Raw genomic sequence first — 56,387 nt, 5'->3', positions numbered from 1 at the left:
AAGAGCAGCGCCGGAAGCGACAAAGAGAAGCTGCTTAAAGAGCTGAGCGACCTGGAGGCGCAGAAGAAGGCGCTGGAAACCCAGCTGGCTTCACTGAAAGCGGCCGATGAGAAGAGCGCCACGCTGGCGAAAGAGTTGACCGATCTGCAGGCGCAGAAGAAGGCGCTGGAAACGCAGCTCGCTTCACTGAAAGCGGCCGAGGAAAAGAGCGTCGCGCTGACGAAAGAGTTGACCGACCTACAGGCGCAGAAGAAGGCGCTGGATGCCCAGCTTGCCACCCTCAAAACCAGCAGCGAGAAAAGCGCCGGGGTGGCAAAAGAGCTTGAGGCTCTAAAAGCCCAGCTGTCGTCGCTGAATCTGCAAAAAGCGACTCTGGAGACCCGGCTCGCCGAACAGGAAAAAGCGTTCAGCAGCGAAAAGACAAAGTCTGAAATTGCGCAGAACCAGCTCGAAGATGCCAAAAAGGTGATTGCCTCGCAGGAGTCGCTGCTGGCTGTGCAGAAGAGCAGCGCCGGAAGCGACAAAGAGAAGCTGCTTAAAGAGCTGAGCGATCTGCAGGCGCAGAAGAAGACGCTGGAAACCCAGCTGGCCTCCCTGAAAGAGGTCAGTACCAAAAATGACACTCTCAGCAAAGAGCTGTCCGATCTGCAGACGCAAAAGAAAGCGCTGGATACCCAACTTGCTTCTCTGAAAGAAGCCAGTGCGAAAAATGCGACCCTTACCAAAGAGCTGACCGATCTGCAGGCGCAGAAAAAGACGCTGGATACTCAGCTGACGGCGCTGAAAGCGGTCAATGAGAAAAGTGCCGCGCTGGCGAAAGAGCTGACCGAACTGCAAACGCAGAAAAAGGGGCTGGAGACGGAGCTGGCTGCCCTGAAAGCGATCCGCGAGAAAAACGTGGCATTGTCCAAAGAACTGGCCGATCTGCAGGCGCAGAAGAAAGCGGTGGAGGCGCAGCTTGCGACCCTTAAAACCAGCAGCGATAAGAGCACCGGCGCGGTAAAAGAGGCGGATGCCTTAAAAGCCCAGCTGTCGTCGCTGAACCAGCAAAAAGCCACTCTGGAGACCCGGCTGGCCGAGCAGGAAAAAGTGCTTAAAAGCGAGAAGTTAAAATCTGAGATTGCGCAGAACCAGCTTGAGGATGCTAAAAAAGTTATCGCTTCACAGGAGTCCCTGTTGGCTCTTCAGAAAAATAACGTTGGCAGCGAGAAAGATAAAAGCGGTGCGCTGGTCACTCAACTGGCTGCTGCCGGAAAAGAGACCGAGGAGCTGAAAAAGCAGCTGGCCCAGCTACAGACGCAAAAAGCCTCGCTTGAGGAGCAGCAGAAAACGCAAAGCGCCTCCCTGGCAACGTTGACGGCCGAAAACCAGAAGCTGAAGGAGAGTCAGGCAGCATCCGCAAAAGCGACTAAGGAGCCGCAGCGGATGAAGATCGATAAGACGGCGGCAAAAGATACGCTGACCAGCTACGCTATCGGCACCTGGTATGGCGATGCGGCAGGGCGTGAAAAGAGCAAGCTGCACGGGCTGAACAAAAAGCTCGATCTTAACGCCTTTATGCAGGGCTTTAACGACAAGGTGAACAATAAGCTCCAGATGACGCCAGCAGCGCTGTCGAAGGAGCTGGTCGCGCTGGATCAGGTACAGAAAAAGCAGTTTGTCGCAATGCAAAGTGAAAACGAAAAGCAGAGCAAAGCGATCATGACTAAGGCGGCGAATGAGAAAGGCGCTAAACGACTGCCGGAAGGAGCTATCTATCGGGTGATTCAGCAAGGTGAGGCGCCGCTGATTACGGCCCAGAACGAGATCATTGCCGAGATTGATGAGGTGCTGGGTACCGGTAAAGTGATGTCCAGTAAAGAGGTGCGCGCCAGCCGGGTTAAGGATTTACCGCCGCTGTTCCAGACGGTAGTGAAAAAACTGGGTCTGGGCGGGGAGGCAAAAATCCATATCCCGGCGAAACAGGCCTACGGTGAAGAGGGCGTACCCGGCTTTGTGCCACCAGGCACGGTCTCGATCATTACGATTAAAATTATCGGCATTAAGTAAGTTCTATCGCGCCCATAAAAAAACGGATCTGCATGCAGATCCGTTTTTCTTTTCAGATGATTAGTGCGCGCCACCGCCTCCGCCGCCCGCGCCAAACGGCGGTTTGGCGAACCAGATCAGCCCCAGCAGCACAATAAACACCCCAGCCGATAGCCAGAAGATCTCGTTGGCCGAGATGATTAGCCCCTGGGCGGTGATCTGCTGCGCTATCCATCCGGAAGCCTGCTGCTCAGACATGCCCATCCCCTGCAGCTGGCTGTAGACTTCCTGCGCCTGCGGATTGAACACGTTCACCGATTCAGTCAGCTGCGCATGGTGCAGCGACTCGCGGTTAGTCCACATGGTGGTGGTCATCGAGGTCCCGATAGAGCCCGCCAGCGTACGCATAAAGTTCGACAGGCTGGATGCCGCCGCCATCCTTTCCGGCGGCAGACCGGAGAGGGTGATGGTGGTCAGTGGCATAAAGAAGCAGGCCACTGCAAACCCCTGGATGAACTGCGGCCACGCGGAGGCGCCAAAGTCCATGCCCGGTTCAAAGGTATAGGCGCGCCAGTAGAAGCACACCGCATACATGATGAAGCTGAAGGTCACCAGGCGTCGCATATCCAGCTTATGGGCGAAGCGGCCGATGATCGGCGACAGCAGGACCGGGATCACCCCGACCGGCGCCGACGCCAGCCCTGCCCAGGTGGCGGTATACCCGTATACCTCCTGCAACAGCTGCGGCAGCAGAACAATGGCGCCGAAGTAAAGCATGTAGGCAAGGCTGATACACAAACACCCTATGGTGAAGTTGCGTGATTTAAATAGCGACAAATCGACTATCGGGTTGTCGTCCGTCAGCTCCCAGACAATCAGGAAGCTGAGCGCCACCACCGCCACAACAGTCAGAACGATGATCTCCTGCGAGGCGAACCAGTCCAGCTCTTTCCCGCGGTCGAGCATGATCTGCAGGCTACCGATGCCCAGCACCAGTAGCGCCAACCCCACGCCATCAATCCGCCGCTGTTCAGTGCGGGTTTCGCGGCCACGCAGCGACTGCAGGGTCAGCAGTACCACCAGGGCGCCAATCGGCACGTTGATAAAGAAGATCCAGCCCCAGTGATAGTTATCGCTGATATAACCGCCCAGAATCGGGCCGCAGATCGGGGCGACAATCACCGTCATCGACCACAGCGCCAGCGCAATAGAGCGCTTGGCAGGCGGGTAGTTGTTCAGGAGCAGACTTTGCGACAGCGGGATCAACGGTCCGGCCACAATCCCCTGGATCACGCGGAAGAAGATGAGCATGTTCAGGCTGGTGGAGACGCCACACGCCCAGGAGGCCAGCACGAAAGCGATCGTTGACCAGAGGAACAGTTTCACTTCCCCGACGCGCTTCGCCAGCCAGCCGGTAATCGGGATGGAGATCGCATTCGCCACCCCGAACGAGGTGATCACCCATGTCCCCTGGCTCAGGGAAGAGCCAAGGTTCCCGGCGATGGTCGGGATCGCCACGTTCGCGATGGTGGAGTCCAGCACCTGCATGAATGTCGCCAGCGAAAGCGCAATGGTCATGATGACCAGCTGCGCCCCTTCCAACGGTTTTTGCGGTTTTTGCTGCTGCATAACGCTCACCTTCGGATTAACCGGCGTTTGCCTTCACGATCTCATCGATCAGTTTATTCACCGGCTCAAGGCTGATCTCACGGGCATTACTTTCGTAGGCCGGGTTCGAACGTGCCTGGTTTGCCAGCATCTGGCCGTCACGGTTGGAGGTGTCCACCGTCACCAGCGTGGAGAGGCCAATACGCAGCGGATGGTCCGCCAGCTGTTTCTCATCCAGCTCGATCCGCACCGGCAGACGCTGAACCACTTTGATCCAGTTCCCGGTGGCGTTCTGCGCAGGCAGCAGCGAGAAGGCGCTGCCGGTCCCCATATCCAGCCCCACCACTTTGCCGGTGTACTTTACGTCGTCGCCGTAGATGTCGCTGACGACCGTGGCGGTCTGGCCGATACGCATATGCGCCAGCTGGGTCTCTTTGAAGTTGGCGTCAATCCACAGGTTGGTTGCCGGCACCACCGCCATCAGCGGGGTGGAGGAGGTGATCTGCGCGCCAGGCTGCACGGAACGACGGGAAACGTAGCCGGTCATCGGGCTGACGATTTTAGTACGCTGCAGCGCCAGCCAGGCGTTACGGACTTCGGTCGCCGCCTGTTTTACCGCCGGTTGTTGGTCGAGCGTGGTATTCAGCACGATCGCCTGATTAGCGTTATATTGCTGAAGTGCCACATCCAGCTGGGCCTGCGCGCTGGCGACCGCGTCACGGGCGTGTTGCAGCTCTTCGCGGCCAATCAGGTTGGCCGAACCCAGCGGGACGCGACGATTGAGGTCGCTCTGGGCCTGGGCGAGGGCGGTTTTCTGCACGTCAATATTGGCCTGCAGCTGTTTGCTGTTGATCATCAGCTGGCGGGTCTGACGTACGCTCGAGGCCAGCTCAGTCTGCGCTTTTTCAAACGCCTGCTGGGCATCGGTCGGATCGAGCGTTACCAGCACATCACCTTTTTGCACAAAGTCGGTATTGTCAGCCCAGACTTTCGTCACGCTGCCCGACACCTGCGCCATAATCTGAACCTGGTTCCCTGCCACATACGCGTCATCCGTCTCTTCACTATGACGCAGTACTAAAAACCAATAGATCCCATATGCCACGGCAATGATAATAAAGAGCAAGGTCAGCAGCAGAAGGGCGCGCTTGCGTTTGCCTTTCTTGTTGACCGGTTGCTGCGGGGTTGTGTTCTCCGCATTTGCGCTCATGTTGTTCTCCACGATCTTATTATTTCACATCGGCTGAGCCGACCTGTTATCAGAAAGGCCAGCACGATGAGATGCTGGCCTGACGGTTTTCTTATTAATCTGGATTTTGGAGCGTGTCGTCGCGTTAGCGCAGCGCCTCAAGAACAGCGCCATCTTCATCCATCTGGTCCAGACGGGTGAGCAGCTTACGGGTGATATGCTCGAGCTGATCTTTCTCTGCGTTACTTAAAGACGACCAGAGTTGATGCAGGCAGTTGTGCTGAGGTGGGAGCACCTCGCGCAGGAATTCGTGACCTTTCTCGGTCAGTTGCAGGTGCAGACAACGGCGGTCGTTGTCACTTTCGCGGCGCTCAATCCAGCCACGTTTTTCAAGCTCATCGGCAATACGGGTCGCATTGGTACGGGACGAACCCAGCGCGCAACTCAGTTCCGAAGGCTGAATGCTGTGATTTTCCTGAGACTCCAGCGTAATCAACGCCATAAATAACGTCTCGTTAATCCCTTGAGCTTTCAGCATTTTATTGCGATTTTCCAGCAGCTTACCCTGCATGTGCATGCAGAGACGCGTTAACAGGATCTCCTGATATGGGAAATCTGCATAGCGACTGGCGCGAAATTTAAGCATTTGTTCAATGGGCGTAAACGAACTATCCATTTGGGCATAACCTCATTAATTACAGCCGATATAGTAACGACAGTGACAAATAATGTAAATGAATTATTTGTGCGGATAAAATCCACAAGGCGAATTTCACTGTCATCAAGAGCCGGGTTGATCCGTGACCCGGTAAGCACAGAAAAGAGGGGGTGGCGCTGGCAAAACGGGGATGAGTCATCAGGCGTAAGCTATTCATGCGGTATTCTAATATATTACCCACATAAAAATTTTCGGTATAAATGATTGCGTACCTTAACAGACTGAGGGGCTCCTTAACACCCTGAGAGCCCCAAACTTATGTAAACCTTATTGAATAGCCTCCTGACGGTGATAACCGCGCCACCAGACCAGCAGGTTAAGCAGCGCCATCACCGACCCGACCGCACACACGCCCGTCCAGCCGGCATGCTGCCACGCCGAGGCCGAAATGAGCGACCCGGCCGCACCGCCGATAAAGTAGCTGGTCATATACCCGGCCGTCAGGCGGGTACGGGCATCCGGCTTGACGCGGTAAATCACGGTCTGGTTGGTGATATGCACCCCCTGCACGGTCAGGTCGAGCACCAGGATGCCGATAATCAGCGCCAGCACCGAGACATGTCCGTACCAGATTGCTGCCCAGGAGAGCAGCAGCATCACCAGACCGGCGGTGGTGGTGAGGTGCGATTTACCCTTGTCCGCCAGGCCACCCGCAGGACGCGCCCCCAGCGCACCGGCAGCCCCGGCCAGACCAAACAGACCGATCACCCCTTCGGAATAGTTAAACGGCGGAGAGGCCAGCAGGAAGGCCATCGAGGTCCAGAGAATACTGAAGTTAGCGAAGGTGAAACAGCCGAGCAACGCCCGGGTACGCAGCAGTTTATCCTTTATGAACAGGCTAAAGACGGAGCCCAGCAGCTGCGGATAGTTGAGATGGGTTTCTGACTTCACCTTCGGCAGGCCGCGCCACAGCGCCAGCGCCATCACCACCATCAGCACCGAGGCGACCCAGTAGACGGTGCGCCAGCCGCCGATACCCGCCAGTAAGCCCGCAACGGTACGCGCCAGTAAAATCCCCAGCAGCAGGCCGCTCATAATGGTGCTGACCACCTTACCGCGCTTATCCGGCGAGGCGAGGGTAGCGGCGAGGGGCACCAGAATCTGCGCCACCACCGAGAAGAGACCGGTCAGGGCGGTGCCGAGGATCATCATGCTAAGCGACTGGCTGGAGGCGGTGATCAACATCCCGCCCGCGGCCAGCAGCGTCATGGAGACAATCATCGCCCGGCGTTCAAACATATCCCCCAACGGGACGAGGAACAGCAGACCCACAGCGTATCCCAGCTGGGCGGCGGTAACGATAAAACCGGCTGAGCTTGCCGAGAGCGAGAAGTTGCGGGCGATGGTTTCCAGCAGGGGTTGCGCATAGTAGTTGCTGGCGACCGCCAGACCGGTTGCCACTGACATCAGCAGAATAAGTGCGGGGCTAAGCCCCTGAGGTGTTTTTGTCATTTGGTTTCGAAATCATTAGTTAAGTGATTATTTTTTCGTAAACCATAATAACGGATGAAGAGAGGAGGCGGGGAGTTGTTGAGTGATGGATCGTGCGGTCTGCTCCCCTCTCCGGGAGAGAGGAGCAGAGTAGCGTTACTTCTGTGCCGCCAGGGCTTCATTTACCCATGCATCAAACTGCTGCTGGTGGGCTTTGATCCAGCCATCGATATGGCCCTGTACATCGGCCTCCGATGACTTGCCGGCATGCATCATCGCGTTCTGCGCGTTGATGTCCGCCAGCGGCAGCTTCATGACCGAGAAGAGCTTCGCCGCTGCCGGGTTTTTCTCAGCCCAGGCTTTGTTGGCCACAATGTGCATGGTATTCACCGGGAAGCCGTAGTTCATGCCGTTAGGCAGTTTGGTGTCGATATCCTTCTGCTCGCCCGGCAGAGAGGAGAACGGCACCTGCAGCCAGACCACATCTTTACCCGGCTTCAGTACGTCGCTTACCCAGTATGGCGTCCAGGTGTAATAGATGACCGGTTTACCCTCTTTAAAGCGGGCAATAGTGTCCGCCATCATCGCAGAGTAGTTGCCGTGACTCACCTCCACCGTTTTTGCCAGGTCGAAGGCTTTGTTCTGATGGTTAATCACCGCCTCACAGCCCCAGCCCGGCGAGCAGCCCATCATGTCGGCTTTGCCGTCCCCGTTGGTATCGAACAGCTTCGCAATCTTCGGATCTTTCAGCTGCTCAATATTGGTGATGTGGTACTGATCGGCGGTTTTCTTGTCGATCAGGTAACCCTGAGCCGCACCGGAGACAAAGGTCCCTTCACGGTAGAACTTTTTGTCGCCGCCCGCGGCGGTGTACATGTCGTCATGCAGCGGCTGCCAGTTGACGGCAGTAAAGGTGGCATCCCCCGAGGCAATAGAGGTATAGCCGACGTTGTAATCCACTTCGCTGGGTTTATTGACCGTATAGCCCAGCTTCTCCAGCGCGCGGCTGACCAGCCCGGTCTGGAATGACTCTTCGGAGATGGTGCTCTGGACCGGTTGCACGGTAATACCGGTGCCCGGCAGGTCGGCAGCGAATGCGCTGGTGGAGGCAAGGGTGGCAAACGCTGTGGCAAAAAGTACGCTATGTCGCATCGTTGTTCCTTATTTAGACGTTGTGAATGGGCGGGTAAGCAACCCGACAGGGCCGGTGTTATACCAGCGACGGTTGCCGCGACTGCGTGCATCACGACCGACAGCCTGGGTCAGGCGGTCAAGGATAATGGCGAGGATCACGATCCCGACGCCACCGACGGTGGCCAGCCCCATATCGAGACGACCAATCCCGCGCAGCACCATCTGGCCCAGACCGCCCACGGCGATCATCGAGGCGATCACCACCATCGACAGGGCCAGCATCAGGGTCTGGTTCACACCCGCCATAATGGTGGGCATCGCCAGCGGCAGCTGGACTTTAAACAGCATCTGACGCGGGCTGGCGCCAAACGAGCGCGAGGCTTCGATCAGATCCGCCGGCACCTGATTGATGCCCAGAATGGTCAGACGCACAATCGGCGGCAGGGCGAAGATAATGGTCACCACCACGCCCGGCACGTTGCCGATGCCGAACAGCATCACGATAGGCACCAGGTAGACAAACGCCGGGGTGGTCTGCATCGCATCCAGCAGTGGGCGAATAATTTTCGCTGCCCGCGGGCTGCGCGCCAGCCAGATCCCCATCGGCAGGCCGATCACCACGCAGAAGAGCAGGGCGGTCAGTACCAGCGCCAGGGTGATCATCGCCTGGGACCACGCGCCAATGGCGCCGATGGCGATCAGCGAGATCAACGTGGCGATCCCCATCCCCGCGCTGCCAAACTGCCAGGCGATCAGCGAGAAGAGCACGATGGCGACCGGAGCCGGCATCCCCAGCATCAGCTGCTGGAAGCCGTTGAGGATGTAGTCCACCGGGACGCGGATCCCCTGGAAGACCGGGCGGAAGTGGGTCACTACCCAGTCGATCCCCTCCGTCACCCAGCTGTCGAGCGGGATCAGGGTCTTATGGAACGGGTCCATAATATTGAAATGTTCTGGCGCAGGCGCAGGGGCGCTGGTCAGCCAGTCAGCGCCACCGCCGTCGGTGGGTGCTGGCGTAGAAGAACCCCACGCGTCAGCGGATTGCGCCGCGCTGTCCGCCGCCTCTGTAGTACCCCACGGGTTAGATTGATCAGCCATTGTTTGCCCCCTCGCGATCTAAAGCCTGCAGCAGCATGCGTTTTGAAATGATGCCGACGTACTGTTGTTCCTCTCCAACCACCGGCACCGCACAGGGCGCCTGGCCAACGTGAGAGAGCAACTCGCTGAGCGGCGTTTCGGCGTCCACAGCAAGTGGCGCGTCGATTAACGCCGCATCGATCCCCTGACCTTCGCCGAGGGCGGTTTTCAGGGAGTCGATGGAGACCACGCCGACAAATTTATTGCCGCGTTCAACCAGATAACCGTATTCCCGGTCCTCATCCTGCAGCAGCTTCAGTGCCGAGCGCGGGCCGAACCCTGGCGTTTTACGGATAATGCCGTTTGGCGTACGGCGGGCAATATCTTTGGCGCTAAACACCTGGCTAATATCCACGCCGCGGAAGAAGGTGCGGACATAATCATTTGCCGGATTATTGAGAATTTCGTCCGGAGTACCCACCTGAACCACTTCGCCGTTTTGCATAATGGCAATACGATCGCCAATTCGCATGGCTTCATCGAGGTCATGGGAAATAAAGACAATGGTGCGTTGATGCCGGGATTGCAGTTTTACCAGCTCGTCCTGCATCTCGGTGCGAATTAATGGATCGAGGGCCGAGAAGGCTTCATCCATTAATAATATATCGGGGTTGATCGCTAATGCGCGGGCTAATCCCACGCGCTGGCGCATCCCGCCGGAAAGTTCATCCGGATATGCGTGGGCGTAATTTTCCAGCCCCACCTGACGCAGCGCATCCAGCGCTTTTTCCTGGCGCTCATTGGCCGGTACGCCGGCTAATTCCATGCCGAAGGCAGTGTTATTTAACACCGTCATATGCGGCATCAGGGCGAATGACTGAAACACCATCGCGATCTTTTTTCTGCGCACCTCGCGAAGCTCGGCGTCTGATATTTTGGCGATATCGACGCCGTCAATCAGCACCTGCCCGCGGGTGGGTTCAATCAGGCGATTGAGAAGGCGAACCATAGTGGATTTACCCGAACCGGATAATCCCATGATGACAAATATCTCGCCTTCTTCAATGGCCAGACTGGCGTCTTTAACGCCAAGCGATAGCCCGGTTTTTTCCAGAATTTGTTCTTTTGAGAGACCTTTTTCAATATATTTGAAAGCCCTCTGCGGGTGCTCACCAAATACTTTGTAGAGGTTTTTAACTTCTAATTTAATTGCCATGCAATAAAGAATGTCCCGTTATTTATTTAAATCGATAGCGTTACCAGTGAAATAATAAGCAGGCCATACCCTAACATACTCAGAATCTGAGACAACCCTTGCGGCGCTTGTGGCATGAATTTTGCCGTGGTTTGCACGCAGGTAATATCGCTCAATTTCCCATGAGATAAGGGCTGAGCGGGAAATGAATTTTTTTGAGATTTTTACCGTGCGGATGGGAAATTTCGCCTGAATCGATGTGATTCAGGCGAATATGACCGGAGAATTACAGCGTAGATCACGAAGAGATATTTGTCAGACATTAAGTGATATATTTCGCATTGAAAACCGATTTATTTTACTTAAAAATCCCAGTCCTGGTCTTCTGTCTCCACCGTTTTTCCCATGACATAGGACGATCCCGATCCGGAGAAAAAATCATGGTTTTCGTCACCATTCGGCGAGAGCGCGGCGAGGATCGCCGGGTTGACCTCCGCCATTTCCGGCGGGAAGAGCGCCTCGTAGCCGAGGTTCATCAGCGCTTTGTTGGCGTTGTAGCAGAGGAACGCTTTCACATCCTCCTCCCAGCCCGTTCCGGCATAGAGCTCGTCGGTATAGTTCAGCTCGTTATCATACAGATCCATCAGGAGATCCAGCGCAAAGCCCTTCAACGTCTCGCGTTCGGCCTCGCTAACTTTCTCGAGCCCTTTCTGATACTTATAGCCGATGTAATACCCATGTACGGCCTCATCCCGGATGATCAGGCGAATCAGATCCGCGGTATTGGTGAGCTTACCCCGGCTTGACCAGTACATCGGCAGCCAGAAACCGGAGTAGAAGAGAAACGACTCCAGAAAGACGCTGGCGATCTTCTTCTTCAGCGGTTCGTCGGCGCGGTAATGTTCCAGTACCCGCTGGGCTTTATGCTGCAACGCAACGCTCTCTTCGCTCCAGCGGTACGAGGCATCCACATCTTTGGTCTGACAAAGCGTCGAGAAGATGGAGCTGTAAGAGCGGGCATGCACCGCCTCCATAAAGCTGATATTCGACATCACCGCCTCTTCGTGCGGGGTCAGCGCATCGTCAATCAGCGACGGTGCGCCCACCGTGTTCTGCACCGTGTCGAGCAGGGTCAGGCCGGTAAAGACGCGGATAGTGACCTGCTGCTCTTCGTGGCTTAAGGTCTGCCACGCCGGAACGTCGTTCGACAGCGGCACCTTTTCCGGTAGCCAGAAGTTGCTGGTCAGGCGGTTCCATACCTCCAGATCTTTGTCATCTTCAATCTTGTTCCAGTTAATGGCGTGAACCCGGGACAGTTTCATGCTCTCTCCTTACAGCGCGCAGGACACGCAGCCTTCTGTTTCGGTGCCTTCCAGCGCAAGCTGGCGCAGGCGAATGTAGTACAGGGTCTTGATCCCTTTCTTCCACGCATAGATCTGCGCTTTGTTGATGTCGCGGGTGGTGGCGGTGTCCGGGAAGAAGAGCGTCAGCGACAGCCCCTGATCGACATGTTTTGTCGCCTCGGCGTAGGTATCGATAATTTTTTCCGGGCCGATTTCATAAGCATCCTGATAGAGGTCCAGATTCTCATTCGTCATAAACGGGGCAGGGTAGTAGACGCGCCCGGTTTTCCCCTCTTTGCGGATCTCGATTTTCGACACAATCGGGTGAATGCTTGAGGTGGCATGGTTGATGTACGAGATCGACCCGGTGGGCGGTACCGCCTGCAGATTCTGGTTGTAGATGCCGTAGCGCATCACGTCGTCGCGCAACTGTTGCCACATCGCCCGCGTCGGCAGGCGGACCCCGGCGCGGGCAAACAGCGCCCGCACTTTTTCCGTTTTCGGCTGCCAGTCACCGCTGAGGTACAGGTTAAAGTACTCTCCGCTGGCGTAACGCGACTGCGCAAAACCGGCGAATCGCTGCCCTTTTTCACGGGCCAGCATCATAGAGGTGTTCAGCGCGTGCCAGGTGATGGTGTAGAAGTAGAGGTTGGTGAAATCCAGCCCCTCCGGGCTGCCGTAGGCAATGCCCTCCCGCGCCAGATAGCCGTGCAGATTCATCTGCCCCAGCCCAATGGCGTGCGAGGCGGCATTCCCGGCCTCCACCGACGGCACGCTGCGGATGTGGCTCATCTCCGACACTGCCGACAGGCCGCGCACCGCGGTTTCAACGGTGCGGCCAAAGTCCGGCGAGTCCATGGTATGGGCAATATTCAGCGAGCCCAGATTGCAGGAGATATCGTGCCCGATACGGGCGTAGTCCAGATTCTCGTCATAGGTTGAAGGGCTGTTAACCTGCAAAATCTCGGAGCAGAGGTTGCTCATATTGATGCGCCCGGCAATGGGGCTGGCATGGTTGACCGTGTCCTCGTACATGATGTAGGGATAGCCGGATTCAAACTGGATCTCGGCCAGCCGCTGGAAGAACTCCCGGGCGTTGAGGTTTTTTTTGCGGATCCGCGTATCCGCCACCATCTCGTCATACAGCTCGCTCACCGCCACATCGCCAAACGGCTTACCGTAGATGCGTTCCACGTCGTAGGGGGAGAAGAGCGCCATGTCGGCATTCTCTTTTGCCAGCCGGAAGGTGACATCCGGGATCACCACCCCAAGGGAGAGGGTTTTGATGCGAATTTTTTCGTCGGCGTTTTCGCGTTTGGTATCAAGAAAACGCATGATGTCCGGGTGATGGGCATGAAGATAGACCGCCCCGGCCCCCTGGCGCGCGCCAAGCTGGTTGGCGTAGGAGAAGGCATCCTCCAGCATCTTCATCACCGGGATCACCCCGGAGGACTGGTTCTCGATGCGCTTGATGGGCGCCCCCGCTTCCCGCAGGTTCGAGAGTAAAAAGGCCACGCCGCCGCCGCGTTTGGAAAGTTGTAGTGCCGAATTGACCGCCCGGCCAATCGACTCCATGTTGTCTTCAATGCGCAGCAGGAAACAGGAGACCAGCTCCCCGCGCTGTGCCTTGCCGCCGTTGAGAAAGGTCGGCGTGGCGGGCTGAAAACGCCCGGCGAGGATCTCATCCGTCAGTTGGCGGGCCAGCGTTTCATCTCCCCGGGCCAGGGTCAGGGCGACCATTACCACCCGATCTTCGAAGCTCTCCAGATAGCGCTTTCCGTCGAAGGTTTTCAGCGTATAGCTGGTGTAAAACTTCCAGGCGCCGAGGAAGGTCTGGAAACGAAAACCGCTGGCATGGGCATGGGCAAAGAGCGCCAGCACAACGCTGCTCTCATAGCGCGCCAGCACCCCTGGGTCGTAGTAACCCTCCCTGAGCAGGTAATCCAGACGCGCCTGCGGGCTGGCAAAGGTCACGCTGTTGGGGCGGACATGGGCATTAAAAAAGGCGTCCACCGCCTCACGATCTTTGCTGAACTGGATCTTCCCGTCTTCATCGTATAGGTTCAGCATGGCGTTCAGGGCATGGAAATCCTGCGATCCCTGTATCACGCGTTCTGTGGTTGTCGTTGCCAAAATTCGTTTACTCCTTTACGCACGTTGTCGACGTCCTGCTGGGTCCCCATCAGCTCAAAGCGATAGAGGTACGGCACGCCGCACTTTTGTGAGATGACATCCCCGGCGCGGCAGAAGGCCTCGCCGAAATTACGGTTGCCGGCGGCGATCACCCCGCGGATAAGCCCCCGATTATGGGGATCGTTAAGAAAGCGGATCGCCTGGCGCGGTACCGCCCCGGCGGTTCCGCCGCCGCCGTAGCTGGGCACCACCAGAATAAAAGGCTCGTCCACCTGGATGCGCTCCCGTTCGTTCAGCGGGATCCGCACGGCGGGCAGCCCGAGGCGCACGATAAAGCGGTGCGTGTTCTCCGAGCTGCTGGAGAAGTAGACGAGCAGGCTCATGCCCGGGCGGCCTGCGCAGCCTGCGGCAGCCGGTTAATCAGGTCCGGACGGAACCCCGACCAGCTCATCTCCCCGGCGACCACCACCGGCAACTGGCGGAACCCCTGGGCTTTAAGCCTCTCTGCCGCGTCGGCAACCTGATCCACATTCACCAGTTCGAAGCTCACGCCCCGGCTCTCCATGGCGCGTTTGGTGGCATGGCACTGCACACAGTTGTTGCGAGTGTAAATAATAATGCGCATGATTCGTATTTCCATTTAAAATGGGAGTCCAACGCGATTGAACGCGTCACAGGAGTCTGTCTTGCTAAAAGGAATACTAGATGTAGTTATCCAAACTTTCAACCACACAAGATATGGGAAATTCAAGCGTGCTTGCTGCCGGTAACAACTGTTACGGGAAGGGGAGGTATGGCTTATAAAAATGAAAAACCCCAACACCGCAGGGCATTGGGGTAGAAGAACATAGTACGGCGTTGGGCGTTACTTACGCAGGGCGAGCAGCGCACCGATGAAGATCCCGACGGCGGCGACAGTACCTACCGCACACATGGGTCTCTCGCGAATAAAGGTGTTCGCACAGTTTATGGCATCGCAGGCAGACTGTTTGCTGGTGGAGCATCCATTAAGGCGCGCACGGGTTTCACGCAGTAGCGATCGCGCCTTACGTCTCGCATCTTCCGCTTCGCCCTTCGCATCTGAACCCCAGGATTTCAAAACGCTTTCCAGCGTATCCGCTAATTTCCTGACATCGTTATGGATATCCTGAGCATCGTCCTCAATGTCGTTTCGGTTTGATCGGCTAAACATACAATTCTCCCTTGAATTTGCGGTAATAAACAGTTTAGACCACCTTTTTAATATCTGAAGCCGGTCACGGCTTATCAGGCCGTTTATGGATTTTTCTGAAAGCACTGCTAATGCTGAATACGGTAAGGTTGCCCGGCAGGAAATGATAACGAGGAAAGAATATGTATTTACGACCCGATGAGGTTGCGCGCGAACTTGAAAAAGCGGGATTTACGGTGGATGTGGTAACACAAAAAGCATACGGTTATCGTCGTGGCGATAATTATGTTTATGTGAACCGGGAAGCCCGCATGGGGCGCACTGCGCTGATCATTCATCCGACGTTGAAAGAGAGAAGTCTTTCCTTCGCGGAGCCTGCTTCAGAGATGAAAACCAGCGACCATTACCAGCAGTTCCCGCTCTATTTAGGGGGCAATAATCAGGAACATTATGGTATTCCGCATGGTTTCAGTTCCCGCATGGCGCTGGAGCGCTTTCTGAAAGGCCTGTTTGGCGACTCGCAATAACGACGCGACTGGCTTTCGCCAGTCGCCGTGCTTCAGGCCTTGATCTGCTGGTACTGGCTCACTTTAAACAGACGTCGGCAGTAGTCGAGGAAATAGCCGTAGACGGCACCCATCATCATCGACACCACAATATTCGAGCTTACAGCAGTGGCGATCTGGTGCCAGTCTGCGCCCACCGTTAATAAAATGGCGACATATACCGGCGACTGGAAGGTAACATAGGCCACCACGTCCGCCAGATTTTTCATCCAGCCAGTAGATGAATAGCGGCGGGCAAAACGCATCACCGCATCGCGGTAGAAACCGTACGGCCATGCAATAAGGATGTTCACCGGCACGGCGACCAGACGTGAAGAAAGTGACTGCTCAAAGGTCATTCCGGAGAGGAATATTTCAATCAGCATGTTCACCACCGAACAGTAGACCACCATTGCAAATGTGTCCGCTACAGCGTGGCGCAGGCGAGACTGCCGTGAGAACATGTTCTGACTCCTGAAGATGATACGATAACGAGGCTAAAGCGGGTTGGGATAGTGCTTTAGTTTGCTTTGTTTTTCGTGTATAGCGTATCTCTCTGCATTAAAACTCTCAATTAGCGATAAATTTTTATTTAATGGCGTTTTGTCCGTAAAATTCTCTAAACGAACCGGTTTTGCCAGAACGGCGTTATTTTCTCTGTCCTGGTTATTTTTATCAATGTTAAACAATGACTTAAGTGGTTTTCTTTCTGCGCTCTGGCATGAGCTCTCTGCAGATAAGGTAAAACGCGCACCTCTCAAGCAACTTGTGTTGCTAAGTGGTCGCTATGTAGCGTAAAGCTCTGGAAGTGAGGGTTTGGTTTTATGCGAAACCAGTGAATGGCTATTCGTTTCGGGCGAGGGCGTCACCGCCATTGATGCGGGTAATAACACAGGACAAATAAATAATGGTTAAACGGCTACGCTGAATAAATCATACATTCTAAAAATAACCGCCGTTATATATTCTTTATTCTCAGATGTTGGGCTGGATTATATTTTCGTGCGGTATCGTCTGGATGTTTATAAACAAATGAATTACCATGAGCCGGTATTGATTATTTAGCAGACTTTTGAAAAGGTTTTCATATTATATGACTTCAACATTACACACTCTTAATAATATCCGTACACTCCGCGCGATGGCGCGTGAATTCTCTCTGGACGTGCTGGAAGATATGCTCGAAAAGCTGCGCATCGTCACGGAAGAAAAACGTAACGAGCAGGCTGAGATTGAACAGCAGCGTGCTGAGCAGCAGCAGAAAATTAGCGCTCTGCTGGAGATGATGAAAGCTGACGGTATTTCGGCCGAAGACCTGCTGGGTTCGGAACTGCTGAGCACCAGCGCGCAGCCGAAAAAGCGCAAACCGCGTGCTGCAAAATATCGCTATACCGATCTCGATGGCACTGAAAAAACCTGGACCGGCCAGGGACGTACGCCGAAGCCGATCTCCCTTGCGCTGGCAGAGGGTAAATCGCTGGATGATTTCCTGATTTAATCCGCGCAGACCGGGCGGATTGACACCGCCCGGTAGCACCGGCGCTTAGCAGACGCCGAAATCGCCATCTTCTTTATACAGCGCCACATCCGCTGCTTTCAGGGTGAACTTCTCGCCCTGCTCGTTACTTGTCTGCACCGCCACAATCTGATCTTCATGCACTTCGATGACTTTGAGTTTCGGGCCGCCCATGCGCGGCTGTACGAGATCGCCAACAGAAAACATAGTTACCTCCTTCTGATAGATGAGCTCCGAGCTTAGCCCAGGCGCAGGCCGCGGTACAGCGCGGCGGGTGGAATACCCCTTAATCGCCCGCATAAACCTGTGTAAAGAGGGTAAAAGAGGGTAAAACTTCACGCCAACGCTGGCAGCTATGCGTAGACTCGCTACTCTTAGAGTGAAAATCTCTTTTTTTACAATGACCTGACTGCTTGTATGGAGAATCTATGGGTTTCTGGCGTATCGTAATTACCATCCTGCTTCCCCCGCTTGGCGTGCTGCTGGGCAAAGGGTTTGGCTGGGCCTTTATCCTCAACGTCATCCTGACGCTGCTGGGTTACCTCCCCGGCCTTATCCATGCATTCTGGGTGCAAAGCCGCAGCTAATCCCGCCACAGTAAATCGCTGTAGATCCCGGTCAGCACCCCGTCGGGCGCGAACTGCTGTTTGATCCAACGGGTGACCAGACCGGTTGCCGCATGCTGCGTGGCAAGCAGCATGCGCGAGTCCTGGCGCGGATTATTGATGCGCCGCGTCACCAGTAGCCCCGCCTCCACCGCCTCTCTCGCCATATGTTCCGGTAAAAAACCGATTCCTTCACCCAGAATCTGGCACTGGCATTTAGTATTAAAATCCGGGACCAGGATCGCCTCCTGGCCGTGCAGCAGCCAGCCCACTTTCTTGTTAATGGTATGCGCCGTGTCTTCGACCATGATGTTGGGATACAGGCGCAGCTGGCTCTCGGCCAGCGGCTCCGGGGCCAGGGCCAGCGGGTGGTCCGGGGCGATGGCAAACACCCAGCGGATCGCGCCAATCTCGGTGTAATCGATCCCGCCGCCGTCCAGCAGGGTATCCGGCGCGCCAATGGCGATGTTCGCCTGATTATTGATGATCGAATCCCAGACGCCGTTATAGACCTCGGTAGTGACGGTGATCTGGCAGGTGGGGAACTGTTTCTTTAATACCTGCAACAGGCGGGCGGTATGGCGCGGCGTATAGAGCAGCTGGTTGATGCAGATCCGCACCCGCGTCTCAATGCCCTGGGAGATGGTATCTATCCCGCGCTTGATGGCATGGAAGTCATTCAGCAGGTCTACCGCCTTACGGTAAAAGTAAAAGCCCGATTCGGTGAGCTCGATGCTGCGGGTGTTACGCACAAACAGCACCACGTCGAGGCCGGTCTCCATGCGCTTGATGGTATAGCTGATGGCCGAGGTGGTGACCCCCAGTTCGGTAGCCGCTTTGCTGAAGCTGCTGAAGCGGGCCGCGGTAGTAAACGCCAGCAGGTTCTCTTCGGTAAAGATGGAATTCATATCATGGCTCCTGGCACCCATCAGTTTTGAACATATTTTAACAACGCGGTTACAACTCATTTGATGCCGGTCACAGTTCTGCGAAATTGCTGCGAGCCCCGCCGGGCAAGGGCTCGTTAACCATAAGCAGAATGCAGCGCGGGCGGTAAAAACGCGGCCAAAGATAAGAAAAAGATTGCACGGACGCACGTTTTGACCGGACTGTTAAATTTATCTCAACAATGAATTGCCTGTCGATGAATCATTTTTAAGCGGATTCTTTTCTGACCAGGCCATTGCTATGCTCACTCCATCAGAAAGGAAAACCCGGAGTGTGGATATGTCCAGCAATGAACTCGTTACTGAATTTCTGTTAGCCGCCGAACAGGGGAATGTCGAGGCATTAAACGCCTGTCTGGAAAAAGGGGTGGATATAAATGCCACCAACCGGCAGAAAAGAACCGCCATTATTATCGCCAGTCTGAATAAACACTATTCCTGCGTGGAGCGGCTGATTGCCGCTGGCGCAAATATCGACCAGCAGGATCAGACCTGTTTCAACCCGTTCCTGATTAGCTGCCTGACCAACGATCTCACCCTGCTGCGTCTTGTGCTACCGGCCAACCCGGATCTCGACAGGCTGACCCGTTTTGGCGGGGTGGGGATCACCCCGGCCAGCGAGAAAGGGCATCTGGAGGTGGTGCAGGAGCTGCTGGCCCGCACCGACATCAACGTTAACCACACCAACTTTGTCGGCTGGACCCCGCTGCTCGAAGCCATTGTGTTAAATGACGGCGGCCCTCGCCAGCAGGCGATTGTGAAGCTGCTGCTCGACCACGGCGCCAACCCGCATATGACCGATAAATACGGCAAATCCCCCCTCGAACTGGCGCGGGAAAAAGGCTTCAGCGAAATTGCCGACCTGCTGATCGCCGCCGGCGCGTAATACTCCCGGCCAGCCGTTTCGCGCTGGCCTGAATTAAAAATAGCTCTTGCCGTCATGCCTTCGGGCGTGATGTGGCCCCCTTTTGCCCGCATTCAGGAGGACGTAATGCCCACCAAAATCGTGATAAGAAAGAATACCTATTTTGATTCTGTTTCGCTGATGTCGGTTTCCACCAAAGCCAACAAATTGCCCGGCGTGGAGCAGGCCTTTGTTGCTATGGCCACCGAAATGAATAAAGGCGTATTAAAAAATCTCGGTCTGCTGACGCCGGAATTAGAAGACGCCAAAAACGGCGATCTGATGATCGTGATTAAAGGTGAGGCCGCCAACGACGAGACGCTGGCCGCCATCGAGGCGCTGTTTACCCGCAAGGAGCGCGCAGGCTCACACGAATCGCGCTACGCCACGCTCGCCAGCGCCAAAACCCACCGCCCGGACGCCAACCTGGCGGTGATTTCGGTCAACGGCACCTTTGCCGCCCGTGAGGCGCGCCAGGCGCTGGAGAACAACCTCAACGTAATGCTCTTCTCGGATAACGTCTCCCTCGACGACGAGCTGGCGCTCAAGCAACTGGCCCACGAAAAAGGACTGTTAATGATGGGGCCGGACTGCGGCACCGCCATCATTAACGGGGCAGGGCTCTGCTTCGCCAACGCGGTCCGTCGCGGATCCATTGGCATCGTCGGCGCCTCCGGCACCGGCAGCCAGGAGCTGAGCGCGCGCATCCACGAATTCGGCGGCGGCATCTCCCAGCTGATCGGCACCGGCGGCCGCGATCTGAGTGAAAAAATCGGCGGCCTGATGATGCTGGATGCTATCGCCATGCTGGAAGCGGACGAGGCCACCCAGGTCATCGCCCTGATCTCCAAGCCGCCAGCGCCTGCGGTGGCCGAGAAAGTGCTGGCCCGCGCCCGCGCCTGCCGCAAACCGGTCGTAGTCTGTTTCCTTGGTCGCAACGAGCCGCCTGCCGATGAAGCGGGATTACAGTTTGCCCGCGGCACCAAAGAGGCGGCGCTGAAGGCGGTGCTGCTCACCGGCATCAAACAAGAGTCCCTCGATCTGCACCCGCTCAACTGGCCGCTGATTGAAGAGGTGCGCGCCCATCTCACCCCGCAGCAGAAGTACATTCGCGGCCTCTTCTGCGGCGGCACCCTGTGCGACGAAGCGATGTTCGCCGCGCTGGAGAAATATGACGAGGTCTACAGCAACATCCAGCCGGACCCGGCTAAGCGCCTGAAGGACATCAACGTCAGCCAGGCCCATACCTTCCTCGATTTCGGCGATGACGATTTCACCAACGGCAAACCGCACCCGATGATCGATCCGACCAACCGCATCAGCCGCCTGTTGCAGGAGGCACGCGATCCGGAAGTAGGCGTGATCGTGATGGATTTCGTCCTCGGCTTTGGATCGCATGACGATCCGGTAGGGGTGATGATCGAGGCGATCCAGGAGGCGCAGGCGATCGCGAAGGCCGATCACCGCCCGCTGGTCATCCTCGGCTATGTGCTTGGCACCGACCAGGATCCCCAGTCGCTGGCGCAGCAGTGCCAGCGGCTCACCGACGCGGGCGTCATCTGGGCCAGCAGCAGCACCAACACCGGATTACTGGCACGTGAATTTGTCTTCAAAGGAGAGAAAGCCTGATGACCACCTTATTTAACCAGCCGCTGAACGTCATTAACGTCGGCATCGCCCTGTTCAGCGACGATCTGAAGAAGCAGCACGTCCCGGTCACCCATCTCGACTGGACCCCGCCGGGGCAGGGCAATATGCAGGTCGTTGAGGCCCTCGATCAGCTGGCAGAAAACTCGCTGGCGGAGAAAATCGCCGCGGCTAACAAGGTTGCGCTGGAGCGCATTATCCAGTCCCATCCGGTGCTGGTGGGCTTTGATCAGGCGATCAACGTCGTGCCAGGGATGACCCGCACCACCATTCTGCACGCCGGCCCGCCGGTGGCCTGGGAGAACATGTGCGGGGCGATGAGAGGGGCGGTCACCGGTGCGCTGGTATTTGAAGGCTTAGCCAGAGATCTGGAAGAGGCGGCGCAATTGGCCGCCTCAGGCGAGATCACCTTCTCGCCGTGTCACGAGCACGACTGCGTGGGGTCGATGGCGGGCGTCACCTCGGCGTCGATGTTTATGCATATCGTCGAGAACAAAACCTACGGCAACCGCGCCTTCACCAACCTCAGCGAGCAGATGGCGAAGATCCTGCGCATGGGGGCCAACGACCAGAGCGTCATCGACCGCCTGAACTGGATGCGCGACGTGCTCGGCCCGATGCTGCGCGACGCCATGAAGATCATCGGCGAAATCGATCTGCGCCTGATGCTGGCCCAGGCACTGCACATGGGTGACGAGTGCCACAACCGTAATAACGCGGGCACCACGCTGCTGATTCAGGCGCTGACGCCGGGGCTGATCCAGGCGGGCTACCCGGTAGAGCAGCAGCGCGAGGTGTTTGAGTTTGTCGCCAGCAGCGACTACTTCTCCGGCCCAACCTGGATGGCGATGTGTAAAGCCGCGCTGGACGCTGCCCACGGCATCGAGTACAGCACCGTAGTCACCACCATGGCGCGCAACGGCTACGAGTTCGGCCTGCGCGTCTCCGGCCTGCCGGGGCAGTGGTTCACCGGTCCGGCGCAGCAGGTGATTGGCCCGATGTTCGCGGGCTACAGGCCGGAAGACTCCGGGCTGGATATCGGGGACAGCGCCATCACCGAAACCTACGGCATCGGTGGCTTTGCCATGGCGACGGCCCCGGCGATTGTCGCCCTGGTGGGCGGCACGGTGGAAGAGGCCATCGACTTCTCCCGCCAGATGCGCGAGATCACCCTCGGCGAAAACCCGAACGTCACCATTCCGCTGCTCTCGTTTATGGGCGTTCCTACCGCCATCGACATCACCCGCGTGGCGGGCAGCGGTATTCTGCCGGTCATTAACACCGCCATCGCCCATAAAGATGCGGGCATCGGCATGATTGGGGCGGGCATCGTTCACCCGCCGTTTAGCTGTTTTGAAAAGGCGCTGTTGGCCTTCCGCGATCGCTACTTCCTTTAAGGTAAGCATCCATGAAAAGCATGAAACTGGAGTGGAAAAGAGGTGACTGGGCGGCGTACTTCGGGTTGATGACCAACAACCTGACGAACCTGCTGACCATGATGGGGCTGCTCATTTTTGTCGTCGGCATCCCGAAAGAGATTGTTTATGGACGTATTGCGCCAGCCTTCGGGCTGGCGGTGCTGGTGGCGAGCGTCTGCTACGCGTGGTTTGGTCTGCAGATGGCGCGCCAGACCGGGCGTAACGACGTGACTGCGCTGCCGTCGGGGCCGAGCGCGCCCTCGATCTTCACCGTCACTTTTCTGGTGCTGATGCCGGTCTACCAGCAGACCGGTGACGCGGATTTCGCCATCCAGATTGGTCTGGTGTGGTGCTTCGTGGAGGCGATGATCCTCGCGGGCGGTTCCTTCCTCGGCGAAACCATCCGCAAGATGATCCCGCGTACCGTGCTGCTCTCGTGCCTCTCCGGTCTGGGTCTGCTGCTGCTGGCGATGAACCCGATGTTGCAGGCGTTCGAAGCGCCGACGGTCTCCTTTATCGTCCTGCTGCTGATCTTCATCAACTGGTTCGGCAAAAAGCCGATCTTCGCCCGCATCCCCACCGGTCTCCTGCTGCTGATCGCCGGTACGGCCCTGGCGTGGATCTCCGGCCTGCAAAGCCCGGAAGCGATCAAGGCGTCGATGTCCTCCTTCGGCTTTAACCCGCCGGAAGTGCATATCGACAGCTTTATGCAGGGCCTGCCGCACGCCCTGCCGTATCTGGCCTCTGCCGTGCCGCTGGGGCTGGCCAACTACATCTTTGACCTGGAGAACATCGAAAGCGCCCACGCGGCGGGGGATGAGTACCCGACCCGCAAGGTGATGCTGGCCAACGGGCTCTCGTCCATGCTCGGCTGCCTGATGGGGAACCCGTTCCCGGTAACGGTCTACGTCGGCCACGCGGGCTGGAAAGCGATGGGGGCCAGCATCGGCTACACGCTGGCCTCCGGCGTCACCATGTTCATCGTGCCGCTGTTCGGGCTGGGAGCCTTTATGCTCGCCATCATCCCAATGACCGCCATTGTGCCGATTCTGGTCTTTATCGGCGTGGTTACCGCCAACCAGGTGGTGAGGGAGACGCCCAAAGTGGAGGTGCCTGTCATCTTTATCTGTCTCTTCCCGTGGATCGCCAACTGGGCGCTGACCATGATGAACAGCGTGATGGGCGCGGCGGGCACCAACGCGGCGAAAATCGGCACCGACGTGCTGCACAGCAAGGGCATTTACTACGAAGGGCTGATGCACCTGGGTAACGGCGCACCGCTCGCCAGCATGCTGTGGGGCTGTATCGCCATCTTCGCCATCGTCAACAAGCCGTTGCGCGGTGCCGTTGCCGCTGCGGTCGGTGCGCTGCTGGCGCTGTTCGGGGTGATCCACGCTCCGGTGGTGGGCTTTGCTGAGGGCAGTTCGCTGACCTTTGTGCTGGCTTACCTGATGATGAGCGGCATGTTTGTGCTGAAGCATGTTCTGGATAGCCGCGAAGCGGCAAGCGCGACGTCGGGCACCGTTATAAAGGACAACGTATGAAAGAGCTTATGGTCGTTGCCATTGGCGGCAACAGCATTATCAAAGATAACGCCAGCCAGTCGATTGAGCACCAGGCGCAGGCGGTGAAAGCGGTGGCCGAGTCGGTGCTGGAGATGCTGGCCTCGGACTACGACATCGTCCTCACCCACGGCAACGGCCCGCAGGTGGGGCTGGATCTGCGCCGCGCCGAGATTGCCCACGAACGGGAAGGGCTGCCGCTGACCCCGCTGGCGAACTGCGTGGCCGATACCCAGGGCGGCATCGGCTACCTGATCCAGCAGGCGCTCAACAACCGCCTTGCCGCCCGCGGGGAGCAGAAAGCGGTCACGGTGGTCACCCAGGTGGAGGTGGATAAAAACGATCCCGGCTTTACCCATCCTGCCAAGCCCATCGGGGCGTTTTTCAGCGAGACGCAGCGGGATGAGCTGCAACGCGCCCATCCCGACTGGCATTTCGTCGAGGATTCCGGGCGCGGATACCGCCGGGTGGTGGCCTCGCCCCAGCCGCTACGCATCGTTGAGGCGGACGCCATCAAGGCCCTGACGCAAAGAGGCTTTGTGGTGATTGGCGCGGGCGGTGGCGGCATTCCGGTGGTGCGTACCGAACAGGGCGACTACCAGAGTGTGGATGCGGTGATCGACAAAGATCTCTCTACCGCGCTGCTGGCGCGTGAGATCCGCGCCGACGTGCTGGTGATCACTACCGGGGTGGAGAGAGTGTGCATTAACTTCGGCAAGCCAGACCAGCAGGCGCTGGACACCGTCAACGTGGCGCAGATGACGCGCTATATGGAAGAGGGGCACTTCCCGGCGGGCAGTATGCTGCCGAAAATTATGGCCTCGCTGGAATTTCTGCACCACGGCGGCAAGCGGGTGATCATCACCTCGCCGGACTGCCTGCCCGCAGCCCTGCGTGGTGAAACCGGGACCCATATTGTGGCTTAACCCTGGCGGGCTTCCCGCCCGCTGTGTGAATGCGTAAGTAAAAGGACAAGACAATGAGTGAGAATAAAAGCCGCCGGGAGTTTCTCAGCCAGAGCGGCAAAATCGCCACCGCTGCAACCGCCTGCGCCCTGTTTGGCACTGCTGGCTCCGTCGCGTATGCTGCTGACACCGCAAAAGCGACCTGCGAGACGGGCAAACCGATGAACATCACCGCGACACACTACTATCTGGACAACGTGCTGCTGGAGGCCGGGTTTAACGTCGACGGCGACGTGGCCGTCAGCACCCGCACCGAACTGAAAACGCTGGAGATCAAGGAGGGCAAGATCGCTGCCCTGCGCGACAACAACAGCCACGCCGACGCCACGCTGCCGCACTACGATGCGGGCGGCAAACTGCTGTTACCGGCGATGCGCGATATGCACATCCATCTGGATAAGACCTTCTACGGCGGCCCGTGGCGCTCGCTCAACCGCCCGGCGGGCACTACCATTCAGGATATGATCCGCCTGGAGCAAAAGCTGCTCCCGGAGCTGCAACCTTATACCCAGGAGCGGGCGGAAAAACTGATCGACCTGATCCAGTCGAAGGGCTCCACCATCGCCCGCAGCCACTGCAATATCGAGCCGACCTCCGGGCTAAAAAACCTGGAAAATTTACAGGCGGTACTGGCCCGGCGTAAACCCGGGTTTGACTGTGAGATTGTCGCCTTCCCGCAGCACGGCCTGTTGCTCTCAAACGCTGAAAAGCTGATGCGTGAGGCGATGCAGGCCGGGGCGCACTACGTCGGCGGGCTGGATCCCACCAGCGTTGACGGCGCGATGGAGAAATCCCTCGACCTGATGTTCCAGATTGCGCTCGATTACGACAAAGGGGTGGATATCCACCTGCACGAAACCAGCCCGGCGGGGGTGGCGGCGGTGAACTACATGGTGCAGACCGTAGAGAAGACCCCGGAACTGAAGGGCAAGCTGACCATCAGCCACGCCTTTGCGCTGGCGACGATGAACGAACAGCAGGTGGATGAGATCGCCACCCGCATGGCGGCGCAGCAGGTGACGATCGCCTCCACGGTGCCGATTGGCACGCTCCACATGCCGCTCAGGCAGCTGCGTGACAAAGGCGTGTTTGTCATGACCGGGACCGACAGCGTGATCGACCACTGGTCGCCGTATGGCCTGGGGGACATGCTGGAAAAAGCGAATCTCTACGCCCAGCTCTACATTCGCCCGAACGAGCAGACGCTCTCCCGCGCGCTGGGTATCGCCACCGGCGACGTGCTGCCGCTGAACGACAAAGGCGAACGCGTATGGCCGAAGGCGCAGGATGCCGCCAGCTTTGTGCTGGTGGACGCCTCCTGCTCCGCCGAAGCGGTGGCGCGAATTTCTCCGCGTACCGCGACCTTCCATAACGGGAATCTGGTGTGGGGCACGGTAGGGTGATGTGAAGCCGGGTGGCGGCTACGCCTTACCCGGCCTACGAGGTAAAAGCAAACCTCGCCCCGGCCTTCCGGAAACGCTTCGGCGATTTTCAGCCGGACCAGGGAGCCGTTTTAAGTTCCTAATTTTTATGTGATCATTTCATTGCTTTAAAGGCAATTAAATTACCGGGGGTTCCTCAGCTCTGTGGGGAAGGGCATCAGACCGCACGTTCTGTAGGCCGGGTAAGGCGAAGCCGCCACCCGGCGTTACAGGTGATACCCCGACAGCCGCAACTCCCGGTCGATCCACTCGACAAACTGCTGGATCTTCCAGCTACGCTCGTTCATGTGCGGCATCACCAGATGATGGGCGTTTATGGCGATCCCCATGCTGTCCGGCAGCACCTGCACCAGCGAGCCATCGTTCAGATGATCGGTGGCCATCATTTTGCTTTCAAGAATAAATCCCAGCCCCATGCGCGCCGCCTCGAAGCTCATATAGGAGCGATCGAAGCTCAGGCTGAAGTTGAGCCAGGGCCGGTCGATATTGTGCCAGGCAAACCACTTCTCCCAGTTCACCAGGGTGCTGGTGGATGAAATCAGCGCCTGCTGTAAGAGATCCTGCGGTGACTGTACCGGATGCTCGCGCAGGTAATCGGGCGAGGCCAGCACCACCAGCGCGTCATTTTTAATGGTCATCACCCGGTAGGCGTCCCAGTCCGGGATGCCGTGGCGAATGTCGATGTCGATATTATCCCGGGCGAACTGCAGGTTCTCATAAGAGCAGGTGAGGTTGAGGATGATATCGGGATATTCGGCGCGGAACTTGCCCAGGCGGCGCAGCAGCCAGGATAAACCGAAGGTCGGGGAGGAGTGCACGCGCAGCACAGCGTTCTCCTTCTCTTTGATCACCTGCTCGGTGGCGCGCCCGATGGCGCTCATGGCCGCCGAGACCTCCCGCAGATACTTCTCTCCGGTAGGCGTAAGGGTGACCCCCTTGCCGCTGCGGATAAACAGCTTTTTGCCCATCCAGGACTCCAGGGAGGCGATCTGATGGCTCACCGCCGAGGGGGTGACGTTAAGCTGCTCGGCCGCCAGGTGAATGCTCAGGGAGTTGGCGACCGCGATAAAAGACTGAATGTTTCGCAGCGAAGGGATGGGGAGCGTCTGGCGATCCTGTGCGGGCATAACCGGTCCTCCTTGAAGATGTTGCGGTAAAAAAACATAACATTCTGACCCTGCACCGGCAATATTATTGCGGCTGAATGGATTAAACAGGATCCCCGCCACATTTTTAAAAAACCTATATCCCCATAAACGAAGCCGTTATTTTTATGACGCGCTTCGCGAATCAAATTTATCTCAGCAATAAATGAGTTTTATTGAATGGTGTTTCAAACGTAAGCCGATATATTGAGTTTGAACGCGAAATTAAAACGACTCACGTTGTTCGAATAATGAGGTAAAACATGTCTCGTATAGAACAAGCTGTCCCCTACATAGCCACTAAAAAAACCAATTACCGCTTCGTGGTGCTGGCGTTAATATTTATTGTGTATGCCATTAATTATGCAGACAGAACCAATATTGGCGCCGTGCTTCCCTTTATCATCGATGAATTTCATATCAATAATTTCGAGGCCGGCGCCATCGCCAGCATGTTTTTTTTAGGCTATGCCCTGAGCCAGATCCCGGCGGGCTTTTTTATTGCTAAAAAAGGCATTCGCGGCATGGTGGCCCTGTCGATATTTGGCTTCTCTGCTTTCACCTGGCTGATGGGCACCGCCACCTCGGTGCTGGGGCTGAAGTTTATCCGCCTCGGGCTGGGCCTGACGGAAGGCCCCTGCCCGGTGGGGCTGGCCTCCACCATCAATAACTGGTTCCCGCCGAAGGAGAAAGCGACCGCCACCGGCGTCTATATCGCCGCTACCATGTTCGCCCCCATTCTGGTGCCGCCGCTGGCGGTGTGGATCGCCATGACCTGGGGCTGGCGCTGGGTCTTTTTCTCCTTCGCCATTCCGGGGCTGGTGATTGCCGTGCTCTGGTATCTGCTGGTGCGCACCCGTCCCGCAGAGAGCCCGATGGTCTCTAAAGCTGAGTTGGAGACCATCGTCGGGGGGCAAAACGCAGCGGAAACCCGGCGGGAAAATATCGTGATTGAACCGCGCTTCAACCGCCTCGACCGGTTGATCCGCGTGCGCGAGCTGGCCCCGATAGAGACGGTAAAAGGTCTCTTCACCTCGAAGAATATTCTTGGCGACTGCGTGGCCTACTTCATGATGGTGAGCGTGCTCTACGGCCTGCTGACCTGGATCCCGCTCTACCTGGTCAAAGAGAAAGGCTTTACCTTCATGAGCATGGGGCTGGTCGCCAGCATGCCCTGCATCGGCGGCTTTATCGGGGCGATTTTCGGCGGCTACGTGTCGGACAAGCTCCTGGGCCGCCGACGCAAGCCGACCATGATGTTTACCGCTATCAGCACCGTATTAATGATGGTCATCATGCTCAATATTCCGCAAAGCACCGTGGCGGTGTGCGTGGGGCTGTTCTTCGTTGGCCTGTGCCTGAATATCGGCTGGCCCGCTTTTACCGCCTACGGCATGGCGGTGGCGGACAGTAAAACCTATCCCATCGCCGCATCCATTATTAATAGCGGCGGTAATCTCGGCGGATTTGTTTCGCCCATGCTGGCGGGTTATCTGCTGGATAAAACAGGAAGTTTTAATTCTGTCTTTATTTATTTCGGTATTTGCGCAGCCGTTGGCTTATTAATGATTACCCTGCTGGAAGAACCGAAATAATAAATTAAACACCTCTCAATATTTTGGAGTAAATATATGCTACTGAAAGATAAAGTCGCCGTTATTACCGGCGCGGCTTCCGCACGCGGTTTGGGTTTCGCTACGGCAAAACTCTATGCCGAACAGGGCGCGAAAGTGGTCATTATTGATTTAGATGCAGAGGCCAGCAAGCAGGCGGCGGCAAGCCTGGGCGAGGGGCATCTGGCGCTGGCGGCGAACGTCAGCAACGAGCTGCAGGTTAATGCCGCCATCGAGCAGGTGCTGGGCAAATACGGGCGCATCGATATTCTGGTGAATAACGCCGGCATCACCCAGCCGATCAAGCTGATGGATATTAAGCGGGAAAACTATGACGCGGTGCTGGATGTCAGCCTGCGCGGCACGCTCTTAATGTCTCAGGCCGTTATCCCCACCATGCGCGGCCAGCAGTCCGGCAGCATCGTCTGCATCTCCTCGGTGTCGGCCCAGCGCGGCGGCGGCATCTTCGGCGGGCCGCACTACAGCGCCGCCAAAGCGGGCGTGCTGGGGCTGGCGAAGGCGATGGCCCGCGAGCTGGGGCCGGATAACGTGCGGGTTAACTGCATCACCCCGGGGCTGATCCAGACCGACATCACCGCGGGCAAACTTTCGGACGAGATGAAAACCGCCATTCTGGCAGGCATTCCGCTTAACCGCCTCGGCGACGCGCAGGATATCGCCCGCGCCGCGCTGTTCCTCGGCAGCGATCTCTCCTCTTACTCCACCGGCATCACCCTCGACGTCAACGGCGGCATGCTGATCCACTAAGGAGACAGGATTATGACTGATACCACGATTCAACAGGTCGCTGCCGCCGCGTGGCGCATCCGCCGCTATGCCCTGCGGATGGGCGAAGTGCAGGGGCAGGGCTATATCGGCCAGGCGCTGGGCTACGCCGACGTGCTGGCTACCGCCTTTGCCCACGGCATGACCTTTAAGCCCGACGAGCCGGAGTGGGAAGGGCGCGACCGCTTCCTGCTCTCCCACGGCCACTACGCCATCGCCTGCTACGCGGCGCTGATCGAGGCGGGCATTATTCCCGAAGAGGAGCTGGAGACCTACGGCGCCGACGACAGCCGCCTGCCGATGTCCGGCATGGCTACCTACACACCGGGCATGGAGATCTCCGGCGGCTCGCTGGGGCAGGGCCTGAGCATCGGCGTGGGCATGGCCCTGGGACTGAAGCACAAGGGGAGTGATGCCTGGGTGGTGAATTCCATGTCCGACGGCGAGCTGGACGAAGGCTCCACCTGGGAAGCGGCGATGTCCGCCGCCCACCACGGCCTGTCGAACCTGATCGTGCTGGTGGATATCAACCGCCAGCAGGCCGACGGCAACTCCCACAAAATCCTCGGCTTTGAGCCGCTGGAAGATAAGTGGACCTCGTTTGGCTGGTACGTGCAGCGGGTCAACGGCAACGACGCGCCGGCGCTGGTGGCGGCGTTCGATAACGCGAAGCGCTATCCGGAGAATCAGCCCCGCGTCATTCTCTGCGACACCCTGATGGGCAAGGGGGTGCCTTTCCTTGAGCAGCGCGACAAGAACCATTTTATCCGCGTGGATGCTGACGAGTGGCAAAAAGCGCTCGCGGTGTTGGACGCGAACAAACCGGAAGGAGTGCAGTGATGAGCCAGACCACCGAGAAAAAACCGCGTTTAACCACCTCGGCGATGATCGCCTCTATTGCCGAAGAGGGGCAGGAGACCCGCGCCGCGCCGTTCGGCCACGCGCTGGTGAAGCTGGCGGAGCAGCGCCCGGAGATCGTCGGCATGACGGCGGATCTCTCAAAATATACCGACCTGCATATCTTTGCCCAGGCACACCCCGGGCGCTTCTTCCAGATGGGGATGGCGGAGCAACTGCTGATGGGCGCCGCGGGCGGGATGGCGAAAGAGGGCTTTATCCCCTTCGCCACCACCTACGCGGTGTTTGCCACCCGCCGCGCCTATGACTTTATTCATCAGGTGATTGCCGAAGAGCACCTGAACGTGAAGATCTGCGCCGCGCTGCCAGGGCTGACCACCGGTTACGGCCCCAGCCATCAGGCGACGGAAGATCTCGCCATTATGCGCGGCATTCCGGGCATGACGATTATCGATCCCTGTGATGCGATAGACACCGAGCAGGCGGTACCGGCCATGGCAGAGCACGATGGCCCGGTCTATATGCGCCTGCTGCGCGGCAAGGTGCCGGTGGTGCTGGACCAGTACAACTACCAGTTCAAAATCGGCAAAGCCGCGCTGCTGGAGGAGGGGAGCGATGTGCTGATTATCGCCTCCGGCCTGATGACCATGCGGGCGCTGGAAGCGGCGAAGCAGCTGCGTAAGGATAACATCAGCGTGGCGGTGCTCCACTCGCCCACCATCAAGCCGCTGGACGAGGAGACCATTCTGGCGCAGGCGGCGAAGCCGGGCAGGCTGGTGGTAGTGGCGGAAAACCACAGCAGCGTGGGTGGCCTGTGCGAGGCGGTGGCGTCACTGCTGATGCGCAACCGGGTGCAGGTCGATTTTGATACCGTCGCGCTGCCGGACGCCTTCCTCGACGCCGGAGCGCTGCCGACCCTGCACGACCGCTACGGGATCTCCACCGCGGCGATGGTGGAAAAAATCCGCCGCAGGCTCTGAACCTGAACGGGGCGAGGCCGACTCGCCCCGGTTACCATCAATACCCTACCTGATACACCCGTCCGCTCTGTACCCCTTCCACGCTGCGGCGATAGGCCTGGGCGACCGTTACGGCGGGCACGCTTTCGAAGCCCGGGAAGAAACCGTCGTAGGCTTCAGCCGATTCGGTGAGTACCGTCGGGCTAATCAGGTTGATGCGGATCCCGCGCGGCAGTTCGCAGGCGGCGGCGCGGACAAAGCCTTCCAGCGCGACGTTTACCGTGGTGGCATTCACCCCCTGGGCGATAGGCTCGTGGGCGACGATGCCGCTGATCAAAGTGATCGACCCGCCCTCATTCAGATAGTGCTGCCCGGTGAGCGCCAGCCGCACCTGGCCCAGCAATTTGTCCTGCAATCCCTGGTTAAACTCGCTGTCGGTCATGGTCGACAGAGGGCCAAAGTGCAGCCCGCCGCTGGCGGAGACAATCGCATCCACCGGACCGATCTTTTCGAACAGCGCCTGCACGCTGGCCTGGGAGGTGATATCTACCTGATGATCGCCTTTCGTGCGACCCACGCGAATGACTTCATGACGACGACTCAGCTCTTCTGTAACGGCCTGACCGACCGTACCGCTGGCACCAATAATGACGATTTTCATAGCCGACTCCTCTGTGTTGTGAGCCTTGATTGTTTAACAAACCAGAGAGCGGATAAACTGGGCTAAAGTTAGATCATTATTAACCAGAGGTTTGCAATATGGATAAGCTTCGCGGCATGGAGACCTTTATCGCGGTGGTGGAGAGCGGCAGCTTTACCGGTGCCGCCGCCCGGCTGGAGATGTCGGCGGTGATGGTCGGGAAGTATATCGCCTGGCTGGAGGCGCAGCTTGGCACCCGGCTGCTGGAGCGCAATACCCGCCGCCAGAGCCTGACTGACGCCGGGCGGGTCTGGTTCGAAGAGGCAAAGCGGGTCATTGAGCAGGTCGCCATCGCTGAACGTTCGGTGGAGCGTCTGCGTACCGCGCCCGCGGGCACGCTGCGGGTGACTGCGCCCACCTCGTTCGGCGGGTGCGTGATTGCCCCGCTGACTGCCACCTTTTTGCAGCGTTTCCCGGAGGTGCGCGTCGAGCTGGATCTCACTAACCGGATGGTCGATCTGGTGGAGGAGGGGGTAGATCTGGCGATCCGCATTGGCGACATCCACACCGAGGATCTGGTGGCGAAATACCTCTGCCCGTACCGGATGGTGATCTGCGCCGCGCCGGACTACTTAGCCCGCCACGGCACGCCGCAAACGCCGGACGATCTGGTGGAGCATCTTTGTCTCTCTCATACCGTCTGGACCGCACGCAACGAGTGGCGGCTGCCGGGAGTGGAAGGGGAGGTGCGCTGGAAGCGCGATGCGATCCTGCGCTGTAACGACGGATACGGTCTGCGGATGGCGGCGATTGCCGGCGCGGGATTGCTGTTGCAACCGGAGGTGCTGGTGGCGGATGAGCTGGCGAATGGACGGCTGATACGTGTTTTAGAAGGTTACACACCACAACCCCGACCGGTGCACCTGTTATGGCGTCAGGATCTACGTCCGTTGCCGAAACTCACGCGGTTTATTGAGCATATTATGCAGGCACAGTGCGGTTTGTAACGCCCGGCGGCGCTGCGCTTGCCGGGCCTACAAAAAGCTCAGACCGTTGGCCGGGTAAGGCACCGCCGCCACCCGGCACAACCGCACTGACCCGTAGGCCGGGTAAGGCATGGCCGTCACCCGGCACAACCGCACCGGATCGTAGGCCGGGTAAGGCATGGCCGTCACCCGGCACAACCGCACCGGACCGTAGGCCGGGTAAGGCATCGCCGCCATCCGGCATCAGGCCGCACCAATTAAAAACGGTAACCTACGCCCACATTCCAGCCGTCGATCCCGTAATCATCACCCAGGTCGGCAGTGGTGCCTTCGTAACCGACGTGGATCGCCAGCTCAGGCGTTGGGTTGAACTGTACGCCCGCGCCGTAAGCGAAAGAGGTGGATTTCTCATCGATGCCGTCGCGCTGGGTATAGTTGTCGCCGCCGTTCACCCAGGTAGTGTGGCCGTCTGCTTTCACGCGTGCCACGCCGCCCAGCGCATACAGGGAAACGAAATCATTCAGGCGATATGCCGGGCCTGCCATCAGAGAGTAATATTTCACTTCGACGTGGTTTTTAATGGAGTCGGAAGCGAGATAATAATGCTCGTCCTGATCGCCGCTCATATAGGTAAATGAACCCATCAGGCTGACCGGGGAATCCCACTCGTAGCGATACTGAACGTTCACGCCGCGGATATTTTTGAAGTCTTCAACGTTACTCTGCGCATAACCCACAGAAACAGTCTGATTATCCGCCAGAGCAGCCCCGCTTGACAGACTCGCCGCAACGCATACCGCCAGAGAGAGTTTTTTCATTTTCCGTAATCCTTGTTGTCATTTTTTATGTGTAATGCCATATATCCCCATCTGTCAGGCTGGAGATATTCCACTGCAAATTAAGGCGATAAAATTGTTGGTTTTTTTGGCAGGCGATGAAATAGGGAATAATCTTAAAGCCCGGAATAGTCCTGGAATTTGCCTCCCCTATATTGGTAGGGCGTCATATTTAAAGCTGATGCTTATTTTCTCTGCGGGTATTTCAACGGTGATATCGCAACCTGTCCAGGGCGCTTTACCCTGCATCATATTATTCTGAATATAATAGTCCCGCAGGTTAACTAACAGGAGCCGAAGATGATAACTGGCGAGCTTATCCGGCACGAACCAGTCCAGGTTATCCTGCTGATCAACATAATCATATTCATATTCACAGGACTCGCCATCTTGGGCTAATTTTGCGCGAGCAATGATTTTCTTCGCCTCAGCAGGACCGGCATCAACCAGTAATTGACCAATTTTATTATGCAGATCGTCTAAGTCGCCCATTTATTTGTCCTGAAGTTTTATTTAGTGCGAGATTATTATCTGTTAATCAGCATACTTAAAATCAATCTTGATTCTGAGCGTTTCAACATCGACCGTTATTTCGCAGGCATGCCAGAACGAAGGCTGTTTTGAGGAGATGTTATTAACAAAAAATGTCCTCAGCTCAACCAGAAGGTCCAGCAAATCAGCATTGGCCTGTGCGCCTGCAGTAAACCAGTTTGTCTCACCTGAGGTGCTGTCCACCTAATCAAACTCACATTTGCAGTGATCATTTTCGGGCGACAGCTCAGCACGCACGATGATGGTTGCGGCGTTATCGGGCGCTGCGGCAACTAAGACCGAGCCAATATCATTATAAATAGCCTGGGATTCGCGCATATTTTCATCCTGGGGTGACAAATCGTATTAATTAGGGCAAAGGCCGGTCGGCGCTTTAAGTGGGCCACACGCATCGTAACCGTACACCTTGTAGCCTTTACTTTTCATACAGCCTGAAATTTTTTCGTTCCTGGCAACGATCTCCTGAAGCGTTTGCTCCGGGCGGGCGCTACCACCGTTCCAGCTACCATCATCAAGATTGGCATTTTTAGGTACGCCACAGCTATAGAGATCGGCTTTACGCTGTTCATTATCGGTGTAACCGCCAGCACCTGGCTTCTGAAACGTTTGCGCATAGCGCACGTATTGATAGTCGGTTGAATCCATATTGCCAACAACACAGCCGCTGAGCATGAAACAGAACAGGATGGGGAATATTTTCATTTGCGGCTCCCTGTGATTGATAGCCATTACCTTGTCAAAATGAGCAGACATTTTCTGCGTCGGTGCTGATGCGATGCTGCCCTCAACTATGTATAGAGGCTATCGTCATAGGGTGCTTCAACCAGAATATTTTGAATTTCATTTCGTGCTTCCGACTCCCAGGCTGGGTTCATATTTGCCATTATTTCAATAAATTTTGGAAAAGCGATGCGCCTTCCATCTCTGCCTTCAACCCTGTGATCTAACTCATACTGGTATGCAATCTTATAGGCAAATTCGGAGATTATCCAATAAAGCAGCGTGTTTAAAGAGTGAGTGACTTTTCGGGAGAACTCATACCCTCTTTCTGAGTAAATATAATTATATGAACTATTTTCGAATGAAATATAGGGAGTGCCATCGCCATAGGGAGCAGAACACAGATTAACTGAATGTTTTGGAAAGCCTGCTCGCAAAATAATTTCATTAACTTGTTTTTGTATTTCATCAATGTTGACTAACATATTATTGAACCTCACTGCACACTATTTTAACGTTAACTTGATATTGCTACCATCAGGAACATCTCATATTTGCAATGCAATAGTGGCTCTTGCTTTCATTGCTATTGTCGATTTTTCTAAATAAAGATTATCTGGCTCATATTCGCCACCCACTACAAACGGAATTTTTGGAACCAGGCGATAGCCCGCTGGTATTGAACCATACTTCTTCTGCCATGCGTTTGCCAGTGGGTAGCCCGTTAATACCTCATAGTCTTCAAGAATATGTTTACACCATTCATTGATATCTGGTGCAAGATAATCAAAAGCACCTGTCTCTGGATCGAATGTGTATATTCCATCTTCTTTTATACAAAATTGACCGCCAAAAACATCTTCAGCGAAGAAGAGGGCGTTACGAGCAAGATCATCGTAACACTCAATCCATAAGCCTTTTCTACAGGTGCTCCAAAAATCATCTTTTATGGTGCCAGGGATTTTCAGGTAAAATAATTACCTTAGTTGCCATCGATCCAGACATCTTTCACCCAGGCGGCTAAATCAGGCCACTGCTCTTCACTATCACCATCGCCAGTCCAGTATCGGACACGACCTTGTTGATCTAAACAATAATAACTACCGTTATCTTCACATATCGGTAACCACGATTCAGGTACTCCAACTTCTTTTGCATCATTTATAGCCGTTAATAACTCGCCATAGAATTTTTTGTCTTCTGTGATAGACAACAATTCGATTGTTCCATAATAGATATTGCCAGCTTCCTTAAGAAGTTTCTTATAGTCAGGTGAAAAAGAAAAGCCTGTCTCTTCTTCATATTTAGAAATAAGAGCTTCATCCGGCAAAGGAATATTAGTTCTCTCGTTCCCGGATACAACCTTTAACTCTTCAATAACATTATTCAGGCTGTTAGTCATACCGTCACCTATTTGAAATCGTTAGCTCGCTGCTTCCACTAATCAGAGCGCCATCTGTTGAGTTGTGCACGATTTATACCAGAAGTTATGCTGTTATCGTTGTGGAAAGTTTGCGTCACTATCCGCAATAGGCCCATCCTGTCTTTGCAGCATAGGGTGCAGAAGCAGAGCTATCGTCCACCAACCCACCGGATAAGCCTGCCGCCAGCGCAGCGTTGACCACCGCGTGGGCGGCGGCTTTGCCCTCGATACGGGCAATATCCGCCACCCGATTACCAGTCTCGCCGATCAACTGCGCCTCCGGGAGCCATTCCTGCTCTTTCTCCTTGTCGCGCCTGACTGACAACGACTGGTCAACGCAAACCAAAGGTATCGGGCAGATCTTTGACAAAGTCGGACTCATCCCCCCGATACGCTTTCGCAATCTCTGTAAAGGAATCGATAACTCTCGCTTTCTCAGCGTCCGTTAGTCGCTGAAGCTCGGCGGCAATACGTTCCATCATTTCCACAGCGGCATCTGGATTGAGCGAATGGTCGTCAGTGAATTCAAGAAAAATGGTCATATCAGCGATAATTTTAATCAAATGATGCGAGTGAGTCATAGACCCTTTCCCCTTATTACTAACGTAAACCCAACATCCCGCCGGCAGGGGCGAGAGACTGTTTATTAACTCTCATACTTGAAGTCGATATTTATTTTCAGTGTTTCAATGTTTACCGTTACTTCACACCCATGCCAGAATGGCTTTTCTTGTGATTTAAAGTTATCAACAAAGAAATTTCTTAGTTCGACTAAAAGATCTAAAAGTCTTGCACTGGCATCTGCGGTTTCAGTGATCCAGTGCTGGTTACCCTGTTTATCTATATAGTTATAAGTAAACTCACCACAGTCACTTTCCGGATCTAACGTGGCACACAGAATGATTTTTTCCGCAGTATCAGGTGCGATCGAGAGCAGTACTGAACCAATGTCATTATAAATATCCTGGGATTCGCGCATCATTCCTCCTGACAGATAAATTTGCTCAAAGAGGGCAATATTTGTGCCCGTAATCGCTATACACCGATTCGGGCTAAAATTTGATTAAAATCGTTACAAATCATTGTGTTTTAATTTTTAATTAACGTTGCGTGACACAGATGATTATGCTCCGTGTACTGAATATGTACTGAGTGGTTCCCGTAATCATACTTTGACCATCCATTAATCCATCCAAGGAGCATGTCAACTTTGCCTTCGCCAGCCAAAGTGGGTTTTCCAAGCAATTTTGTAATGTATGCTCTGTCCATTCCCGCTTCAATTCCAGGGATGAAATTACCTGTAAACGGTGAATATTCATCTTCATTGCCAAAGTAAAAATGAATATGACTTAAGCAGTCTTTCCGAAACCCCATCTCGATACCCGAGTGGTAAAATTTATAGTACTTTGTTTTTCCATCCGGATCATTATATTCGCCAGCATCAGCTGATATAACCGGGGATTCACCGATAGCATGACACAGGTTGTTAACTCCAATAGAATCTTCCCTTTCACCAAGAACATCTATAAAACTAGCCCATTCCACTGTCATTTTATAACCCCATCTGGCGTGTACTTCTCAACTATAATATATCTTGTTTGTTAAAGAACAAATTTATAGCCAAAATTCCGCTAACAAAGTGCCAGGCAATTTAAAGTCAATTACGCCTATCAGAAAGTGTTTCAACAAAGTCATTATAGGCTTCATGAAGATGATAAAAATAAGCATCGGGCTCATTCTTAACAATCTCGTATCGTGCTAACAATTTTGTGAATAGCCCTTCGGGAACGGGATGAGGTGCGGCTTCGTTTTTATCACAATAAAAATAAAAAAACGCCTTTTCAAGTTCCGGGATAGAAAGTCTTTCCGCCTGGCTATAAAGATACTGATACGCGAAACTCCATTCACTGGACAGTAGTAAAAAATCAAGTGCGGCTGATTTTAGTTCATCATTGGCCTGGGACTGCTGCAAAAATCTCTGGCAATACTTTAGCGCCGTGGGTTGATCTTCCACAAGCAGCATGCCCAGATATTCCAGAGCATCCTCATTCGGATCGTTAAATGAATTGGATTCGACATAGCCGTTTGATTGGTAGCGATCTAACCCTGCCCGTAGTTGGTTAACTGATTTATTTGTCATTTAAAGGCCCCTGTCGTCACCGTCGATAATCGTTTCGTTCATTGTTCAGGAAGCAGAAATAATTTACATCATCCTGGCCACGTCATCGGGACAGAGCGAATTCACATCCAAATACAACCTTCCAGCCATAATCACCTTACCTTAATTTTTGTTCAGGAAAGAAGGTTAAACAGGTCGCGTCTGAGTTGATCGAGTTCATCGTTCTCACTCATCAAAACCTTTCCGTTTCTATACAGTACGAGATCGTTTAGAGATCCCATTCCACCATAGAGATTGAGAAAAATGTGTTTGGTATCATCAGGTTCCAGCTCATATTTTTTAGCCAGTTTACAAATACTACTGACCATTCGGCATAACCCCCTAATTCTAATAAAGTAGCCATGCGTTGCATTTTCTCTACGATTAGCGTCGTTTTCTCGATAGTCAATACCTTCACCTGTTCTTCGGCCATTTGCTCGGTGGGTTTACCGGGCACTTACCCCGTGGCGATGTCGCCAGGGGCGCTATTCTCAACAACAATCCCAGTCTGCTGGCTGAGATTGTTGTTGGCTTATTTATCTGCTTCTTTTTTTCTTTTTACGCTCTTGTAACCTGGCTTTAATCCAGATGCCGAAAGCAAGTATTAAGCCGCCAGCGATACCTTTCCTTAAGGCATCACTGAAAGCTTCTCTCCAATCGAACTCAAATACATTTATTTTAAAATAAACGATTACTGAAACGATTAGATAGCCGATGACTACCGCAATAAACAATATGCTTACACATATGCAAACCAGTTTAACCAAATCCTTAATGTTAATTTTTTCCATTTTTCTTTCCTGCATTGTCAAGTTTATCTTTAACTTTATTGCCGGAAACCTCTCCCACAGTGGCCCCCGTAGCTGCTCCAATTATTTCAGCACTACCTTCTTTTATAAAAGGTTTTAGCTGCTCGGTTGCCACTTTGCCAATACCACCACCAAATAGAGAGCCAACTCCGGCGCCAATAGTTGAGTTAGTTGGATCTTCACCTTTAATACTACTACCTATTGCCGCACCACCCATATTTATAGGAGTTGAAACCAGAATACCTTTCCCCGTTGTTGCTGCGGCTGTTACTCCCGCCATGATTGCGTCCACATAACTGAAAGGATCCTTTCCTGCCAGTTGCACACCCGTATTTACTCCAATACCAATTGCAGCATTAGCGGCCATACCTTTCACAGTAATGCCCAGCACGCTGCCCCCGAACATGACAGGTGCGTCGCCAATGCTGGCATTCGATTTATGGTAGCCCCAGGTATTCATGATTGTCTGAGCCTTAGACATGGCCTCAGAGTCAGGGTTACGTTTCATGTAATCCTGTCCGGAGAGCAAACCTTTGACCAGTTCTTGCGAAACAGCAGAACCGTATTCCCTCTCCATCTCTGATGCGTAAACACGTAAGTAACCTGCCAATTCAGCCCGTTCATTGCTGCTCATCTGTGATGGATCTTTAGTAAATTTAGAAACCAGTGCATCGCTACGTTTGTCGGCATTTTCCAGCTTGATTAGCTCATTGGCAGTTGCTAATGACTTATCACCGTTCTTAATTTTCTCAACGGCTTTGTCAAGTTTGTCTGAAGATGTAGAACCAAGGAAATTATTCTCAACCGTCGTTTTACCCGCCTGCGCCCCCGCCACAGCAGACGCAGAGCTGTCGCCCACCAGTCCACCGGACAAGCCCGCCGCCAGCGTCGCCAGCGCAGAAACCGTCTGCTTCTGGGTTTCGTCCAGCTCGTCGGCCGGTTTCCCGTACATCTCGGTGGCGATCATCCCCACCAGCTCGCCCGTGGCGGCACCGGCGGCGCCCGCCAGCGCGTCCTGGCCCTGGGCGGCGGCGAGCGCAGCGTTGACCACCGCGTGGGCGGCGACTTTGCCCGCGTCGTTCAGACCGCTGTAGTGACCAATCACCTCCGCCACGTATGGCGCAGCACCGCCCGCGAGAGCGGCACTGAGATCGCTCCCGGCCAGCCCCTGAACCGCTGCCGTCGCCGCCTGAATCGCCTGCTGATACTGCCCGCCGGTGCCAAAGCCGGAGGCACTGAGCGCGTCGTTATACGCCGTCTGGTAGATCTGGCTGTTAATGTCTTCAAGAGTCGCGGTTTTGCCCGGATTGGCTTTCTCCCACGCCGCTTTTGCCTCCTGCAGATCCTGCGCGTTGACGTTATTCAGCTTCTCTTTCGCCGCGTTGGTGGCGCGGATGCTCCCCTCGGTGCGGGCAATATCCGCCACCTGATTGCCAATCTCACCGATGAGCTGCGCCTGCTGCAGCCGCTCCTGCTCTTTCTCTTTGTCGAAGATAGGGGAGAGGGTCTGGTTGGCGTGTTCCACGTCGCGGCTGAGCTGATTGACATCCTGAACCTGACGATCCTGGTCGCGGACAATCAGAGTGCCGTCCGATACTGCCGCGTGCGTGGTACTGCTGTCATGCCCGTCGCGGTTCGCCCCCACCAGCAGGCCGTTCGCCATATTCCCGGCAAACTGGCTGCCGATGCTGCCCCCGGTGCTCATGCCCACGCTCTGGTGTTCCACCTCGAAGTCGGCGCGGTTTTCGATATCGCTAAAGCCAATGGTGCCGGTATCGAGACGGTTTTTATCGGCGGTAGCCGTAGAGCCAATCACCGCCCCGTTGAGCTGGGTATGCTCGCCCACGGTAACGTCGTAGCCGCCTTTGCCGGCGAAGATCCCGGTCTGTTCCACCACAGAGTCGTAGTTGCTGTGCATCTTGTCGCGGCTGAGGTTGACGCTGGCCGAACCAGTCATAGAGCCGATGCTGAAGCTGCCCCCCGCGCTGGCGTTCTGCTGCTTCGAGTCGTAGCGATCGCTGTCCTGCTCGGAGGTGAGGGTCAGGTTGCGGCCAATATCCGCTCTTACCGTTTCGCCGCTCACCTGCGCCCCGGTCAGGGTGGCGTCACGTCCGGTCAGGATATTCACCTGGCGGCCCGCGTCCACGGTGGTCTCACTGTGAGTGGTGCCGTTACCGCTCTCGTTGCCCTTGCCGCGGTTGACGCTGGCGGAGATGTTGATGCCCGCGCCGCCGGAGCCGTACCCGATGCCCACCCCGACGCTGCCGCCCTTGCTCTCGTTTTTGCCATCCAGCAGCTGGGTGTTTTGCGCCGAGCGCAGATACAGATCGCGGTTGGCGGCGAGGGTCAGATCGTTGCCCGCCTTCAGCTGGCTGCCTTCCACGGTCAGATCCCCGTCCGTGCCGCGCGCGCCGCTGCCGGTGGCGACAACGCTGAGATCGCGCCCGGCGTTAAGCGTGCTGCCCTGGGCGGTGTTCTGCTCGCTGTACTGGGTCGATTTCGACGACTGGCTGCCGTAAGAGAGGCTGATGCCCACGGTATTGGTGTTAGAGGCATCCGCTCCCAGCGCCTGATCCATCCGCGCGGCCTGGGCAGCCTGCACGCCGGAGAGCGCGGCCTTCACCCCCTGCAACGCCTGTAAGCGGCCGCTGCCGGAGGATTTTGCCTGCTGAGAGGCCTCAACGGCGCTGTTCAGCGCGCTGCCGACGGTGCCGGAGAGCGCCAGGGTCAGGCCGGAGGTTTTCTGTTCCACCTCATGAGTTTGCTGGCTGCGGTTGTTCACCGCCGTGATGTCGACGTTTTTACCGGTCAGCGTCATGTCCTGACCCGCCACCAGATCGGAGCCGCTTACCGTCAGGCGATCCCCTGCGCGCAGGGTCAGGTCGCCGTCGACGCTGCCGACGGTGCTGCCCGCCTGGGTCGCGTCCGCGCCGGTGTCGGTGGTTTTGATGCTCCGGGTGCCGACGCTAAAGCCGATCCCGCCCGAGCTCAGCAGCCCCGATTTTTTCTCCTGCTTCTGGTGCAGCTCGTTATTGCGTTCGGCCTGGGTCTCCACGCTCAGGTTGTTGCCTGCCAGCAGGGCCACATCCCCCGTGCCCGCCACGTTACTGCCGCGCACGGTGAGATCGTTTCCGGCGGTGAGGTTAACAGTGTCGCCGTTCAGCTCGCTGCTCTGCACCGTCTGACGGGCGATCTGGTCGCGGGTGGTGGTGGTGGTTTTCGACAGCCAGCCGTTACCGCCCACCACTTTGTGCCGTTCGTCCAGATCCTGGCTATTTTCACCCGCCGCCAGGGTCAGGTTATTCCCGGCGTTGACGTTAAGCGCCTCTCCGGCGGAGAGGGCAGCGGCGCGGGCGTTGAGGTCATTCCCGGCGGCCAGGGTGACGTCCCCTTTGCCGGTCACCTCGCTGCCGATGCTGTTGGTCTGGCCCTGTTTCAGGCTGTTGTCGCCATCCCACACCAGGCTATCGCGGCTGGCGGTCTGAAGATCGTTGAGGGTCATATCCCGCCCGGCCACCAGCTGCGCTTTGCCGTTCTCGCCGCTGGCGATCACCTGTGCGCCGGTCAGGGTGATATCCCGCCCGGACTGCAACGCCAGTTTGCCGTCGTCGCCCTGGACGTAGATGCCGGAGACGCTGTCGATGGTGGTGCGGGCGAAGCGGTTCTCGCCGTTAACGCTGTCGGCACTGAGGGTGGTGCTGGTGAGATTGATATCGCGTCCGGCGCTGGCCAGCACGCTGTTGTCACCCACGATGGCACCGCCGATATTGTTGATATCGGTGCGCGCGTTGAGGTTGACGTCCGCCCCCTGAATCGTCCCGGTCTGGTTGGTGATGTTGTCGGCGTCCAGTTGCAGGACTTTGCGCCCGGCAAGGGTGCCACGGTTAAACAGGTCGCCGTTAAGCTTGATGGAGACGTTGTTCCCGGCAATCAGCGCGCCAGAGCCGTCGATATCACCCGGTTTCACTTTGGCGTAGACCTGCGGCACCAGCACGTTCTCGGTGGAGCCGTCCGGCATCTTCACCCGGGTGTTGACCAGCCAGACGATATCCCCGGTCAGCAGCGCCATCTGCTCTGGCGTCAGCGCCACGCCAATCTTCAGGTCGTACTGCTTGCCGAAGGTGATGCCGCGATCCATCAGCGCCTTGTACTGCTCTTCGTCGTTGCTGTAGCCATCCAGGTAGCGCTGGCCGGTGATGCCAATCACCTGCTCGCGGATCAGGCGCTGCTCGTAGTAGCCATCCCCCAGCCGTTTCAGCGTGTTGTCGCCATCGGCGGTAAAGGCGTCCTGCATATAGTCGCTGCCGAGCCACTGGCGCTCGTTAGTGAAGCGCGGATCGGTCTCCACCAGGTACGGCACCTCCGCCGACGGGTTCACCTTGAACAGGCTGTTGTCCGGCAGGGTGGTGTTGGGGCCGATAATGCGGATCGCACCGTCGGCCGGGGTCACTTCAAACTGCTGTCCGGCAGGTGGGGTCACCGGCTCGCCCGGCGAAACGGTCTGCTGCGGGGCGGGTTTCACCCCGGCGGCCTGGCCAATGGTCACGTCCGTTCCCTGTAGTACCAGCGGAGTGATGCTGAGATTGCTGCCCTCGACGCTGCCGTTGCTGATCAGCTGGCCCGGCTTCAGGGAGATGTCCTGAATGGTGGTGGGCGGGGTATATGCCGTGCGGTCGCGCCCTTGCTCATCGTCGCCCTTGTGGCGAATACGGTAGTAGTGGGTGACGGTGCCTTCATCGGTGGTGTAACGCTTGCCGGGCACGTCCTCGTTCTGCACGCTGCCCAGCTGGTCGATTGCCAGGGTGCCGCCTGCAATCACCTGGCTCTTGTCGTTAAACAGTTTGTCACCCGTCAGCAGCAGGTTGCCCCCGGCGAGGATCTTCGCCGGGTCGCTCTCTTTGATGCGCGTTTCGTCAATGGTGCGGGTGTAGTCGTACTGGTTGAAGTTGTCGTTATTTGCGCCGCTGTCTTCTGGCGTATTCAGGTTACGCAGTCCGTCGGAAGAGTTGTCATCCACCCAGACGCCTTTTTCTGTCGAACTCCAGCGGTTGGTTGAGCCCGTGTGCTGATAGTCGGTGAGCTCTTCCTGCGACACCCGCACCACCTCGGTGGAGAAGTGGTCGTTGATGTTATTGATCTGCCCGGCGGCAATCGCCATATCCCCGGCGGATTCAATGGTCGAGCTGTGGTTGTTAATGGTCGCGGCGCGGCCAGTGACGGCGCCGTTATCATCCAGCGCGCCGCCGATGCTCATGCTGCCCGCACTGTAGATCAGGCCGTGATCGGCGTTGTTCAGGGTCTGCACGCCGAGGTTGACGCGCTCGCGCCCGGCCAGCGTCGCTGCGGTGCCGTTTTCGGCGAGGTTGTTAAAGGTACCCACATTTACCCCCACCGCATCGCCATAAATCCGCCCGGTGCCGGTGTTGGTCAGGGTGTTGGCGTTGATGCGGGTGGCGATCCCGTCGATCAGGCCGGTATTGCGTACCGTGCCGCGGGCCGTCAGGGTGGTGCTGCCGGCGTTGATTTCACCGCTGGCGAGGTTATTAAGATTCGCGCTCTGCACGTTGAGGGCGCTGCCCGCCATTAGCTGGCCGCTGTTGGTGAGATCGCCATCGGTGGTGAACGTCAGGTTGCCGTTGGCGAGGGTAGTGCCGCTGTTGTTCACGCCGCGGGTGCTGTGAAGCGTCATATCCCCCAGCGACAGCAGCTGGCCGCTGGCATCCAGAGACTGAGCCTCCACGCGCAGCGCTTTACCCGCTTTCAGGGTGCCGTCCGCGTTCAGCAGATTCAGGGCGCTACCGCTGAGATCCAGGGTATCGCCCGAGGCCAGCACCCCCGCGCCGTTGTTCAGCACGCCGCTGTTATTGATGCTCAGGGTGTTATTCGCCAGGATACTGCCGCGCTGGTTATCCAGACTCCCGGTGTTCAGCGCCAGGCTCTGGCCCTCCAGCCCCTGGTTCTCGCCGAGCGTACTGGTGTTAACAAATTCCAGGGCAGTGAGGGTCACGCTTTTGCCGCTGCGGATCAGCCCGGAGACGTTATCCACCATACCCTGGGCGCTGTCGAGGAGCAGGTCGCCCACCGACTGGATCTCTCCGCCGCCGTTTTGCAGGTTACCGGTATGCAGGGCGGTATCGGCCTCGCCAATCACCCGTCCGCCGTTGCGGTTATCGAGGTTCGTTGCCGCCACATCCGCCGCGCCGCTGGCCGCCAGGGTGCCGGCCTGGTTATTCACGTTGTCCGCTGAGAGGTTCAGTGCCCCCAGGCTGTTCAGGGTGCCGTCGCGGTTATCGAGGGCATCAGTGGTGACGTTTACGCCGTCACCCTGCAGCACGCCTTTATTATTGATGAGCTGCGAGGTGCCCAGTGACAGGCTCCCTGTCGCAGCAAGTTGCCCGGACGTATTGTTCAGCGTGCCGCCGTTGAAATTCAGGCTTTCGCCGGAGAAGGTAGTCCCCTGGCTGTTATCCAGCAGGCCGCCGCTGAGGGTCATAGCCCCGACCGACTTCAGCGCGCCGCCGTTATTGGCGAGGGTGTCGAACCCGGCGGTCAACGTCCGGTTCGCACCAATCTGCCCGTCGGTGTTGTCGATAGCCCCCGCGGTCAGGCTAAAATCGCCCTCGCTCGCCAGGAAGCCGCGCTGGTTATTCAGCGCGCCGCTCTCAAGATTAAGGGAACCCTGAGAGAGCAGGGCGCCGTCGCGGTTATCCAGGGCGCCGCCGTTGAGGGCCAGTGTCGCGCCGTCGGCGACAATCACCCCCTGCTGGTTGTCGAGGCTTGCGGCGCTTATGCGCTGGGTTTTCGCCGCCTCAATGCGGCCTTTGGCGTTGTTTACCGCCTGCTGGCTGGCAATCTCGCCGTCACCCGCGCCAGCTGAGATCAACCCCTGCTGATTGTTTACGCTCCCGGCCTCAAGCCGGGTGTTGCCCGCTACCGCCACGATCTGCCCGGCGTTGTTGTCGAGGGTCCCGGCCTTAAGCTGCACGCCGTTCGCCGCGCCAATCTGCCCCTGCTGGTTATTGAGGGCGCCCGGCAGGTCTACCGCCAGGGTACTGTTGCCGCGCTGGACGATGTTGCCTTTCTGGTTGCTGAGGTCGTGGGCGCTGACGCTGATGGTCTCCGCCCCCAGCGTGCCGCCGTTGTTATTGAGCATTTTGCCGGTACGCACAGTCAGTTCGCTGGCGTTAACCTTCGCGCTGGCGGTGCTCACGCCTTCCGCGCCGCCGTCCAGCAGCACGCGTTTGCCCTGGGTCTGGCTGCCGCTGACGTCCACCCCCTGGCCGCTGGCACTGAGATTGCCGCCCGCCAGGGTTTGCCCGTGGGCGCTCAGCTGGCCGCGGGTGCTGATTTCCAGATCCCCCGCATCGGCGAGCTTGCCGTCGCTTTTTACCCCGGCGGCCAGCACGCTCTGCTGACTGCCGGTGAAGCTGGCCGCGTTCACCCGGACGTTATTCGCGGCGGTCATCACGCCGCTGTTGTGCACTTCCCCTGCGGTTTGCAGGCTGGCACTGTCGCCAGCGCGCAGGGTGCCGCTGTTCTCGATGCGGCCGTCAGCGGAGATCGTTACGCTGCCCGCCTGGGCGCCAATGGCCCCGGCGTTACGTACCCCGACGCCGCTCTCGGTGCCGACCATGCGGATTTTGCCTGCGTACATGCCGCCGAGGCTGGCCACGTCCACCGCCAGCTGCGGACGGGTGGCAGGATCGTCACTGCCTTTTTCGATCGTCTCGTGGGCGGCATCCACCTTGTTACGCCCGGTGGTGACCTTCAGATCCTTGGCCCACAGCCCGGCATTAACCTTCACCGAGCGGGCAATGATGTCGGTGTAATCCGCGCCGGAGGTGTCCATCCCCGCGCCTTCGACCACCACTTCGCCGCGCTCGACGTTAAACCCGGTCAGCGCGCCGTCTTTCATCTGCGGCTGGCCGGTGGTGAGGGTGGCGCGGTTGGCGTTGATAAAGCCGCAGCCGCTACAGGTAATGCCTGACGGGTTGGCGATCACTACCTGGGCTTTTTTACCCGCCACTTCGATCATGCCGTTCAGCTTGCTCGGGTCGCGAGAGCTCACCTCGTTGAGGATCACTTTGGCTTCGCCTTTTGCCAGCCACGGGTTGCCCGCCACCATGCCGCCAATGTTGGTCTGCACGTTTTTGTGCGAGTTGTTGAGGATTGCCCCTTTGCTCTCCACGTCGAACTGGGTGTAGTTGTTACGCGACACCCCCGCAGCAGATGGCGTCTGGATATTGACCTGCGGCGTGCCGTTGGCGCTGTTGATGACCGTTGGCTGCTGGTTTTTTGGCGCACCGGCGTCGGCCACGATAGCGGCCTGCGCCGTCTGCACGGCTCCCATCGCCAGCCACAGGCTAAAGCTTAAGGCGCTCACCTTGCCGATAAGCTGGCTGTGGGTATGGCCAATGCCGGAAGAACGGGACGAACCGGCGCGGCCGGAGCGGGCGATATCCGCCACCACCATCAGCATGCCGCGCGCTTTGTTAAAGACAATTCGGTACAGGTTCTTATTCATGGTTCGTTCCTTTAAACGCTTCCGGCAGGCTCACGGCGAGCGGGTGATTCTGTTGCCACTCTCTGGCGTGTTGACGGCTGACGTGGCTGCCGTGGAACAGCATCACGCGCTTGCCACGCGCCGCGCCGCGGTGATACAGCGCGCGGCAGACGTGGTCGGGGAAGATATCGCGACGCATCAGGTTGTACATCGCGGCGGTATGGCCGAAGGGGGCGATCCAGTCGCAGAACCAGATCCGATCCCCGCAGTCCCAGTCCGCCTCTCGCATCTCGATGGCGGGGCGGGTGAGGTAGCGGACTTCCGCCTCCTCGTTCAGCCAGGCCCAGCTGAGGAAAAAGACCGGGCGGTCGTTTTCGCTCACCAGCACGTACTGGCGGCGCTTGATGATCGGCAGCAGCAGGGTGGGCAGGGCGTGCAACGGGGCATCCCGGTGCATCGGGGAGTGCATCCACAGCCAGACGGTGGCGCCCAGCACTTCGGCCTCGCTCTCCTCACCGCCGAGGATCAGCGGCGCTTTGATATCCAGATCTCCGACGCGCATCACCAGCTCCAGTTGAGGTTAAAGCCGAGCGTCAGATCGCTGGTTTCAAAGCCGTCCGGCTTCGAGAATGGCGTCCCGGCGAACAGGTCGTAGCCGGTGTTAAAGGCGTTGCCGCGCAGGCCCGCTACGCCGCCCGCCAGATGTTTACCCACCTGGAGATCGGAACTGTAACCGCCCACTTCGCCGTAGTCGGCGCCCAGATAGAACTCCTGGTTCGGCAACGGCGTGCGCCAGGCCAGATCGTTACGCACGTACCAGCCGTGGCTGGCGCTGAGGGTGCGTTCGCCGTCAAAGCCGCGCACCGTCCAGCGGTTGCCGATGGCGAACTGATCCTGCGGCGTCAGCGGCGTGTTGCTGATCTGACGCAGGTACTGCACGTTGTAGCGGAAGTTTTGCGTACCGATGGCAAACGGCAGATCGAGCTGGGCGCTCAGCAGGGTAATTTTGCCAAGCGCGGTGGCATCGCCCCAGTACTCTTCCGGCGCAGGCCGGGCACCGAACCAGCGGGTGCCGCGCTGATAGCTGATGCCCGCATCCAGCGTCGCCTGGCCGATGTAGTGGCGATGATCCAGCCCGATGCGCCAGCCCGCGGTCTGACGGCGCTGGACGCCCACTTCCGTATCGTCGATATAGTTGCGGGTCTCCCGCGCCAGCACGTCGTAAGAGAAGGTGGTTTTTTGTGAGCCGCTGCGGTGCAGCACCCGGCTGAGCTGAATGTCGAGGTTTTTACTTTTACCGCTGTAGCGATAATCCTCGTTCAGCCCGGCGACGGTCTGGTGGTAGTCGTAGTCGCTGCCGGTGACGCCCAGCATCCAGTAGCCAAACGGCACCGAGTAGTGGGCGGTGACGTTTTTACTCCCTTTGCCGCCCTTGTCGTTCAGATCGTGGCTGGCAGAGACATAGAGCAGATCGCTCAGCGAGAAGGGGTTATCCAGCGACAGCGTCACGCCGCCCTGGTAGCGCCCGGTGGTTTCGGTCCCGGCATCGTCCAGCGAGAGGCCGATACGCCACATTTTGCTCTGCTTGCGGGTGATGACCACGTCGCTCTCGCCCGGGTTTTCCCCCGGCAGCAGCTCCATACTGGCCTCAACCGTTGGCAGGCGCTGTAAGTTTTCCAGCCCCTGTTCAATATCGCGCAGATCCAGCAGGTTGCCTTCGTGAGCCGGGAAGGCGCTGTAGAGCTGGATATAGTCGTCGCTCTCTTCGGTCAGCTTCACGTGGCGGATAGTGCCCGGCACGATGGCAAGCTTCAGGGTGCCGCTCTTCAGATCCTGCGACGGGGCCAGCACGCGGGTGGTGATCCAGCCGTGGTCGACGATGCGGTTCTGCAGGGTGCTCATCAGCAGGTTAATGCCCTTGCCGCCCAGACAGCGCCCCTGCGCCTGGTCCGCAATACGCTGCAACGGCACCCAGTGGGGCAGGGCCTCCTCGCCGCTCAGCTCGACGCGGTTAATCGGAAAACAGGGCGTTTCGGTCGGGAAGGCAATGTTACCAAAACCGGATGACGGTTCTGAAAGGCGCACATCCGGGACCGGCGGGGTTAATTGCTCCTCTAATGCTCTCTGGCGCTGCTGCTGAATAATAAATTGATTATCGGGTGGCGCCGCATGGGCAGAGACCATTAAAGACAGACCAGAGGCTGTCGCCATTATCAGGGCAATATTATGTCGGGCTTTCATCGGCGAATCCGTGCTGTGTAAGCAATAAAGAAGGCAATGTGAATTTGTGTAAAATTGTTTAAGTATTGCGAGGGGAAGGAAAGGGGGATTAATCCTAAAGCCCGGAATTATCCGAGTTTTTGGCTCCTTAAATCTGGTAGGTTAAGGTTTAGAGAATATATTCCTCAGGGTTCTCGTGGATATTCGGGAATATCCACGAGAAACTTAAGTGAAATTTACACTATTTCTGAATACGGTCGACACGGACCACCGGTGGATTTGATTTTTTATCCAGACTGCCGTTAATGCTGATCATATTATCGGGCTGGACGGTACGGCCATCAAATACCGCCTGGGGGATCACCGTATCAATAGTGCCGGTTTTATCGCGGAATTTAAATTTATCGCCGCCGGAACCTTCTATGAGATTACCGCGCAGGGAGATCGTAGCCCCGTCGTGCATCTCTTTGGCCTGCTCCACGGTCATGATGCGGGCATCTTCCGCGCCACGATAACCATCATCCAGCGCGTGCGGTGGAGGAGGGGCAGTATCTTTCTTCAGTCCACCATTATCATCGGCATATACAGCCGGAATTATAAGACAACACAATAAGGGTGCGACGGATAATTTCATACAGCCTCCTTGGTTTAGCCTGCTTGACAGATTAAGCCTGGTTGCTATTTTTTATTTTGCAAACAGGAACAGTCTTAATCAAATTTATCGATAAAAATCATCTGGCTGCATAATATTAATTAACGAGACGGTGAGGTGATAAATGGCAAAAGCCAAAGAACCCCCCCCTGAATTGCCCGGCGTCAAACAGAGTCATGCTGCCCTGCAGTTTGAATACGATGCGCACCGCTTCGGTTTTTTTCTGTTAATACTCATTATCACCGCTGCGCTGTCAGGGCTTTTTTCTGGTGGCTATTTTAGCGAAGCGACAAAGAGTAACGCTCCGGGTAATTTGCAGGTTGAGTATGAACGTTTTGGACGCTTGCAAACGCCCATTGAGTTGAAAATTAGCGTGCCAGAACAGAGTACTACGCCGCTGACGTTGCGCATCGGCGGCGAATATATGGAACGGATGCAAACCGATAATATCTGGCCCCAGCCCGATGAAATGTACAGCGAGGGCGGGGAGATCGTGCTGGTTTATCAGGAACCGCGCAAGGGTTTAACCGTCTGGCTCTATACCACCCCACAACGCCCCGGCAAAACCGACCTCTCTGTCACGGTAAATAATCAACCGGGCCTCTCTTTCTGGCAATTTATCTATCCCTAAGGCACCAATATGGAAATGATACTCAGGGCGGTGGCGATTTATCTGATTTTACTGGTGGTATTTAAAATCGCCGGCAGGCGGGCGCTGCTGCAAATGACCAGCTTCGATCTGATCCTGTTATTAATTATTAGTGAAGCTACGCAACAGGCGCTGCTGGGGGATGATTTTTCCGTCACCGGCGCCATGCTCACCATTATTACGCTGGTGGTGGTGGATATGCTGTTTGGCATGGTAAAAAAATATATATCCGGTGCGGAATCGGCCATCGACGGCTCCCCGGTTATTCTGGTGGTGCACGGTGAACTGCAAAACGAAAAATTAAAGAAAGTCGATGTCTCCTGCGACGACATTCTGGTCTCTGCCCGGCAAAATCACGGCATAACCACTCTGGAAGAAATTAAATACGCCATACTTGAACGTAATGGTCATATTTCGATTATTCCTGAAGAGAGTGCATCATGAAAGAAAATGAAAATGTCTGGAACCAGGCCAAAACCACCAAAGAACTCACCAGCCAGGTATCAACTGTCCTGATCGATCTGGGCTGGCTGCTTACTACCGCAGAATCCTGCACCGGCGGCAACCTGGCCTCTGCGCTCTGCGCCGAGAAAGATACCGCCTCGTTCTTTGGTACCGGCGTGGTCACCTTTAACAACGAAGCTAAACACAAGGTACTGGGTGTCAACAATGCCACCCTGGAAAAATATACCGCCGTCAGTAGCCAGACGGTGGGCGAGATGGCTCAGGGCGCACTGGAGCTTGCCGACGCGGATATCAGCATCGCCATCAGCGGTTATGCCGGGCCGGACGGCGGTGAGGATGGCACTCCGGCAGGCACCGTCTGGTTTGGTTGGTCTTTTCGCGGTGAGGTCACTACCGCCGTGCAGCACTTCACCGGCGAGTGTGAAGATGTGATTGAGAAAGCGGTTCGTTACGCGCTTTCTGAACTGTTGCGGCAGATCCCGCACTGGAAAAAGCAACTGCATTAAGGAGAGCATGATGAGCGTTGTGGTGATCACCGGAGCGACGGCTGGCGTGGGCAAAGCCACGGCGCTGCGTTTTGCAGAGGCGGGCTATCACGTGGGGATTATCGCCCGGGATGACCCCAGCCTTGAGGCGGCGCGGGCCGAAATTGAACGCTTCGGCGTGAAGTGTCACACGGTGAATGCCGATGTGACGGACGCGTCGGCCATCATGGCGGCGGCCAACGCGTTCGAGACGCAGCTCGGCGCAATTGATGTATGGATCAACAACGCCATGTGCGGGGTGCTGGCGCCGTTTCGCACCATGAGCGATGAGGAGTTTCGCCGGGTCACGGACGTAACCTACCTGGGCTACGTTAACGGCACCCGGGCGGCATTGTCCGTGATGACCCCGCGCGATGCGGGACAGATTATCCAGGTGGGCTCTGCCCTGGCTTACCGCTCCATCCCGCTCCAGTCCGCCTACTGCGGCGCGAAAGCGGCGATCCGCGACTTTACCGACGCGGTACGCACCGAGCTTATCCACGAGCGTATCAATATCCAGCTGACGATGGTGCAGATGCCGGGCCTTAACACGCCGCAGTTTAGCTGGGCGCGCAATAAGTTTGCCTTCGCTATGCGCCCAATCGGACCGGTCTATGAGCCGGAGGTGGCCGCCGAGGCGATTTTCAACGTGACCCGCCGCCCGGTGCGGGAGCTGTGGGTCGGGCGCAGCACCATACAGGCGATTATCGGCCAGTTTCTCTTCCCCGGCCTGCTGGATCGCATGATGGTGAAAAAGGTGTGGGAAGGGCAGATGACCAACGAACTCAACGTCCCCGAGCGGCAGGATTATCTTTCCGGGCCGGTCAGGGGGATGCACCAGGTCCACGGGCGCTTTTCCGACGAGTCGAGAACCCGGGCGACGGCCATCACCTCCGGCGTGCCGGGGAAAGTACTGCTGGGTAGCGCTGCGCTGGCGGGACTGCTGCTGGTGGGGAAACTGATCACCCGGCGGAAATAGGGTAAGCAGTATCGTTTTGTAGGCCGGGTAAGGCAAAGCCGCCACCCGGCTTTTTATTGCGCACCGCCCGGCGGCGCGATGCTTGCCGGGCCTGGGGGCGATTTGTAGGCCGGGTAAGCGTCAGCGCCACCCGGCAATGCTGCCGCGCTTAATGGTAGCCCTCGGTGTCGGTCACCTTGCCGCGAAACACGTAGTAGCTCCAGGCGGTATAGACCAGAATCAACGGGATGATCAGCAGCGTGCCCACCAGCATAAAGAGCTGGCTGGACGGCGGCGCGGCGGCGTCCCAGATGGTGATGCGTGGCGGGATAATGTTGGGCCACAGGCTGATGCCGAGCCCGCTAAAGCCAAGGAAGATCAGCCCGAGGGTCAGCAGGAAGGGTCGGGTATGGCTGTGCGGATCGCGGGTGAGTCGCCAGATCCACAGACCGAAGATCCCCACCAGCAGCGGCACCGGCAGGAAGTAGAAGAAGTTCGGCAATGTGAACCAGCGGTCGGCCACATATTGCCAGCCGAGCGGGGTCCAGACGCTTACCACCGCCACGACCGCCAGCAGCGCCAGCAGCACCTTGCGGGTCAAATCCCGCATATGGCGCTGTAATGCCCCTTCGCTTTTCATAATCAGCCAGGTGGTGCCCAGCAGGGTATAGGCCACCATCAGCCCCAGCCCGCAGAAGAGGTTAAAGGGGGTCAGCCAGTCCAGCGACGAACCCGCGAAGCGGCGGCCTTCAACGTCAAAGCCGTTAATCATCGCCCCGACGACAATCCCCTGGCTGAAGGTCGCCAGCAGCGAGCCCCCGGCGAAGGAGTAGTCCCAGAAGGCGCGGTGCGACGGCGTGGCTTTGAAACGAAACTCGAACGCCACCCCGCGGAAAATGAGCCCGATCAGCATCGCGGTCAGGGGAATGGTCAGCGCATCGATAACCACCGCATAGGCCAGCGGGAAGGCGCCAAACAGCCCGGCTCCCCCCAGCACCAGCCAGGTTTCGTTTCCGTCCCATACCGGGGCGACGCTGTTTACCATCACGTCGCGCGCCTGCGGGTCGCGCTCAAAGTAGAAGAGCATGCCGATACCTAAATCGAAGCCATCCATGATGATGTACATCAGGGTGGCGAAAACGATGATGGCAAACCAGATAACTGAGATATCGACGCCCATTACAGTTTCTCCTCTTCCGGAACCGGTTCTGCCGCCGAGAGCGGGCGTGCGGGTCTGCCGTCGGTCTTCATCGAGAGATTATCGGTAGGCTGCGGTCCTTTCTTAATCAACCGCACCAGATAGACTAACCCCACGCCAAATACCGAGCAGTAAACAACGATAAACGCCAGCAGGCTGATGCTCATTTGCAGGGTGCTGTGCAGCGACACCGCATCAATGGTGCGCAGATAGCCATATACGACCCACGGCTGGCGGCCCACCTCGGTCGTAACCCAGCCGGCGAGGATCGCGACGACACCCGCTGGCCCCATACTCAGGGCAAAGCGGTGGAACGGGCGGGAGTGATAGAGCCGACGGCGATGGCGCAACCAAAGGCTGATAACCCCCATCAGGATCATCAGCAGCCCCAGGCCCACCATCACGCGGAACGACCAGAAGACGATGAGCGAGTTAGGGCGCTCATCTTTCGGGAAATCTTTCAGCGCCGGGACCTGCTTATCCAGGCTGTGGGTGAGGATCAGGCTGCCAAGCGCCGGGATCTCCAGCCCATACTTGGTGCGCTCCTCTTCCATATCGGGCACACCAAACAGCAGCAGGGGCGTCGCTTCGCCAGGGGGATTTTCCCAATGCCCTTCGATGGCGGCGATTTTTGCCGGCTGGTGTTCGAGGGTGTTCAGGCCGTGCATATCCCCGACAAAGGCCTGAATCGGCGCCACCAGCAGCGCCATCCACAGCGCCATTGAGAACATTTTGCGCACCGCCGGGCTGTCGTTACCGCGCAGCAGATGCCATGCCCCGGAGGCGCCAACAAACAGGGCGCTGCTCAGGAAGGCGGCGATGGACATGTGGATCAGACGATACGGGAAAGAGGGGTTAAAGATGATGGCGAACCAGTCCTCGGGGATGACCTGACCGTTCTCGATGCTAAAGCCCTGCGGCGTGTGCATCCAGCTGTTGGAGGCGAGGATCCAGAAGGTGGACATCAGAGTGCCCAGCGCCACCATACAGGTGGCAAAGAAGTGCAGGCCAGGCCCAACCTTGTTCCAGCCAAACAGCATGACCCCAAGGAAACCCGCTTCGAGGAAGAAGGCGGTGAGCACTTCATAGGTGAGCAGCGGGCCGGTGATGCTGCCGGCAAACTGCGAAAAGCCACTCCAGTTGGTGCCAAACTGG

At 57.0% G+C, this 56,387-nt stretch carries 58 protein-coding genes (2 of these 58 cut by a window edge); 19 read left to right on the top strand and 39 right to left on the bottom strand.

Features of this window, described 5'->3' with window-relative positions; all coding sequences use genetic code 11:
• Positions 1-2,049, top strand: the 3' portion of a protein-coding gene (locus B3X29_RS15770; protein WP_159340352.1) for an FKBP-type peptidyl-prolyl cis-trans isomerase N-terminal domain-containing protein. 762 nt of this gene lie to the left of the window's left edge; 2,049 of the gene's 2,811 nt are visible here — the last part of the coding sequence; its start codon lies off the left edge, out of view; its stop codon occupies positions 2,047-2,049.
• 60 nt (positions 2,050-2,109) lie between these two features.
• Here B3X29_RS15770 and emrB read toward each other — a convergent pair whose 3' ends face one another.
• From emrB to B3X29_RS15710, 12 genes are all read right to left on the bottom strand, one after another.
• A complete protein-coding gene (gene emrB, locus B3X29_RS15765; protein WP_103180871.1) occupies positions 2,110-3,657 on the bottom strand; it encodes a multidrug efflux MFS transporter permease subunit EmrB in 1,548 nt (515 codons plus the stop codon).
• Positions 3,658-3,673: 16 nt separating this feature from the next.
• Complete coding sequence (gene emrA, locus B3X29_RS15760; RefSeq protein WP_103180870.1) at positions 3,674-4,846, bottom strand: multidrug efflux MFS transporter periplasmic adaptor subunit EmrA; 1,173 nt, start codon at positions 4,844-4,846, stop codon at positions 3,674-3,676.
• A 124-nt stretch (positions 4,847-4,970) separates the two neighbouring features.
• Complete coding sequence (mprA, locus tag B3X29_RS15755; RefSeq protein ID WP_039029994.1) at positions 4,971-5,501, bottom strand: transcriptional repressor MprA; 531 nt, start codon at positions 5,499-5,501, stop codon at positions 4,971-4,973.
• Between the two features lie 309 nt (positions 5,502-5,810).
• Positions 5,811-6,995 carry an MFS transporter gene (locus B3X29_RS15750; protein WP_290557520.1) on the bottom strand — a complete coding sequence of 395 codons (1,185 nt, stop codon included), beginning with the start codon at positions 6,993-6,995 and terminating at the stop codon, positions 5,811-5,813.
• A 135-nt stretch (positions 6,996-7,130) separates the two neighbouring features.
• The gene (proX, locus tag B3X29_RS15745) at positions 7,131-8,126 is read right to left on the bottom strand and encodes a glycine betaine/L-proline ABC transporter substrate-binding protein ProX (RefSeq protein ID WP_156655146.1); all 996 of its coding nucleotides are present in this window, start codon (positions 8,124-8,126) and stop codon (positions 7,131-7,133) included.
• Between the two features lie 9 nt (positions 8,127-8,135).
• A complete protein-coding gene (gene proW / locus B3X29_RS15740) occupies positions 8,136-9,206 on the bottom strand; it encodes a glycine betaine/L-proline ABC transporter permease ProW (protein WP_103180866.1) in 1,071 nt (356 codons plus the stop codon).
• Positions 9,199-10,401, bottom strand: coding sequence for a glycine betaine/L-proline ABC transporter ATP-binding protein ProV (gene proV / locus B3X29_RS15735; RefSeq protein ID WP_114385885.1), 1,203 nt, complete (start codon positions 10,399-10,401; stop codon positions 9,199-9,201). The genes proW and proV overlap by 8 nt, the downstream gene beginning before the upstream one ends.
• Before the next feature lie 341 nt (positions 10,402-10,742).
• Entirely contained in the window at positions 10,743-11,702 is a 960-nt protein-coding gene (gene nrdF / locus B3X29_RS15730; protein WP_159340350.1) for a class 1b ribonucleoside-diphosphate reductase subunit beta, read from the bottom strand.
• 9 nt (positions 11,703-11,711) lie between these two features.
• Positions 11,712-13,856: a class 1b ribonucleoside-diphosphate reductase subunit alpha gene (gene nrdE / locus B3X29_RS15725; protein WP_159340349.1), complete on the bottom strand. Its 2,145-nt coding sequence runs from the start codon at positions 13,854-13,856 to the stop codon at positions 11,712-11,714.
• Positions 13,829-14,239 (bottom strand): class Ib ribonucleoside-diphosphate reductase assembly flavoprotein NrdI, encoded by a 411-nt coding sequence (gene nrdI, locus B3X29_RS15720; protein ID WP_103180862.1) that lies wholly within the window; start codon positions 14,237-14,239, stop codon positions 13,829-13,831. Before nrdI ends, nrdE begins: the two co-directional genes overlap by 28 nt.
• Positions 14,236-14,481: a glutaredoxin-like protein NrdH gene (gene nrdH / locus B3X29_RS15715; protein WP_290557515.1), complete on the bottom strand. Its 246-nt coding sequence runs from the start codon at positions 14,479-14,481 to the stop codon at positions 14,236-14,238. Before nrdH ends, nrdI begins: the two co-directional genes overlap by 4 nt.
• 240 nt (positions 14,482-14,721) lie before the next feature.
• Positions 14,722-15,048: a DUF883 family protein gene (locus B3X29_RS15710; RefSeq protein WP_159340347.1), complete on the bottom strand. Its 327-nt coding sequence runs from the start codon at positions 15,046-15,048 to the stop codon at positions 14,722-14,724.
• A 161-nt stretch (positions 15,049-15,209) separates the two neighbouring features.
• On the opposite strand from B3X29_RS15710, the gene B3X29_RS15705 reads away from it, so the two are divergent.
• Complete coding sequence (locus B3X29_RS15705) at positions 15,210-15,554, top strand: DUF2002 family protein (protein WP_039030004.1); 345 nt, start codon at positions 15,210-15,212, stop codon at positions 15,552-15,554.
• A gap of 32 nt (positions 15,555-15,586) precedes the next feature.
• Here B3X29_RS15705 and alaE read toward each other — a convergent pair whose 3' ends face one another.
• Positions 15,587-16,036, bottom strand: a complete 450-nt coding sequence (gene alaE / locus B3X29_RS15700) for an L-alanine exporter AlaE (protein ID WP_159340346.1) — start codon at positions 16,034-16,036, stop codon at positions 15,587-15,589.
• A 629-nt stretch (positions 16,037-16,665) separates the two neighbouring features.
• Here alaE and stpA point away from each other — a divergent pair.
• Complete coding sequence (gene stpA, locus B3X29_RS15695) at positions 16,666-17,070, top strand: DNA-binding protein StpA (protein WP_103180858.1); 405 nt, start codon at positions 16,666-16,668, stop codon at positions 17,068-17,070.
• Between the two features lie 45 nt (positions 17,071-17,115).
• On the opposite strand, the gene B3X29_RS15690 is transcribed toward stpA, so the two are convergent.
• Complete coding sequence (locus B3X29_RS15690) at positions 17,116-17,295, bottom strand: hypothetical protein (RefSeq protein ID WP_159340345.1); 180 nt, start codon at positions 17,293-17,295, stop codon at positions 17,116-17,118.
• 221 nt (positions 17,296-17,516) lie between these two features.
• Here B3X29_RS15690 and B3X29_RS15685 point away from each other — a divergent pair, with 221 nt between their 5' ends.
• Entirely contained in the window at positions 17,517-17,675 is a 159-nt protein-coding gene (locus B3X29_RS15685; RefSeq protein ID WP_103180856.1) for a YqaE/Pmp3 family membrane protein, read from the top strand.
• On the opposite strand, the gene B3X29_RS15680 is transcribed toward B3X29_RS15685, so the two are convergent.
• Positions 17,672-18,601 carry a LysR substrate-binding domain-containing protein gene (locus B3X29_RS15680; RefSeq protein WP_103180855.1) on the bottom strand — a complete coding sequence of 310 codons (930 nt, stop codon included), beginning with the start codon at positions 18,599-18,601 and terminating at the stop codon, positions 17,672-17,674. The two genes, B3X29_RS15685 and B3X29_RS15680, sit on opposite strands and share 4 nt — an antisense overlap.
• A 319-nt stretch (positions 18,602-18,920) precedes the next feature.
• Between B3X29_RS15680 and B3X29_RS15675 the strand changes: the two genes are divergently transcribed.
• The 6 genes from B3X29_RS15675 to B3X29_RS15650 all read left to right on the top strand — a co-directional run bounded on the left by B3X29_RS15675 (position 18,921) and on the right by B3X29_RS15650 (position 26,539).
• The gene (locus B3X29_RS15675; protein WP_103180854.1) at positions 18,921-19,526 is read left to right on the top strand and encodes an ankyrin repeat domain-containing protein; all 606 of its coding nucleotides are present in this window, start codon (positions 18,921-18,923) and stop codon (positions 19,524-19,526) included.
• Between the two features lie 105 nt (positions 19,527-19,631).
• Entirely contained in the window at positions 19,632-21,173 is a 1,542-nt protein-coding gene (fdrA, locus tag B3X29_RS15670) for an acyl-CoA synthetase FdrA (protein ID WP_103180853.1), read from the top strand.
• Entirely contained in the window at positions 21,173-22,588 is a 1,416-nt protein-coding gene (locus B3X29_RS15665) for a DUF1116 domain-containing protein (RefSeq protein ID WP_180209179.1), read from the top strand. Before fdrA ends, B3X29_RS15665 begins: the two co-directional genes overlap by 1 nt.
• An 11-nt stretch (positions 22,589-22,599) precedes the next feature.
• Positions 22,600-24,153 (top strand): xanthine permease, encoded by a 1,554-nt coding sequence (locus B3X29_RS15660; RefSeq protein WP_156655140.1) that lies wholly within the window; start codon positions 22,600-22,602, stop codon positions 24,151-24,153.
• On the top strand, positions 24,150-25,097 hold the full coding sequence (locus B3X29_RS15655) for a carbamate kinase family protein (protein ID WP_159340344.1): 948 nt from the start codon (positions 24,150-24,152) through the stop codon (positions 25,095-25,097). The genes B3X29_RS15660 and B3X29_RS15655 overlap by 4 nt, the downstream gene beginning before the upstream one ends.
• 53 nt (positions 25,098-25,150) lie before the next feature.
• Positions 25,151-26,539, top strand: a complete 1,389-nt coding sequence (locus B3X29_RS15650; RefSeq protein WP_159340343.1) for an amidohydrolase family protein — start codon at positions 25,151-25,153, stop codon at positions 26,537-26,539.
• Positions 26,540-26,784: 245 nt separating this feature from the next.
• Here the strand turns inward: B3X29_RS15650 and B3X29_RS15645 are convergent, their stop codons facing one another.
• Positions 26,785-27,705, bottom strand: coding sequence for a LysR substrate-binding domain-containing protein (locus B3X29_RS15645; RefSeq protein ID WP_103180848.1), 921 nt, complete (start codon positions 27,703-27,705; stop codon positions 26,785-26,787).
• 281 nt (positions 27,706-27,986) lie between these two features.
• Between B3X29_RS15645 and B3X29_RS15640 the strand changes: the two genes are divergently transcribed.
• Genes B3X29_RS15640 through B3X29_RS15625 form a run of 4 tightly spaced genes read left to right on the top strand, consistent with a single transcriptional unit; the run spans position 27,987 to position 31,960 of the window.
• Positions 27,987-29,318, top strand: a complete 1,332-nt coding sequence (locus tag B3X29_RS15640; protein ID WP_103180847.1) for an MFS transporter — start codon at positions 27,987-27,989, stop codon at positions 29,316-29,318.
• 36 nt (positions 29,319-29,354) lie between these two features.
• A complete protein-coding gene (locus B3X29_RS15635; RefSeq protein ID WP_159340342.1) occupies positions 29,355-30,104 on the top strand; it encodes an SDR family NAD(P)-dependent oxidoreductase in 750 nt (249 codons plus the stop codon).
• 12 nt (positions 30,105-30,116) lie between these two features.
• Positions 30,117-30,962: a transketolase gene (locus B3X29_RS15630; RefSeq protein ID WP_156655136.1), complete on the top strand. Its 846-nt coding sequence runs from the start codon at positions 30,117-30,119 to the stop codon at positions 30,960-30,962.
• Positions 30,962-31,960: a transketolase family protein gene (locus B3X29_RS15625; RefSeq protein WP_159340341.1), complete on the top strand. Its 999-nt coding sequence runs from the start codon at positions 30,962-30,964 to the stop codon at positions 31,958-31,960. The genes B3X29_RS15630 and B3X29_RS15625 overlap by 1 nt, the downstream gene beginning before the upstream one ends.
• 37 nt (positions 31,961-31,997) lie before the next feature.
• On the opposite strand, the gene B3X29_RS15620 is transcribed toward B3X29_RS15625, so the two are convergent.
• Positions 31,998-32,600 (bottom strand): short chain dehydrogenase, encoded by a 603-nt coding sequence (locus B3X29_RS15620; RefSeq protein WP_290557505.1) that lies wholly within the window; start codon positions 32,598-32,600, stop codon positions 31,998-32,000.
• A gap of 98 nt (positions 32,601-32,698) precedes the next feature.
• Between B3X29_RS15620 and B3X29_RS15615 the strand changes: the two genes are divergently transcribed.
• Positions 32,699-33,586, top strand: coding sequence for a LysR family transcriptional regulator (locus B3X29_RS15615; protein WP_103180842.1), 888 nt, complete (start codon positions 32,699-32,701; stop codon positions 33,584-33,586).
• Positions 33,587-33,613: 27 nt separating this feature from the next.
• On the opposite strand, the gene B3X29_RS15610 is transcribed toward B3X29_RS15615, so the two are convergent.
• The 20 genes from B3X29_RS15610 to B3X29_RS15520 all read right to left on the bottom strand — a co-directional run bounded on the left by B3X29_RS15610 (position 33,614) and on the right by B3X29_RS15520 (position 51,420).
• The gene (locus B3X29_RS15610) at positions 33,614-33,802 is read right to left on the bottom strand and encodes a hypothetical protein (protein ID WP_159340340.1); all 189 of its coding nucleotides are present in this window, start codon (positions 33,800-33,802) and stop codon (positions 33,614-33,616) included.
• 20 nt (positions 33,803-33,822) lie between these two features.
• A complete protein-coding gene (locus B3X29_RS15605; protein ID WP_159340339.1) occupies positions 33,823-34,383 on the bottom strand; it encodes an Ail/Lom family outer membrane beta-barrel protein in 561 nt (186 codons plus the stop codon).
• 168 nt (positions 34,384-34,551) lie between these two features.
• Positions 34,552-34,893, bottom strand: coding sequence for a hypothetical protein (locus B3X29_RS15600; protein ID WP_159340338.1), 342 nt, complete (start codon positions 34,891-34,893; stop codon positions 34,552-34,554).
• A 42-nt stretch (positions 34,894-34,935) separates the two neighbouring features.
• The gene (locus tag B3X29_RS15595; RefSeq protein WP_231736552.1) at positions 34,936-35,136 is read right to left on the bottom strand and encodes a hypothetical protein; all 201 of its coding nucleotides are present in this window, start codon (positions 35,134-35,136) and stop codon (positions 34,936-34,938) included.
• On the bottom strand, positions 35,137-35,271 hold the full coding sequence (locus B3X29_RS15590; RefSeq protein WP_259935557.1) for a hypothetical protein: 135 nt from the start codon (positions 35,269-35,271) through the stop codon (positions 35,137-35,139).
• 27 nt (positions 35,272-35,298) lie between these two features.
• Positions 35,299-35,655, bottom strand: coding sequence for a hypothetical protein (locus B3X29_RS15585; RefSeq protein ID WP_103822626.1), 357 nt, complete (start codon positions 35,653-35,655; stop codon positions 35,299-35,301).
• A gap of 86 nt (positions 35,656-35,741) precedes the next feature.
• The gene (locus tag B3X29_RS15580; RefSeq protein ID WP_197080109.1) at positions 35,742-36,158 is read right to left on the bottom strand and encodes an Imm63 family immunity protein; all 417 of its coding nucleotides are present in this window, start codon (positions 36,156-36,158) and stop codon (positions 35,742-35,744) included.
• A gap of 497 nt (positions 36,159-36,655) precedes the next feature.
• Positions 36,656-37,075, bottom strand: coding sequence for an SMI1/KNR4 family protein (locus B3X29_RS15575; protein WP_103822619.1), 420 nt, complete (start codon positions 37,073-37,075; stop codon positions 36,656-36,658).
• Between the two features lie 118 nt (positions 37,076-37,193).
• Positions 37,194-37,421, bottom strand: a complete 228-nt coding sequence (locus B3X29_RS15570; protein WP_156655133.1) for a hypothetical protein — start codon at positions 37,419-37,421, stop codon at positions 37,194-37,196.
• 7 nt (positions 37,422-37,428) lie between these two features.
• The gene (locus B3X29_RS15565; RefSeq protein ID WP_103180834.1) at positions 37,429-37,677 is read right to left on the bottom strand and encodes a hypothetical protein; all 249 of its coding nucleotides are present in this window, start codon (positions 37,675-37,677) and stop codon (positions 37,429-37,431) included.
• Positions 37,678-37,742: 65 nt separating this feature from the next.
• A complete protein-coding gene (locus B3X29_RS15560) occupies positions 37,743-38,075 on the bottom strand; it encodes an immunity protein YezG family protein (RefSeq protein ID WP_103822616.1) in 333 nt (110 codons plus the stop codon).
• A gap of 110 nt (positions 38,076-38,185) precedes the next feature.
• Positions 38,186-38,647, bottom strand: a complete 462-nt coding sequence (locus tag B3X29_RS15555; protein ID WP_159340337.1) for a hypothetical protein — start codon at positions 38,645-38,647, stop codon at positions 38,186-38,188.
• Between the two features lie 106 nt (positions 38,648-38,753).
• The gene (locus B3X29_RS15550) at positions 38,754-39,236 is read right to left on the bottom strand and encodes a hypothetical protein (RefSeq protein WP_103180831.1); all 483 of its coding nucleotides are present in this window, start codon (positions 39,234-39,236) and stop codon (positions 38,754-38,756) included.
• A 152-nt stretch (positions 39,237-39,388) separates the two neighbouring features.
• Complete coding sequence (locus B3X29_RS22605) at positions 39,389-39,544, bottom strand: DUF6966 domain-containing protein (protein WP_371816560.1); 156 nt, start codon at positions 39,542-39,544, stop codon at positions 39,389-39,391.
• Positions 39,484-39,687 (bottom strand): hypothetical protein, encoded by a 204-nt coding sequence (locus B3X29_RS15545; protein ID WP_103180830.1) that lies wholly within the window; start codon positions 39,685-39,687, stop codon positions 39,484-39,486. The genes B3X29_RS22605 and B3X29_RS15545 overlap by 61 nt, the downstream gene beginning before the upstream one ends.
• A gap of 103 nt (positions 39,688-39,790) precedes the next feature.
• On the bottom strand, positions 39,791-40,045 hold the full coding sequence (locus tag B3X29_RS15540; RefSeq protein ID WP_103180829.1) for a hypothetical protein: 255 nt from the start codon (positions 40,043-40,045) through the stop codon (positions 39,791-39,793).
• Complete coding sequence (locus B3X29_RS15535; RefSeq protein WP_290557496.1) at positions 40,032-48,587, bottom strand: hemagglutinin repeat-containing protein; 8,556 nt, start codon at positions 48,585-48,587, stop codon at positions 40,032-40,034. The genes B3X29_RS15540 and B3X29_RS15535 overlap by 14 nt, the downstream gene beginning before the upstream one ends.
• Entirely contained in the window at positions 48,580-49,128 is a 549-nt protein-coding gene (locus B3X29_RS15530) for a toxin-activating lysine-acyltransferase (protein WP_159340335.1), read from the bottom strand. Before B3X29_RS15530 ends, B3X29_RS15535 begins: the two co-directional genes overlap by 8 nt.
• Positions 49,128-50,777, bottom strand: a complete 1,650-nt coding sequence (locus B3X29_RS15525) for a ShlB/FhaC/HecB family hemolysin secretion/activation protein (protein WP_236560492.1) — start codon at positions 50,775-50,777, stop codon at positions 49,128-49,130. Before B3X29_RS15525 ends, B3X29_RS15530 begins: the two co-directional genes overlap by 1 nt.
• 250 nt (positions 50,778-51,027) lie before the next feature.
• Complete coding sequence (locus B3X29_RS15520; protein WP_103180825.1) at positions 51,028-51,420, bottom strand: YdeI family stress tolerance OB fold protein; 393 nt, start codon at positions 51,418-51,420, stop codon at positions 51,028-51,030.
• Between the two features lie 142 nt (positions 51,421-51,562).
• Between B3X29_RS15520 and B3X29_RS15515 the strand changes: the two genes are divergently transcribed.
• Genes B3X29_RS15515 through B3X29_RS15500 form a run of 4 tightly spaced genes read left to right on the top strand, consistent with a single transcriptional unit; the run spans position 51,563 to position 54,055 of the window.
• Complete coding sequence (locus tag B3X29_RS15515) at positions 51,563-52,069, top strand: hypothetical protein (RefSeq protein ID WP_159340333.1); 507 nt, start codon at positions 51,563-51,565, stop codon at positions 52,067-52,069.
• A 9-nt stretch (positions 52,070-52,078) separates the two neighbouring features.
• Complete coding sequence (locus B3X29_RS15510) at positions 52,079-52,531, top strand: DUF421 domain-containing protein (RefSeq protein ID WP_103180823.1); 453 nt, start codon at positions 52,079-52,081, stop codon at positions 52,529-52,531.
• The gene (locus tag B3X29_RS15505; protein WP_156655127.1) at positions 52,528-53,058 is read left to right on the top strand and encodes a 2-oxo-tetronate isomerase; all 531 of its coding nucleotides are present in this window, start codon (positions 52,528-52,530) and stop codon (positions 53,056-53,058) included. The genes B3X29_RS15510 and B3X29_RS15505 overlap by 4 nt, the downstream gene beginning before the upstream one ends.
• A gap of 10 nt (positions 53,059-53,068) precedes the next feature.
• Positions 53,069-54,055: an SDR family oxidoreductase gene (locus B3X29_RS15500; RefSeq protein WP_159340354.1), complete on the top strand. Its 987-nt coding sequence runs from the start codon at positions 53,069-53,071 to the stop codon at positions 54,053-54,055.
• A 148-nt stretch (positions 54,056-54,203) separates the two neighbouring features.
• Here B3X29_RS15500 and cydB read toward each other — a convergent pair whose 3' ends face one another.
• A complete protein-coding gene (gene cydB, locus B3X29_RS15495; protein WP_103180820.1) occupies positions 54,204-55,214 on the bottom strand; it encodes a cytochrome d ubiquinol oxidase subunit II in 1,011 nt (336 codons plus the stop codon).
• Positions 55,214-56,387, bottom strand: partial view of a cytochrome ubiquinol oxidase subunit I gene (locus B3X29_RS15490; protein ID WP_103822604.1) — the 3' portion only. It continues 230 nt past the right edge of the window; only the last 1,174 of its 1,404 coding nucleotides appear in the window; its start codon lies off the right edge, out of view — the gene reads right to left on this strand; its stop codon occupies positions 55,214-55,216. Before B3X29_RS15490 ends, cydB begins: the two co-directional genes overlap by 1 nt.

Origin of the sequence: Leclercia sp. UBA5076 (assembly GCF_002416465.1) — a bacterium.
Lineage (GTDB): Bacteria > Pseudomonadota > Gammaproteobacteria > Enterobacterales > Enterobacteriaceae > Enterobacter.
The sequence above is the reverse complement of the archived record's forward strand: the minus strand, read 5'-3'. Positions and strand labels throughout refer to the sequence as shown.

Excerpts from the sequence above, each read along its gene's own strand:
- alaE (WP_159340346.1), bottom strand. The coding sequence starts at position 16,036 with ATGTTCTCACGGCAGTCTCGCCTGCGCCACGCTGTAGCGGACACATTT.
- B3X29_RS15500 (WP_159340354.1), top strand. The coding sequence starts at position 53,069 with ATGAGCGTTGTGGTGATCACCGGAGCGACGGCTGGCGTGGGCAAAGCC.
- proW (WP_103180866.1), bottom strand. The coding sequence starts at position 9,206 with ATGGCTGATCAATCTAACCCGTGGGGTACTACAGAGGCGGCGGACAGC.
- B3X29_RS15600 (WP_159340338.1), bottom strand. The coding sequence starts at position 34,893 with ATGGGCGACTTAGACGATCTGCATAATAAAATTGGTCAATTACTGGTT.
- B3X29_RS15675 (WP_103180854.1), top strand. The coding sequence starts at position 18,921 with ATGTCCAGCAATGAACTCGTTACTGAATTTCTGTTAGCCGCCGAACAG.
- B3X29_RS15575 (WP_103822619.1), bottom strand. The coding sequence starts at position 37,075 with ATGACTAACAGCCTGAATAATGTTATTGAAGAGTTAAAGGTTGTATCC.
- B3X29_RS15555 (WP_159340337.1), bottom strand. The coding sequence starts at position 38,647 with ATGACAGTGGAATGGGCTAGTTTTATAGATGTTCTTGGTGAAAGGGAA.
- B3X29_RS15690 (WP_159340345.1), bottom strand. The coding sequence starts at position 17,295 with ATGTTTTCTGTTGGCGATCTCGTACAGCCGCGCATGGGCGGCCCGAAA.
- B3X29_RS15680 (WP_103180855.1), bottom strand. The coding sequence starts at position 18,601 with ATGAATTCCATCTTTACCGAAGAGAACCTGCTGGCGTTTACTACCGCG.
- B3X29_RS15685 (WP_103180856.1), top strand. The coding sequence starts at position 17,517 with ATGGGTTTCTGGCGTATCGTAATTACCATCCTGCTTCCCCCGCTTGGC.
- B3X29_RS15545 (WP_103180830.1), bottom strand. The coding sequence starts at position 39,687 with ATGGCCGAAGAACAGGTGAAGGTATTGACTATCGAGAAAACGACGCTA.
- B3X29_RS15510 (WP_103180823.1), top strand. The coding sequence starts at position 52,079 with ATGGAAATGATACTCAGGGCGGTGGCGATTTATCTGATTTTACTGGTG.
- B3X29_RS15650 (WP_159340343.1), top strand. The coding sequence starts at position 25,151 with ATGAGTGAGAATAAAAGCCGCCGGGAGTTTCTCAGCCAGAGCGGCAAA.
- B3X29_RS15540 (WP_103180829.1), bottom strand. The coding sequence starts at position 40,045 with ATGGAAAAAATTAACATTAAGGATTTGGTTAAACTGGTTTGCATATGT.
- B3X29_RS15660 (WP_156655140.1), top strand. The coding sequence starts at position 22,600 with ATGAAAAGCATGAAACTGGAGTGGAAAAGAGGTGACTGGGCGGCGTAC.
- nrdH (WP_290557515.1), bottom strand. The coding sequence starts at position 14,481 with ATGCGCATTATTATTTACACTCGCAACAACTGTGTGCAGTGCCATGCC.
- B3X29_RS15710 (WP_159340347.1), bottom strand. The coding sequence starts at position 15,048 with ATGTTTAGCCGATCAAACCGAAACGACATTGAGGACGATGCTCAGGAT.
- B3X29_RS15615 (WP_103180842.1), top strand. The coding sequence starts at position 32,699 with ATGGATAAGCTTCGCGGCATGGAGACCTTTATCGCGGTGGTGGAGAGC.
- B3X29_RS15610 (WP_159340340.1), bottom strand. The coding sequence starts at position 33,802 with ATGGCGGCGATGCCTTACCCGGCCTACGGTCCGGTGCGGTTGTGCCGG.
- proV (WP_114385885.1), bottom strand. The coding sequence starts at position 10,401 with ATGGCAATTAAATTAGAAGTTAAAAACCTCTACAAAGTATTTGGTGAG.
- B3X29_RS15665 (WP_180209179.1), top strand. The coding sequence starts at position 21,173 with ATGACCACCTTATTTAACCAGCCGCTGAACGTCATTAACGTCGGCATC.
- cydB (WP_103180820.1), bottom strand. The coding sequence starts at position 55,214 with ATGGGCGTCGATATCTCAGTTATCTGGTTTGCCATCATCGTTTTCGCC.
- B3X29_RS15590 (WP_259935557.1), bottom strand. The coding sequence starts at position 35,271 with ATGCGCGAATCCCAGGCTATTTATAATGATATTGGCTCGGTCTTAGTT.
- emrA (WP_103180870.1), bottom strand. The coding sequence starts at position 4,846 with ATGAGCGCAAATGCGGAGAACACAACCCCGCAGCAACCGGTCAACAAG.
- B3X29_RS15645 (WP_103180848.1), bottom strand. The coding sequence starts at position 27,705 with ATGCCCGCACAGGATCGCCAGACGCTCCCCATCCCTTCGCTGCGAAAC.
- B3X29_RS15605 (WP_159340339.1), bottom strand. The coding sequence starts at position 34,383 with ATGAAAAAACTCTCTCTGGCGGTATGCGTTGCGGCGAGTCTGTCAAGC.
- emrB (WP_103180871.1), bottom strand. The coding sequence starts at position 3,657 with ATGCAGCAGCAAAAACCGCAAAAACCGTTGGAAGGGGCGCAGCTGGTC.
- B3X29_RS15530 (WP_159340335.1), bottom strand. The coding sequence starts at position 49,128 with ATGCGCGTCGGAGATCTGGATATCAAAGCGCCGCTGATCCTCGGCGGT.
- B3X29_RS15705 (WP_039030004.1), top strand. The coding sequence starts at position 15,210 with ATGTATTTACGACCCGATGAGGTTGCGCGCGAACTTGAAAAAGCGGGA.
- proX (WP_156655146.1), bottom strand. The coding sequence starts at position 8,126 with ATGCGACATAGCGTACTTTTTGCCACAGCGTTTGCCACCCTTGCCTCC.
- B3X29_RS15550 (WP_103180831.1), bottom strand. The coding sequence starts at position 39,236 with ATGACAAATAAATCAGTTAACCAACTACGGGCAGGGTTAGATCGCTAC.
- B3X29_RS15565 (WP_103180834.1), bottom strand. The coding sequence starts at position 37,677 with ATGACTCACTCGCATCATTTGATTAAAATTATCGCTGATATGACCATT.
- mprA (WP_039029994.1), bottom strand. The coding sequence starts at position 5,501 with ATGGATAGTTCGTTTACGCCCATTGAACAAATGCTTAAATTTCGCGCC.
- nrdI (WP_103180862.1), bottom strand. The coding sequence starts at position 14,239 with ATGAGCCTGCTCGTCTACTTCTCCAGCAGCTCGGAGAACACGCACCGC.
- nrdF (WP_159340350.1), bottom strand. The coding sequence starts at position 11,702 with ATGAAACTGTCCCGGGTTCACGCCATTAACTGGAACAAGATTGAAGAT.
- B3X29_RS15520 (WP_103180825.1), bottom strand. The coding sequence starts at position 51,420 with ATGAAATTATCCGTCGCACCCTTATTGTGTTGTCTTATAATTCCGGCT.
- B3X29_RS15640 (WP_103180847.1), top strand. The coding sequence starts at position 27,987 with ATGTCTCGTATAGAACAAGCTGTCCCCTACATAGCCACTAAAAAAACC.
- B3X29_RS15635 (WP_159340342.1), top strand. The coding sequence starts at position 29,355 with ATGCTACTGAAAGATAAAGTCGCCGTTATTACCGGCGCGGCTTCCGCA.
- B3X29_RS15625 (WP_159340341.1), top strand. The coding sequence starts at position 30,962 with ATGAGCCAGACCACCGAGAAAAAACCGCGTTTAACCACCTCGGCGATG.
- B3X29_RS15505 (WP_156655127.1), top strand. The coding sequence starts at position 52,528 with ATGAAAGAAAATGAAAATGTCTGGAACCAGGCCAAAACCACCAAAGAA.
- B3X29_RS15630 (WP_156655136.1), top strand. The coding sequence starts at position 30,117 with ATGACTGATACCACGATTCAACAGGTCGCTGCCGCCGCGTGGCGCATC.
- B3X29_RS15580 (WP_197080109.1), bottom strand. The coding sequence starts at position 36,158 with ATGTTAGTCAACATTGATGAAATACAAAAACAAGTTAATGAAATTATT.
- B3X29_RS15515 (WP_159340333.1), top strand. The coding sequence starts at position 51,563 with ATGGCAAAAGCCAAAGAACCCCCCCCTGAATTGCCCGGCGTCAAACAG.
- B3X29_RS15655 (WP_159340344.1), top strand. The coding sequence starts at position 24,150 with ATGAAAGAGCTTATGGTCGTTGCCATTGGCGGCAACAGCATTATCAAA.
- B3X29_RS15585 (WP_103822626.1), bottom strand. The coding sequence starts at position 35,655 with ATGAAAATATTCCCCATCCTGTTCTGTTTCATGCTCAGCGGCTGTGTT.
- B3X29_RS15750 (WP_290557520.1), bottom strand. The coding sequence starts at position 6,995 with ATGACAAAAACACCTCAGGGGCTTAGCCCCGCACTTATTCTGCTGATG.
- B3X29_RS15560 (WP_103822616.1), bottom strand. The coding sequence starts at position 38,075 with ATGCGCGAATCCCAGGATATTTATAATGACATTGGTTCAGTACTGCTC.
- B3X29_RS15620 (WP_290557505.1), bottom strand. The coding sequence starts at position 32,600 with ATGAAAATCGTCATTATTGGTGCCAGCGGTACGGTCGGTCAGGCCGTT.
- fdrA (WP_103180853.1), top strand. The coding sequence starts at position 19,632 with ATGCCCACCAAAATCGTGATAAGAAAGAATACCTATTTTGATTCTGTT.
- stpA (WP_103180858.1), top strand. The coding sequence starts at position 16,666 with ATGACTTCAACATTACACACTCTTAATAATATCCGTACACTCCGCGCG.
- B3X29_RS15535 (WP_290557496.1), bottom strand. The coding sequence starts at position 48,587 with ATGAATAAGAACCTGTACCGAATTGTCTTTAACAAAGCGCGCGGCATG.
- B3X29_RS15525 (WP_236560492.1), bottom strand. The coding sequence starts at position 50,777 with ATGGCGACAGCCTCTGGTCTGTCTTTAATGGTCTCTGCCCATGCGGCG.